Genomic DNA, 47,542 nt, shown 5'->3' with positions numbered 1-47,542 from the left:
AGGGCTGGTTTTTCATCAAAAGCTTTCGGGAGCTTGGCGGCCGCCGGGGGGGCGGTGCACTGGGCGATAATTCGGCCGTTTATTGACGAATTATCCCCGAATTATCCGTTAGCTCAAACTTTTGACTGATACCCGTCCGTACTGCCTTTGCGCGCTGCCTGGCGGCTCAGCGCCCCTGATAGCGCGCTGCCCTCTTTTCCAGGAACGCCTGCATGCCCTCCTTCTGGTCCTGCGTGTCGAACAGCATCTGGAAGGCGCGCCGTTCCAGCGCCAGCGCACTGTCCAGCGCCATATCCTGACCCTGCTGCATGACCTCCCGGATCGCCCGCACCGCCAGCGGCGGCATGGCCGCAATGGTGCTTGCCAGCTCACGCGAGCGCGCCAGCGCCTGGCCGTCTTGGCAGACTTCCGAGACCATGCCCATGGCCAGGGCATCGCGTGCGCTGACCGCTTCGCCGGTCAATACCAGCTTCATGGCCTGGTACTTGCCGATGGTGCGCACCAGCCGTTGCGTGCCGCCGGCACCTGGCATGATGCCCACGCGGATTTCCGGCTGGCCCAGCCTGGCAGTCTCACCGGCGACGATGAGGTCGCAGCACAGCGCCAGCTCACAGCCGCCGCCCAGGGCATAGCCTTCCACTGCCGCAATCAGCACCTTGTCCACACGGCGCAGCACATTGAAGACGCGGTCGGTGGCTTGCAGGGTATGCGAGGTCGGCGTCATCGTCGCCATCTCGCCGATATCGGTCCCGGCGACGAAATAGCGGTCCGAGCCGGTGAGGATGATCACGCGTACCGCCGGGTCCGCCGCCGCTGCGTCGATCAGCTCGGCCAGGACCTGCTTGACCTCCAGATTGAGGGCATTGCGGCGTTCCGGCCGGTCGATGGTGATGACGGCCACCGCGTCGGAGATTTCGCAGCGGACGGGCGCCGTCCTGTCGGCAGCCTGGCTCATGCGCTGGCCCTCTCGGAAAAGAAGGCGCGATTCGTCAATGCCATGCGCGCCAGCAGCGGCGAGAGACGGTAGCGGTCCTCGCCATAGCTCAGCGACAGATGGCGGATCACGCGCGCCACATGGGCAATGCCGATGCGGTCGGCCCAGGCCAGCGGCCCACGCGGATAGTTCACGCCGTTGAGCATCGCCAGATCCACATCGGCGGCCGTGGCAATCGCCTGCTGCACGGCGTCGGCACCTTCGTTGGCCAGCATCGCCACGGTGCGCATGACCACCAGCCCCGGGCAGTCGTCCAGCACGACGACCGACTTGCCGATACCGGCGAAGAAGGCCTGGGCGACCGTGAGTGCATGGCGATCCGTCTGGTCGGCCGGCGCCAGCGCAATGCTGCGCGCCTGACGATAGTCCAGGGCCAGGTCGAAGACCACCTGCACGCCGTCCCGGGCAAAGCGCTCGCTGGCACTGCGGCCGTCGCTCAGGGCCAGGGTCACGCCATCGATGTGCAGCACACCCGCGCCGTCGGTCACGCGCACTGGCAGGCCGTGTTCGTGCGCCAGGTCGATGAGTGCGGCGGCGGGGCCCAGTTCGCCTTCGGCGATGACACTGCCTATGGTGTAGCCGGCAGGGGTGTCGGCGGCGGGCCTGACCGCGTCGCCTGTCTGCGCCTCCACGTCATAACGGTAGAAGCCGCGCCCGCTCTTGCGCCCCAGCCAGCCGGCGTCGACCAGCTCCTTCTGCAGCAACGAGGGTTTGTAGCGTGGGTCCTGGTAGAGCGCGTCGTAGACCGATTGGGTGACGGCGTAATTGACGTCGTGGCCGATCATGTCCATCAGTTCGAAGGCGCCCATGCGGAAGCCGCCCGTCTCGCGCAGCACGCGGTCCAGGGTGGCGGCATCGGCAGCACCCTCGGCCAGCAGGCGCAGTGCCTCGCCATAGTAGGGGCGGGCGATGCGATTGACGATGAATCCCGGCGTGGAGCGGCAATGCACCGGGACTTTTTTCCAGGCCAGGGCGGTCTCGAAGATGGTCTGCACCACTGCCTCGGCACTGGCCTTGCCGCTGACCACCTCGACCAGCGGCAGCAGCGGTGCCGGGTTGAAGAAGTGCATGCCCACCACCTGCTGTGGCCGCGCCAGTCCGGCGGCGATGGCGGTGATCGACAGGGAGGACGTATTGCTGGCGATGATGGCGTCCGGGCGCAGCAGTTGCTCCAGTTGCGACAGCACGGCGATCTTCACGTCCAGTCGTTCGACGATGGCCTCGATCACCAGTGCGGCGCCGGCCAGCTCCTGCAGGCTGCCGCCGCGCAGGCGGGCCAGGCAGGCATCGTGATGGGCCTGGTCTATCTTGCCCTTGGCCAGTAGCCGGGCATAGCGGCTGCGGATGCCATCGAGGCCACGTTCCAGTGCGCCCGCTGCGGCATCGTGCAAGACCACCGGATGACCGGCGTCGAGAGCCACCTGGGCGATGCCGCTGCCCATGGCGCCGGCGCCGATGATGCCGATGAGGGTGTCTGGTTTCAAGGCGTTCATGTGGGTATGCAAAGAGGTCATGGCGTGGTCAGGCTGCGGCGGTGCGGGGCTTGGGCTTGACGCCCAGCAGAAGGGTGAACGCACCCACCAGCATCCATGCGCCGAAGTAGTACTGGCCGGTGGCGAGGCTGCCGGTGGTGCTGGAGAGCCAGCCCACCAGCATCGGGCTGAACACGCTGCCGATACCGGCCAGGGTGCTGAGCAGGGCGATGCCGGCCGCCAGTGCGGTGCCGGAAAGGAATTGCGCCGGCAGGATCCAGAACGGTCCGGTCAGGCTGAAGGTGCCCGCGGTCACCAGGGTCAGCATCGCCAGCGACATGGGAATGCTGTTCTGCACCGAAGGCAGAGCGATCCAGCCGATGCCGGCGACGATGGCCGGGATGGCGACGTGCCAGCGGCGCTCGCCGGTGCGGTCGGAGTGACGGGCATTGAGATACTGGATGACGATGGCCGCAGCAAAGGGAATGGCCGAGAGCAGGCCCACCGTGGCGATGTCATGCACGCCCGCCTTGCGGATGATGGTGGGCAGCCAGAAGAACACGCCACCGGTGCCGACCAGCACGGCCACGCCCATGCCGGCCAGCCAGTACAGCTGAGGATTACGCAGCGCGTCGCCGAAGGAATGCCCGCCGCCCTTGGGCTTGGCGGCCTGGTCGGCCTGCATGTCGGCCGTCACCAGGGCGCGTTCTTCGGGAGTGAGCCAGCGGCAATGATCCGGCTTGTCATTCAGGTAGAAATAGGCCACCACGCCCAGCACGCAGGCTGGCAGGCCCTCGATGATGAACAGCCATTGCCAGCCGCGCATGCCCGCCACGCCCTCGAAGGCGTGCATCAGCCAGCCCGAGAGCGGGCCGCCGATCAGTCCGGCCAGCGGGATGGAGGCGGTGAACAGGGCCGTGAAGCGTGCACGGCGCGACAGCGGAACCCAATAGGTGAGATAGAGCAGCATGCCCGGAAACAGTCCTGCCTCGGCCGCGCCCAGCAGCAGGCGCATCAGGTAGAAATGCGTGGCGGTCTGCATGAACGCCAGGGCGGCACAGAACAGGCCCCACAGCACCATGATGCGCAGCAGGGTCTTGCGCGCGCCGATCTTTTGCAGCCACAGGTTGCTGGGGACTTCGAAGAGGATGTAGCCCACATAGAAGATGCCGGCGCCGATGCCATAGATGGCATCGGTGAAATTGAGATCGGCCAGGAAGTGCAGCTTGGCAAAGCCGACGTTGGAGCGGTCGATGAAGGAGACCACGTACACCAGCATCAGGAAGGGCATGATGCGCCACAGGATCTTGCGGTAGGTGGCATCGGCCAGCGTGGCGCGGTCCGGCGCCATGGACTGGTGGCCGGCCTGCCCCAGGGATGGGGAATCAGCGTTGCTCATCGGGTCTCCTCGTTCATTGTTCTTTATCGATGCTGTTGGATGCGCCGGCCTCCTGCCTCGTGTCTCATGTAAGGGGAGGGGAAGGGGGAACGGATCATTAAAATCATTAGGTCATACTTATGACCTTTGGCGAGAATACCGTGCCGATGCCTTGCTGTCAAATCCGGGATGGGGAGGTGGTCCGGTGCGGCGGCCTTGCATGCCCGGACCGCGATGCGCTCGGTCGCGCAGCTTATTCCAGCCCCAGCTTCTCCCAGCGGTAGGAAAACTGTCGTGGTGTGAGGCCCAGTAGTTGCGCGGCGCGCGACTTGTTGCCGGCGCTTTGCGTCAGCGCCGCCGTCAGTTGCGCTGCGGAGTGTGAGGCCACTGGGGCATACGGCCTGACCGCAACAGCAGTCGATGCCACGTCCTGGCCCCAGGAGGCACTGTCCATCGGCCGCATCGCCGTCTCCTGATGCTGTGGCGGCAATGGCTGCGCCATGCCAGAGCTTTTGCGCTTGTCCGGCAGGAAGCGCGCAATGTCGCGGGCATCGAGGATAGGGCGCTCAGCCAGCAGGATCGCGCGCTCGATGAGATTGGAGAGCTCGCGGATATTGCCAGGCCACTCCTGCTGCTGGAGCAGGTCCAGCGCATCCTGGGAGAGATTGACATTGCGCTGGTGCGCCTGGTTGATGTGATTGAGGAAATGCAGGACCAGCGCTGGAATATCCTCGCGCCGTTCGGCCAGCGAGGGAAGATGGATGGGGATCACATTAAGCCGGTAGTACAGATCCTGCCGGAATGCGCCGACCTCGACCTCATGCGCCAGGTCCCTGTTGGTGGCGGCGACCAGCCGCACATCGATGGCAATTTCCTTTTTGCCCCCCAGGCGCGTAATGGTGCCTTCCTGCAAGGTACGCAGCAGCTTGGTTTGCATTGCCAGCGGCATCTCACCGATCTCATCGAGAAAGATGCTGCCTGCATTGGCCTGCTCGAACCATCCAGCACGTGCAGTAGCTGCGCCGGTAAAGGCGCCGCGCTCATGCCCGAACAGTTCCGATTCGAACAGCGTGTCGGGGATGGCAGCGCAATTGATCTTGATGAAGGGCTTGTCGCGCCGCGGGCTGGCCAGGTGCAGTGCGCGTGCGAAGAGTTCCTTGCCGGTCCCGGATTCGCCCATCAGCAGGACACTGGCTGTAGCGTCGGAAACCCGCTCAAGCTCAGAAATTGCCTTCAGCAGCGAAGGGGCGGTACCGACGATCCCATAGCGGGTGGCCTCGGCTTGCAACGCCTTGGTCAGGATTTCATTGCGTTGTTCCAGCACCTTGGTCTTGGCCAGAAGACTCTGTTGCAGTTGCAGCAACTGGCCCGCCAGCGTACTGAGGATGCGCAGCACCGTGAGGTCGTCACTGAGCGTGCGCATCCGGCTGCGGATGCGGTGACAGGCCATCACGCCCACGGTCTGGCGGTCGATCTTGATCGGCATGGCGATGAAGGAAACCGGGCCGGAGGGAAGGTCCTCCCGCCGCACCGTACGCAGCAGGAAGCGCGGTTCCTGGTCAATATCCTGGACGATGGTCAACTGCCCGGTCGCCAGCACGCGCCCGGTCACGCCATCGCCAGGCTGGTACACCCCGCGTGCCATCTCCTGGCGCGTCATGCCATATGCGTAATGGATGCGCGCCGTCTCGCTACCCTCATCGCGCAGGACCACGCGGCCCCGGTTCAATCCCAGTAGTTCGGAGAGCAGATGCAGCATCTCGCGCAGGACCACTTCGGGAGAAAGGCTCTTGCCGACCAGGGACATTACCTGTTCAAACAACAGCATTTCCTGTTGGCGCCAAAACGACGGCGAGCTATCGGAATCGATGTCGATTTCGGGGTCAGGGGTCATGGAGCCGGTGGTGGTGAGCAAAAGAATGGACCGGTCAATTATCGCCATGAAGATTAACAATGTCTACAAATTGTAAACATTGTCGGACATTTGGTGGGTGGATAAAATTGTCACTGAAAATAGTTTTTATGATTTAAATCAATGACTTACAGTGATAAATCGTCTTGGCACAGCTTTTGCCATTAGGGAAGGGCCGGAGAAAGATCTTCTGGCTGGCACGGCGCCAAAAGCCGTTATTTCCCAAGGAGCGTTCCGTGACTACCGCCACCCCCCAGACCGTCCAGACCTATCTGCGTCCGATTGATCGCGACGGACTGATGAAATTCGCCGAACAGGGCCGTGACAACCCCGCGCGTCGCGGCACGAACAAGGTCCATACCGTTGTCGAGGGTCAGTACCGCACTCTCAGCTATGTCGGTGACCACGCCGCCGTGGTGGTGGATGAGCCGCTACATCTGTTCGGAGAAGACACCGCGCCAGCCCCGGGCGAGATCGTGCTGTCTGCGCTGGGCGGCTGCCTGGCGGTGGGCATCACCGCCGTGGCGACCTGGAAGCAGGTCAAGCTGTCGCGTCTGGAATTGTTCGTGGAGGGCGATATCGGCAACCCCGCTGCCTGGGGTGCCGGTGGCGCGCAGATGCAGCCTTCCGAGATGGGCTTCCAGGCAATCCGCGTCAAGGTGCTGGTGGAAGGCGATGCCAGCCGCGAAGAACTTGACGAGATCGTCAAACAGGCCAACTTCTACTCGCCAGTGGCCAACACCATGCGTAACCCCATCCCCTTCAGCATCGGCCTGGCCGACTGATTTCGTCGCGCCAGTCCCGCCATCAGCTTGTTGAGGAGAACGTCATGACCACCATAGATATCCGTAGTGCACAACTCGATCCGGCCCTTGGCGATGCCGCCGTGGTGGCCGCCGTGGCCGGTGTTGCGGTCGACCAGTTGGCGCCGTTGGCGACCAGGATCGACCATGAGGGCCACTATCCGCTGGAGGTCATGGCGTCGCTGGCGCGCGCGGGGGCCTTTGCCGGCCATTTGCGGCGCAACGGCGGGCGTTATGGGCTGGCGCTGGGCGCCATGCATGAAATCAGCAGGCAGTGTGGCTCGACCGGTTTCCTGACCTGGGCGCATGACGTCTGCGCGCTGTACCTTGAACAATCCGGCAACCCCGCCCTCGACGGCCAGTTGCTGGACGACCATGTGGCAGGGCGCAGCTTCGGAGGCACCGGCCTGTCCAATCCCATGAAGGCCTTCGCCGGGATCGAACGAATGTTGCTGCGCGCGCGCCGGGTAGCGGGCGGTTACCGGGTCAGCGGTGCCTTGCCCTGGGTCAGCCATATCGGGCCGGGTCAGTACTTCGGCGCGATTGCCTCGGTCTATCGCGATGACCAGTCGCATTCGCATGACATCATCTTTCTGGTTCGCTGTGACCAACAGGTGGTGCTGCGTCAATGTCCGGAGTTTTCCGGGATGGAAGGCACCAGTACCTGGGGTGTGCGTCTGGAGGATTACTTCGTCGGCGAAGACAATATGATCGCCGATCCGGCCCGGCCTTTTATCGAAAAGATCCGCGCTGCCTTCATCCTGCTGCAGATAGGAATGGCCACCGGGCTGATCCAGGGAGCGCTCGATTCCATGCGCGACGTGGAACCGCTGCTGGGGCATGTCAACCAGTTCCTGGACGACCGCCCGGATGAACTGGAAGCCGAATATCTCGAACTGGCTGGCCGCGTCGCCAGGCTTGTCGGCTCGCCCTTCGACGGCAGCAAGGATTATATGCTGGACGTGCTCGACGCCCGCGCCCAGGGGGCCGAGCTGGCGCTGCGAGCGACCCAGTCGGCATTGTTGCATCAGGGCGCGCGCGGCTACCTGATCAACTCGGCCCCGCAACGGCGCGTACGCGAGGCGCATTTTGCAGCCATCGTCACACCCGCCATCAAGCATCTGCGCTCGGAAATGGCGCGCCTGTCCCGCGAAGAGGTGCCGGCATGAGCCTCGCTGTCGTGAAGTGGCGCCAATACCTGTGCCGCGCCTGCGGCCTGATCTACGACGAACAGGAAGGCGATCCCGATAGCGGCCTGCCGCCGGGAACACGCTTTGAAGACATACCCGACGATTGGGTTTGCCCCCTGTGCGGTGTGGTCAAGGCGGACTTCGAGCCCTATGCACCGCAGTCGGAGGCGACGCCGCCGCCGTCGGGCGCAACGATGCAGGCTTCGACGCACCGCCGCGGTGTCGTCGTCGTCGGTGCCGGCATCGCTGGCTGGTCGGTGGTCGAGGCGCTTCGCAAGCTGGATGCCGATGTTCCCATCACCCTGGTGACTGCCTGCGCCGGGGACCGGTATCACAAACCGGAGTTGTCGATCGCGCTCAGCCGCAAGCTCGACCCCGCTGCCCTGGTACGCGAATCGGCAGCCGAATCGTCCCGACGTCTTCGGGTGCGTCTACTCAGCGGGACCTATGCCATCGGCATTGCTCCTGGCCTGCGACAACTGCGTACCACGCGCGGCACCCTGCGTTATAGCGACCTCGTGCTGGCTCAGGGAGCCAAGCCCTACCTGCCGGCCGAGGTGCCGCCTGCGTTGTGCTGGCGCGTCAACGATCTGGCAGGTTGGAGTGGCCTGCAAGCAGGTCTTGCAGGGGCTGCAAGGCGCGTGGCCATCATCGGCGCCGGCATGGTGGGGTGCGAGCTGGCCGAGGATTTTGCGCGCGCAGGGCATCAGGTCAGCTTGCTTGACGTAGCAGCGCTGCCACTGGCGCAACTGCTGCCGCCGCAAGCCGCTGAGCGCATGCGTGCCAGTTTCCAGTCCCAGGGCATTGCCTTCTACGGGCAGACCCGGATCAGCCACATCGCTGGCAGCGCGCTAGGCATCAAGGAAATCCGCGGTGCCGACGGCCTTAGCCTCAGTTGCGACCAGATCGTGGTCGCCACCGGCCTGCATACCGAGAGCCGCCTGGCCCGCGGTGCGGGGCTGGCGTTCGAGCGAGGTATTACGGTCGATGCGGCTACCTTGCGCACCAGCGCCGAGCACATCTATGCGCTGGGCGATTGCATCAGCATCGCCGGCACACCCTGTCGCTTCATCGAACCATTGGCGCGTCAGGCAGCCGTGATCGCTGCCCAGTTGCTCGGCCTGGCCGGGCCGCAATACGAGCACCGGCCGCCGGTCGTCCGCCTCAAGACCAAATCGCTTTCGGTGGTACTGCATGGTCAGCCCTGCGCCAATGGCCAATGGCTGGTTCTGGAGGACAGCCCGGAGGTCCTCCGAATGCATCAGCTCTACCAGGACAAGATCGTTGCCGCGCTGGACATGAGTGTCCCGCGACAACGCCTGGCCGCCTGATATCGCCGTTTCTCTGCTGATATTTCACCCATCCACTCCCAACCAGGGGCCTTGCATGACCGATAAAAATCTCTATCGTCCGTATTCCCTCGACACCTCGTTGGCGGCCTGTTCATGCGGCCAGCATGCCTCCGAGGAGGAGCATGCGAACCAGGCCGCAGCGGCCAGCGCGACCCGGTTGGCCCGCGCTGGAGACGTCGAGGCGCTGTCATGTGACTTCGTCGAAGCGGCCGCCGTGCGTGCGCTGTTTCCTCACGATGCCACGCGCCGCAACCTGATCAAGGCGATCGGTTCCCATGCACTGATGGCTGCAGTGGCGTCAGTGCTGCCGTTGGGCAGCCTGCAGGCGCAAGCGCTGGAAAAACAGGGCAGTCTGGAAAAGAAGAGCCTCAGGATCGGCTTCATTCCCATCAATTGCGCGACGCCACTGATCATGGCCGACCCGATGGGCATGTACCGGGAGCAGGGCCTGGATGTGACCCTCAGCAAGACCGCAGGCTGGGCGCTGGTACGCGACCAGATGATCAATGGCGAACTGGATGCCTCGCATTTCCTGGCGCCCATGCCGCTGGCAATCTCCGCCGGCCTTGGCGCGGCCGCGCAACCGATGCGGGTAGCCATGATCCAGAACATCAATGGTCAGGCCATCACGCTGGCACTGCGGCACAAGGACAACCGTGATCCGCGTCGTTGGAAGGGATTCAAGTTCGCCATTCCCTTCGAGTATTCGATGCACAACTTCCTGTTGCGCTATTACCTTGCCGAGCATGGCATCGATCCCGACCGCGATGTGCAACTGCGGGTGACGCCACCGGCGGAAATGATCGCCAACTTGCGCGCCGGCAATATCGACGGCTTTCTCGGTCCCGATCCCTTCAACCAGCGTGCGGTATACGACCAGATCGGTTTCATCCATCTGCTGACCAAGGATATCTGGAACGGCCATCCCTGCTGTGCCTTTGGCACCACGCAGGCCTTCATCGACCGCAACCCCAATACCTTCGCGGCGCTCTACCGGGCCATTCTCAACGCCAGCGCCATGGCGCACAAGGCCGAGAACCGGGCGGCCATCGCGCGGGCCATTTGCACCCCGGGCTATCTGAATCAGCCCGAGACAGTGGTACTGCAAGCCCTCAGCGGTCGTTATGCCGATGGTCTGGGTAATGTGCGCAACGAACCGGATCGCGCGGATTTCGACGCCATGCCCTGGTACTCGATGGCGACCTGGATGCTGACCCAGATGAAACGCTGGGGCTACATCAAGGGAGATATGAACTACCAGGCGCTGGCGGAAAAGGTGTTCCTGCTCACTGACGCGCGTCGCCAGATGACAGCGCTGGGCATGCAGGTGCCGGCGGCAGCCAGCAATGGCTACCGTTCGTTCAGCATCATGGGCAAGACCTTTGATCCGACCAATCCGCAGGGCTACCTGAACAGCTTCGCCATCAAGCGAACCTGACCGCAGCGAGGAAAGAACATGAACCATCAACTCAAACTGCGTGCAGCCTTGTTGTCGGTGTTGCTGCTGTTGCTTCTGCTGGGTATCTGGCAACTGGCAACGATGCCGCGTGCCTCGGCCCCCACCGCTGTCAGCGCCAAGGATGCCGAATACGCAGCCCTCATGGGGCAGGCCCCGTCTGCCGCCGGAGAGACGCCGGCGAAGGTCGACGGCTTTCCTACGCCCGGGCAGTTCCTGCATATCGCGGCACGGCACCTGAGCGATCCTTTCTACGATCATGGCCCCAACGACAAGGGCATCGGCATCCAGTTGGCGCATTCCCTGCTGCGCGTGGCACTCGGGTATCTGCTGGCCATGGTGGTCGCCATTCCGCTGGGCTTTGCTATCGGCATGTCCCCACTTCTATATCGAGCCATCGACCCTTTCATCCAGGTGCTAAAGCCCATCTCTCCGCTGGCCTGGATGCCCATTGCGCTCTACACCATCAAGGATTCTTCGGTCTCGGGCATCTTCGTCATCTTCATCTGCTCGGTATGGCCGATGCTCATCAATACCGCCTTCGGCGTAGCCGGTGTACGCCGTGACTGGCTCAACGTGGCACGTACCCTGGAAGTCTCACCGCTACGCAAGGCCTTTTTGGTGATCCTGCCGGCTGCCGCTCCCACCATCATCACCGGCATGCGCATCTCCATGGGGATCGCCTGGCTGGTCATCGTTGCCGCCGAGATGCTCATCGGCGGCAACGGGGTCGGCTATTTCCTGTGGAACGAATGGAACAACCTCTCGCTGTCGAACGTGATCTTTGCCGTCCTCGTCATTGGCGTCGTCGGCATGCTGCTCGACATCCTCTTCGCCGCCCTGCAAAAGAAGGTGACCTATGCTGAATGATCGCACCCGGGATACTTCCCGGTCCCCCGCCGGCCGACCCTTCGTCCAGGTCGACGGCCTTTCCAAGCAGTACCGGCCCGACCTGCCGCCGGTATTCAATCAGGTACAGTTCGGCATCGAGCGTGGCGAGTTCATCTGCATCATCGGCCACTCCGGATGCGGCAAGAGCACCATCCTGAATGTGTTGGCCGGGCTGGAGGCGGCCACCACCGGCACCGTCATCATGGACAACCGCGAGGTGGCCGGACCTGGCCTGGATAGGGGCGTCGTGTTCCAGAGCCACGCCCTGTTGCCCTGGCTGAGCGTGGAAGAGAACATCGCCTTCGCAGTGCGTTCGCGCTACGCCGACTGGAGCCGCGACAAGGTGGCGGCCCACGCTGCGCGTTTCATCGAGATGGTCGGCCTGTCGGCCGCAGCCAAAAAGAAGCCTGCCGAGCTTTCCGGCGGCATGAAGCAGCGCGTCGGCATCGCCCGTGCCTTCGCCATCGAGCCCAAGATGCTGCTCATGGATGAGCCCTTTGGCGCGCTTGACGCCCTCACGCGCGGCGTCATCCAGGACGAGTTGCTCAACATCTGCGAGGCGACGCAACAGACCGTCTTCATGATCACCCACGACGTGGACGAAGCCATCCTGCTGGCCGATCGCATCTTCCTGATGAGTAACGGCCCCAGGGCGCGCATCGCCGAGATCGTGATCAACACACTCTCGCCGCAGCGCACCCGGGCCACCATTCATCGTGATCCCCAGTTCTACCGGATACGCAACCACCTCGTCGATTTCCTGGTGCACCGATCCAGGACATTCCAGATGTCGGGCGAGGTGGCCGAGCTGGCCGTCACGCGCATCGTACGGCCCGGCCTGGAGTCCGACGCCGTGCCTGACATCTCCTCTGTGCTGGATATACGCGCTTCGGCGTGAGTCCGCGCACCGCTTTTTTTCAACCCGTCAATTCGGAGCTATCAAATGATTTCCAGTCGTGAAGAAGTAACCAAGATGATCCTTTCTGCCAAGGTAATGAAGGGCATCAAGTGGAGTCAGGTCACCGCGGCTACCGGCCTTTCCAAGGAATGGAGCACGGCGGCCTGCCTGGGCCAGATGACCCTCGACAAGAGCCAGGCGGAAGCCGTCGGCCGGCTCTTCGACCTGAGTGACGAAGCCGTCGCGTGGTTGCAGATCGTTCCGTACAAGGGCTCCCTGCCTACGGCCGTGCCGACCGATCCGCTCATCTATCGCTGGTACGAGATGGTCAATGTCTATGGCACCACCATCAAGGAGCTGATCCACGAGGAGTTTGGCGACGGCATCATGAGTGCCATCGATTTCAAGATGGATATCCAGCGCCAGGCCGATCCGAATGGCGATCGCGTCAATGTACTGCTTTCCGGGAAGTACTTGCCGTACAAGACCTATTGAAATTGAAGGGCCGGGGCCGGTAAAGGACATGACCGCGCTGACGACGCGGCGTGTATTTGCTTGAGGACCTGGCGTTCAGGGCCAATGAGATGACACCACGGATAGAACCTTTCTTCGATGCCACCACCGGGACCTTCAGCTATGTCGTCCACGAAGAGGGTGGCGTAGCATGCGCCATCATCGATTCAGTGCTCGGCTACGATCAACGCTCCGGCCGCACCTCTGCTGCCGGCGCCGATCAGATCGCCGACTACGTCAGGCAAGGCGGCTTGCAGGTGCAATGGCATCTGGAGACCCATGTGCATGCTGATCACATCTCTGCTGCCGCCTACCTGCGGCAGTCCCTGGGCGGGAAGATTGCCATGAGTGCTCGCATCGCCGATGTCAGGCAGACGTTTTCGCACGCCTTCGATCTGGCGCCGGCATCCTTGCAGGCGACGGACTTCGATCACCTCTTCGAGGATGGGGAGCGGTTTCTGATCGGACGGCTGAACGCCGAGGTCATATCGGTGCCCGGCCATACGTCAGCCGACCTGGCCTACCGCATTGGCGAGCAGGCCGTTTTCGTGGGCGATACGCTGTTCATGCCCGACATCGGTTCGGCGCGGTGTGATTTCCCTGGAGGAGACGCGCAGCTACTGTATCGCTCGGTGCGCAAGCTGCTGGCACTGCCACCGCAGACTGTGCTTTATATGTGCCATGACTATCCGCCTGATGGGCGTGCGCCGGTCTGGCATACCACCGTGCAGGAGCAGCGCGAACGCAATATTCACCTGCGTGATGGTGTCGAACTGGCCGACTTTGTGCGCATGCGAACCCGGCGCGATGCCACGTTGTCCCTCCCGCAACTGATCATCCCCGCGCTGCAGGTCAATATGCATGCCGGCGAGCTACCGGCTGCAGGCGACAACGGCATCCGTTACCTGAAGATTCCGCTTAACACTTTCTGAACTGCTACTTATGAATGCCCGATTCGAGGGGGTGTGCTACGCCCCGGCCAACGTATTGTCGATCCGCAGCCGGCTGGATTTCAAGAAAACCCATGGCCTGCTGATCTCATTGCTGCGTGATCGCGGCCTCACGCTCTTTGCTGATATCGACCAGCAAGCCGCTGCTGCGCACAAGGGCCTGTCCTTGCGTCCCACCCGCGTACTGTTGTTCGGCAATCCAGCGCTGGGAACACCCATCATGCTCAGTAACCCGCGTGCTGCATTGGAATTGCCATTGAAAGTGGTGATCTGGGAAACCGCCGATGGTCGCACCTACCTTGATTATGCCGATCCCAGTGAGGCATTGCGAGCCGACTACGAAATCGGCGATGCCCTGCTGGCGCCTCTGATGGCGGTGCGCAAGTTGCTGTGCGCATTTTCCGATATTCAGTAAGTGGTAACCGGGGCGATCACACAGACCGGGCGGCTGGCCGATCGATGACCACATGCGACGGTCCCGCCCTTTCACGCAAAGGTAGAGATGAGATTAAGATTCCAGACCCAATTGATGCTGGTGGTGCTTTCGGTGGCGCTGGCCTCCACCCTTGTAATCGGAGCGGTTGCAGCTTTCCAGGTCGACTCGGCCGAGAGTGGCAAGGCATTGCAAGGGGCGGGCCAGCAACAGGAAATGCTGGTGGAAGCGGCGCGCAGCGCGATGGCGCAGATTGCCTCTGATGCCCGCTTTGTGGTGATGACCCCGCCTTTCCAGGGCGCACTCAGGGCATTGGCCAACGAGGGCATCGATCCCGCCGATCAGAGCACCCAGGCCCAGTGGGCGGCGCGCGGTGAGACCAATCTGCGTGGGTTGATGCGGGTGCGCCCGGCTTACGACAGCGCCATCTTCATGGCTTCCGACGGACGCGTGCTTTTCGCCGCCGCCCGTGATGCCGGGACCAAGGTGGCTGCTCCCTCGACACCGGCGATACGACAACAGTTCCTCAGTGCCGATGACGTGCGCTTCTATGGTCGACTACAAGATGGACAGGTCGATGCGGCAGTACCGGTCATCAGAGACGGCAAGCATCTGGGTACGTTGGTGCTGAGTATGAAGTCGTCGGTGATCCTGCGCCCCACCACGGATGTGAGCGCAGCGCTCTATGATGGCGCAGGTGCCGCAGTGGCCCGCATGGGCGCCACTACCGCAAACGTGCAGCATCCTGCCGGTGGTGCTGCTTCCTATCTGCATGTGGGCGCCGATCTGGGGCGCTTCCAGGCCGCCAGCCGTTTTGATCACACAGGACCCGCCGGCAAGGGATGGTGGCTGGTGTCGGATCTGCCGCATCCGCCTCCTTCGCAGGCCTTGAACGAGTTGCTGCTATGGCTGATCTGCAGCACCGTGGTCATCGTCGTACTGGCATTTGCCGTCACCCGTATCGTCATGGGGCGGTTGGTGCAACGCTTCCTGGGGGCCGAACCCGAAGCCTTGGCGGCAATCGCAGAAGCCGTCGCCAATGGTGACCTGAGCCAGGCAGGGCAGGTCGGGAAGATTACCAGCGGAAGCGTTCTGTTCTCGCTGTTTGCCATGCGGGGCCAACTGGCGACCATCGTGCAGCGGTTGCGTGGCATGGCCAACGACATTGACCATGTTTCGCAAGAGATTGCCAATGGCAATGACGAACTGTCGCGTCGTACTGAGCTCACCGCCGAGCGGCTGCAACAGACTGCCGCAGCCATGGAGCAGGTGACCGTCGCAGTGAGTCAAAGTACCCAGGCTGCATCGCGGGCGCACTCGCTGGTGTCCGCTGCCAGTGGCGTGGCGCAGCAAGGCGGTACCGTGGTGGGGGAAGTGGTTCATACCATGGACGCCATCAATCAGAGTTCCAAGCAGATCGCAGAGATCATTGGACTCATTGACGGTATTGCTTTCCAGACCAATATCCTCGCACTCAACGCCGCAGTGGAGGCAGCGCGGGCCGGTGAGCAGGGGCGCGGGTTTGCAGTGGTGGCGTCCGAAGTGCGTTCGCTGGCACGTCGTTCCGCCGATGCTGCCAAGGAGATCAAGGTACTCATCGTCAATTCGGTCGACATGATCGAAAACGGAGCCCGGCTGGCGCAGAACGCCGGATCGACCATGACCGAGATCGTGGCCGAGGTACGGCGCGTGAGCGAGATCACCGAAGAAATCCTGCGTTCCTCGCGCGAGCAGGACATGGCCATTGCCGATATCAGCCAGGCGGTCCAGGAGATCGACCACTCGACCCAGCAGAACGTGGCCCTGGTGGAAGAGTCCTCAGCCACATCCATCTCCCTCAAGCAACAGTCGCAGCAGCTGGCCGGCGCGGTGGCGGGTTTCGTGCTGGAGGCCAACGCCGAGCTGCGGAGTTTGCCATTGATCGGATAGACAGGTCAGGGGACGTGGGTAGTCCCTTTCAGGAAGGTAGATTGCCATCGTGGCAATCTACTTTCCTCTTTTTCATCTGTATCGGCCCTTAGTGCCATCACTGCGTAGGAGTCATTCCATGAGCGCCAGGCATACGACGGTAGAACACTTCGAGCGGGATGTACTGCATAGCGGCAGACCGGTCCTGGTCGGCTTCTGGGCGCCGTGGTGTGCGCCATGTCGCAGCATTGCGCCGAATCTGGACGCCATTGCGGGGGAGCATCAGGGAAAACTGGTGGTCTACAAGGTCAACGTCGATCAATGCCCTGCTCTCGCACAACGTTATGGCGTCACGGCGATTCCTGAGTTGAAGGTGTTCGTCGAAGGCAACGTGGTCAAGTCCTTCGGCGGCGCCATGTCAAAACGCTCGCTGGAGGTACAACTGGCGTCCTGGCTCTGGTAGGACGCTGCGCCCAGGTTGACGCTGCCACTTCAGGCGGGCATCCATTACCTGAAAATACCTGTCTTGCCAAACTGGAAATTAAACCATTTCTTGCGCCCAGCTTCCAAGTTGTATGACTTCCGGGAGCGGCTATAGTCGATCCCGACGATAGACCATCGGCCGGCAGTGGCCGGAGGGGCCGGAGTGTCCGGCCCCGGAACCGACATACGACAACGACAGCGCAAGATGAAAAACAACGCGATGGATTACCTGCCGCGCATGGTGATCTTTTCCCGGGTAGTGGAGCTGGGCGCCTTTTCCAAGGCGGCCCGGGAGTTGGGGCTGACCTCGTCTTCGGTGAGCCAGCACATCAGTGCGCTGGAAGCCATCCTCGGTACCACCCTGCTGCATCGGACCACCCGCAAGCTCAGCCTGACCGAGGCGGGGCAAGCCTTCTACGCCAATTGCGCGCGCATCGTGGCCCTGGCGGACGAGGCCAGGCTCAATACCGAGAGCCTGCACAATGAACTGGTCGGGGAGTTGCGTATCGCTGCTTCCAGCTTCATGGCTTCCGAGTACCTGGTGCCGGCCCTGGAGAATTTCATCCACGAGCATCCCCGGCTGCGCATCCACATCGACGTCAATGACCATAACGTCGATCTCATGGACAAGAGCGTGGATCTGGCGTTGCGCGTAGGCAAGGCGCCCGGCGCCGAGGATGTCTACCTCACGCAGCTGGAGGCGGTCCTGTGCGCCGCACCTTCCTATCTCCAGGCGCGCGCACCGATCAGGACGCCCGAAGACCTGATGCACCAGCAATTCCTCTTCTTCACGCCGCATGGCACCAGCGTGGAAGTCGCCCTGCGCGATCGCGGTGGGCAGTGCATGCAGATGCGCCTGACACCGCACATTACGGCCAATCATGCGCGCTCGCTGCGACGTCTGGCCTTGCAAGGCCATGGCGTGGCGCGCCTGCTGCGCAGCAAGGTGCAGGAGGATCTGGATGCCGGGCGGCTGGTGGTGGTGCTGCCGGATTGGTCACTGGAAAGTTACAGTGCCTTCCTCACCACCAAGCACCGGGCGCCTGTCCCGCAGAAGATCCTCGCCTGCATCGAGCAGATCCGCGCCTATTTCAGGCGGCGCCATCCGGTCGATGCCGGCAAGTCCCGCCCTGGCTGACCTGCCGCCGCGTCATTGGTCGCCTGTGTGGACGCTGCGGCGTCCGATACCGCCAGCATGGCCTGGAGTGAACCGATGGCCAGGCCGTGGCTCCTGAGCCAGTCCTGGCCGCTGCGTTCGACGATGGTATCGGTCTGGCCAGCGGCAGACAGATCGATGATCTCGTGTTCCAGCACTTCCATCGTGCTGGTGGTGCTGAAGGCCTTGACCACCGGGCGTGTCAGGTCTCGGCGATTCTGGCGGATCACCAGCCCCGTGCGCCCCGATTGCAGGGTGACGATGGAGCCCAGCGGGTAGATGCCCAGCGTCTTGACGAAGGCCAGGAAGATGGTGCGGTCGAAATGTCCCTGCCACGAGGCCATGCGCGAGAGCGATTCGGCCGGGTCCCAGGCGCTCTTGTAGGGACGATGCGAGGTGACCGCATCATACACATCGCAGACCGCGGCCATACGTGCATACAGGCTGATCTGCGGGCCCTGACGACGATCAGGATAGCCGGAGCCATCGATCTTCTCGTGGTGATGCAGGCAGACATCGAGCACGTCATCCGGTATGCCCACCAGACCGCTCAGGTAGGCGTGGCCCAGCGCCGGGTGACGCTGGATGGTCTTGTATTCCTGGTCGTTCAGGCGATCGGGTTTGTTGAGCAGTTCGAGCGGAATGAAGGCCTTGCCGATGTCGTGCAGGTAGCCCGCCAGGCCGGCCTGGCGGCAGGCCGTGTCGTCCAGGCCCAGCGTGCGTGCCAGGGCCACCATCATGGTGCAGACCGCGATCGAGTGCAGGTAGGTGTACTCGTCAGCGCGTTTCAGACGGATGATGCCCAGCAGGGCATCGCCGTGGTGGGCCACCGAGACGGCGATCTGTTCCACCAGTTCCTTGCATTTCTGCACGTCGAGTGACTTGCCCAGGCGCGCCTGGTTGAAGACCTCCTGCGTGATCTGCCTTGCCTTTTCGTAGAGCTGCAGGGCATCGGCCAGGTCCGGATCGACACTGACTTCCTCGGGCGGGGCTGCGCTGGGGGGTGTCTGCGCGCAAGGCTCCTGCGGGGTGGGTTCGGGCGGCGGCTGGCAGCCTTTCTCGGTGTCGATCCAGCAATACTCCTGCCCGGTCTGCTGCGCCAGATGCACTTCGCCAGCAGTGCGGATCAGGAAACTGGCGCGCCAGAAGGGGGAGGTGATCCATGCACCGTCAAAACCTGAGAAATACATTCCGGGGCTGAGCTGCTTGACATGGATTTTCTTCAGGTGGGTCATCGATTGGCTGCGGGTGATGAAAAGCGGTGGGGCGGTAAGGGGCCGGAAGGCCGGGTAAGCCGGGCAAGCCGGGCTGCCGGAACCTCTGCAGGCGGCGACCGGACGATTGCTTGCGGGTCGGCAAGTGAGCCGTGCGAGGCGCCAATGTATTACATCCCGGGAAAATTGATTAGAGGTCCATGACTAAACAGTGTGCTCACTGATTTGGCCCAATCCCTGCAGACTCCTGCCAGAGCCGCACTGCGCCGCAATTGTTAAGCTGTGTTAATGAGTTCCTTCGCAAAACGACGGCTAATCAAATTGCGCCGCTTGTAATACATTAGGCCTGCCGTTCCCGTCGGTGCCGTGTCGGGGGGCACGGCGGGCGCAAGCCCGCGCCGGCGCCGTGCAGTCATGGAGGGGGTTTCCGGCTGCATGCAGAGCAGGTCAAAGGAAAGGAACGATGCCGACAATCGCAGGATGCACCGTGACTTTGACTTGCGGGACGGTCGTCAATGGACAGGTCAGGCATCTGCTCGGCATCGTGATCGACATTGGCATGTTTTTTCCATCACTGCCCGGCTGCAATAAGCCGTTTGCATGAGAAAAAAGCGGGCATACCTCAGAAATTATCGTTTTATTCCTCCCCTGCGCTGCCGTTACCATGAGGCTATCTCATTGTCCCATGGTCAAAGGCAAGCAAATGACGACTTCCGCGCAAGACAGCAACCTCTACCAACTCCTGCTTTCCCATTACGGCGACCAAGCCATTGTCGAGCGCCAGTTCGTGCGGCTGGAGGTCCCGGTATCCACCCTCAAGCCAGCCGGGCAGGAGGTGTCGCGCCTGGAGCTGGCGCAGGCGCTGAACATGCTGCTCTTCGAACAACTGCTGCAGCAGGTCGCCAGCGGCCGCGACTATGTGGACGACGCCGAGCGCGACGGTGTGAAGATCTGTTTCGACCACGGTGCCGTGCGTACCGTACGGCGTGGTCGCGACAGCGGCTTCCCCGATGGCGAGACCCTGTTCACCAAGGTCTTGCTGCCGCTGGGATACCAGCAGAGCGGTACCTATCCGCTGGCCCGCATCAAGATGACCGGCCGTGTCTATACCCACGCCGATGACGCCGAGAACATCGCCCAGTTCTTTGTCAGCGAACTGCATCCCGAGCAGTTCTCGCCGCAGTTCCAGCAGACCGTAGAGGCAGTGCTGGCCAGCTCGCGCAACCCGCTCTCCGATGAGGTACTGGCGCTGCTGGCGCAGCTGGAAGCGCAGGGCAAGCTGGCCCTGGACCAGGCCAAGCGCCTGCTTCCCGCCATGCTGGCCTGCTTCGCCCGTCACCATGACCTGCCCACCGTGGCGCAATACGAGACCCTCAAGGCCGAGTCCGCCGAGATGGCCTGGATCTCCACCGAAGGCAATGCCTTCAACCACGCCACCGACCGCGTGGGCGACGTGGTCGCCACGGCCGAGCGCCAGCGCCAGCTGGGACGGCCGATCAAGGATCAGGTCGAGGTCTCGCGCAATGGCCGCGTGCGCCAGACCGCCTTCCGCGCCGTCAAGGTCGATTACCAGATGCAAGGCGACGATGGCCAGCCGGTTGCCATGACGGTGCCCGGTTCCTTCTACGAATTCATCTCGCGCGATCACTACCTGGACGAGGCCGGCCAGCGCAAGCTGGACCTGAGCTTCGACAGCGGCAATGCGCAGGGCATCTTCAAGATGACCGCAGCGGTACCGGCCGGCGACGAGGCAGGCAGTGTCTGCTGAACGGGCGTTGCAGCAGCTGCAGTCGCTGCTGGGCAGCAGCGGCCTGATCACTGCCGCCGCCGAGCGTACGCCCTATGAACATGGCCCGCGCTATGGGGCCGGCCAGGCGCTGTGCGTGGCGCGTCCCGCCGATGTGGCCCAGGCCGCCGAACTGATGCGCCTGTGTGCCGCCGAGGGTGTGCGGTTGATACCGCAGGGTGCCAATACCGGGCTGGTCGGCGCGGCTTCCCCGGATGATTCCGGCCTGCAGGTGATCCTCAGCATGGAACGCATCCGCGGCGTGATCGATATCGATCCCGTCGATGGCGTGATCCAGGCCTGGGCCGGTACCCGGCTGTCGGACCTGAACCAGGCGCTGGCGCCGCATGGGCTGTGCTTTCCCATCGATCTCGGCGCGGACCCGTCGGTGGGCGGCATGCTGGCTGCCAATACCGGTGGCGCGCGTCTGATCCGCTACGGCGATGTGCGCCACAACACGCTGGGCCTGCAGGCCCTGCTGATGCAGCCGCCCGGCGAACTGCTGGAAATGGGCAATCGCCTGCACAAGAACAATACCGGGCCCGACTGGAAGCAACTCTTCATCGGTACCGCCGGCAGCTACGGCATCGTCACCCAGGCGGTGTTGCGCGCCCATCCGCTGCCGCGCCAGCGTGCCACGGCACTGGTGGTGCCTGCGTCGCTGGAGGCCGGTCTGCGGCTGCTGCAGGACGCCCAGGCGCAGTTCGCCGATTTCCTGACTGCCTTCGAAGGCATCTCGCGCAATGCGCTGGCCTCGGTGTTGCGCCATCTGCCGCAGGTTGCCGCACCTTTCGATCCCTTGCCGGACTACGCCCTGCTGGTGGAGGTCAGTTCCTCGGCTGAAGCAGGCGAGCACTTCGATCTGGACAAGCTCTTCATGGCCTGGCTGGAGCGCCATTTCGACGACGCCATCGTCGATGCCGTGGTGGACAAGCCCGACACCCTCTGGCGCCTGCGCCACGCCATCAGTGACAGCGTCAAGCAGGAGGGCAAGATCGTGGCCTTCGATATCTCGGTCTCGCGCTCGCGCCTGCCGGCCTTCCGTGCCGAGGCGCTGGCGCTGGTGGAGCGGGATTTCGCGGGCGCCGACGTGTATGACTTCGGTCACTGGGGTGACGGTGGCGTGCACTTCAACCTGGCCATCGCGCCCGCCGCACAGCCGCAATTCCCGGCCGAGCGCATCGAGGCCCTGCGCACCGCCCTGTATGACCTGGTGGTGCAGCGCTATCAGGGCAGCTTCAGTGCGGAGCATGGCATCGGGCCATTCAACCAGCACTACTACCAGCGCTACACCCAGCCCGCGCAACGCGCGCTGGCGGCGCGGGTACAGCCGGTGTTCGATCCGCACTGCCTGCTGGGCAATACGCGCTTTGCATGAGTCCGTCCCGCCCGGCGGCACTGCAGCCAGCGCTGCCACCACCGGCATGAGCGGGGCCGGTCACGCTGGAGGGGAGGGGGCGGCTTTTGCTATAGTGCGGGGTCATTTACCCAGCGGAACCCGTCCCATGCGCCGTTTCATCCCGTCAACGTCATGCCTGATCGCCTTTGATACCTCGGCGCGGCACATGTCGTTTACCAAGGCGGCCAACGAGTTGCACATGACGCAGGGGGCCGTGAGCCGGCAGGTGGCGATCCTGGAGGACTACCTCAACGTCAAGCTCTTCGAGCGCATCAACCGCCGACTCATCCTCACCGAGGCCGGGCGCGACTACGCGGCCCAGGTCTCCACCATCCTCAAGCAGATCGAGATGGCGACCTTCCAGGTGATGACCTACAACAGCCTGGCCAGCGTGCTGAACCTGGCCATCCTGCCGACCTTCGGCGTGAAGTGGCTGATCCCGCGCCTGGCCAAGTTTTCCGCCGCCCATCCGGATGTGCTGCTCAACCTCAGTACCGAGGTCTTGCCCTTCGATTTCAGTACCCGCCAGGTGGATGCCGCCATCCACTTCGGCGAACCCGACTGGCCCGATACGGTGATGGTGCGGCTGATGGGCGAAGAGGTGGTGCCGGTGTGCAGCAAGGCCTTGAGCGAGCGCATCCACGCGGTCGAAGACCTGGCCAACGTCACCCTGCTGCAGCACACGACTCGCCCGCAGGCCTGGCAGGACTGGTTCCGCCATGTCGGCGTGGACTGCCCCAATGCCTTGTCGGGGCCGCGCTTCGAGCAGCTGGCGATGGTCATCCAGGCGGCGGTCGCCGGTATGGGCGTGGCCTTGATGCCCAAGTTCATGGTCGAGACCGAGATCAGCCTGGGCCAGTTGCATGTGCCTTTCCCCTTCGCGGTCAAGAGTCCGCAATCCTATTACCTCGTCTATCCCGAGAAGAACGCCGGCAAGGCCGCCATCCTGAAATTCCGCGAATGGCTGCTGGGCGAAGCCCAGGGCGGTTGAGCCCCGGCGTCGGCGCCGGCCCTGCATTGCTTCGGTGCGCATGGCTGCTGGCCATTTGATTTCCAGGCTGACTAAAACTCATGGCCGACGGTCGCCAGGCCTGGGCCGGGAGAGAGGACGCCCAGGTCGCACAGGGCGCCCGGGCAGGGCCGGCCGGGTTCTGGCCGGCAGGGCGCTATCCCACTATCAGAAAGGCTCTCGGCGTAAATGCCCGTGATGCGCCGCACCATCCTCGCGCATCCTCGTGGATTCTCGTGCGCCACGACGGTGCATTCCAAAAACTCATGATGTCGTGAAATTTTTTGGTTTTAAGAATTGTCCTGGCTGTCCTTATACTCCACCGTTCCAGACCCATCCCACTCCACTTTTCAAGGGAATTCCATGTCTTCTCCACGCATCTTCTCCACTCTGGGTGCTGACCTCGCGGCCTATGCCGGCAACGATCTGGTGATCCGTTCGCCGCGTGATGGCGAGGTCATCGCGCAACTCAAGGCGCAGACGCCGGCCGACGCCGAGGCCGCTATCGCCGGCGCGCACAAGGCCTTCCTGGCCTGGCGCGAAGTACCGGCCCCGGTGCGTGGTGAACTGGTGCGCGTACTGGGTGAAGTGCTGCGCGAGCACCGCGAGGAACTGGGCGCACTGGTGACCCAGGAGGCGGGCAAGATCCTCTCCGAAGGACTGGGCGAGGTGCAGGAAATGATCGATATCTGCGACTTCGCCGTGGGCCTGTCGCGCCAGCTGCATGGCCTGACCATCGCCTCCGAGCGTCCCGGTCACCGCATGATGGAAACCTGGCATCCGCTAGGCGTGGTGGGCGTGATCACCGCCTTCAACTTCCCGGTCGCGGTGTGGGCCTGGAATGCCGCGCTGGCGCTGGTCGCCGGCAATGCCGTGGTGTGGAAGCCGTCGGAAAAGACGCCCGTCACCGCGCTGGCGGTGCAGGCCATCTTCGAGAAGGCGGTCGCGCGCTTTTCGGCGCAGCGCCCCAACCTGGTTCCGGCCGGCCTGTGCCCCCTGCTGATCGGCGGCGCCGATCTGGGCGAGAGCCTGTCGCGTTCGGCGCTGGTGCCGCTGGTGAGCGCCACCGGCAGCGTGCGCATGGGCCGCAAGGTCGCCACCGTGGTGGCCGAGCGCCTGGGCCGCAGCCTGCTGGAACTGGGCGGCAACAATGCCATGGTCGTCGCGCCTTCGGCCGACCTCAACCTGGCGCTGCGCGCCATCACTTTCTCCGCCGTGGGCACGGCCGGACAGCGTTGCACCAGCCTGCGCCGCCTGTTTGTCCACAGCAGCATCCATGACCAGGTGGTGGCGCAGATCAAGCGCATCTATGCCAGCGTCAAGGTCGGCGACCCGCTGCAGGGTGACACCCTGGTCGGCCCGCTGATCGACAAGGGCGCCTTCGATGCCATGCAGGCTGCGCTGCAGCAGGCGCGCGCCCAGGGTGGCGAAGTCACCGGCGGCGAACGCGTGACGGTGATGGGCGAGCAATCCTGGTACGTGCGTCCGGCCGTGGTGGCCATGCCCGGCCAGACCGCCATCATGCATCACGAGACCTTCGCGCCCATCCTCTACATCGTCAAGTACGAAGAGCTGGCCGACGCCATCGCGCTCAACAACGCCGTGCCGCAGGGCCTGTCCTCGGCCATCTTCACCAACGACATGCGCGAGGCCGAACTGTTCGTCTCCGCAGTCGGTAGCGACTGCGGCCTGGCCAACGTCAACATCGGCACCAGCGGTGCCGAGATCGGTGGCGCCTTCGGTGGCGAGAAGGAAACCGGCGGCGGCCGCGAATCGGGCTCGGACGCCTGGAAGAACTACATGCGTCGTGCCACCAATACCATCAACTACAGCAAGACCCTGCCGCTGGCGCAGGGCGTGAAGTTCGATATCGACTGAGTCACCGGCGGCCGCCCTCCACGGCGGCCCGCGCAGGGCCTGAAGCGACAACAGCAATAACAGCAACAGCGTCAACAGCAGCAATAGCGACAGCAGCGACAGCAACGACAGCAGCAACCACGCCGGCCTGGCAAGGGACCGGCGCGGCATCCCACGTACCCACACCCGCGCAAGCGGGACCCACATCGGCAAACCGGCAAGGAGTGCAGTAATGAAGATGAAGACCCTGGCAGTGACCTGTGCAATCGGCGCGACCCTGATGGCCGCCTCCGGCGCGCAGGCGCAGAGCAAGACCATTTACGTCGGCATGAACGGCGGCACGATGGAAAAGAACTACACCGCCTCGATCTTCCCGGACTTCGAGAAGGCCAACAACGTCAAGGTGGTGGTGGTGCCCGGCACATCCTCGGACATCATCGCCAAGATGCAGGCACAGCGCGACAAGCCGCAGATGCACGTGGCCTTCCTGGACGACGGCATCATGTACCGTGCCATCAACATGAGCCTGTGCGAAAAGGTCAAGGACGCCGCCGTGCTCAAGGATGTCTACCCCTTCGCGCGCCTGGCCAATGACCAGGCCGTGGCCATCGAGATGGGCGTGCTGGGCATCGGTTACAACAAGAAGCTGTTCGCCGAAAAGGGCTGGCCGGCGCCGACCTCGTGGATGGACTTCGCCGATCCCAAGTACAAGCAGAAGGTGGTGTTCCAGTCCATCTCCGCCAGTACCTTCGGCCTGTATGGCTTCATGATGTTCAACCGTCTGGTGGGCGGCACCGACAAGAACGTCGACCCCGGCTTCAAGAAGTGGGGCAGCACGGTCGGCCCCAACGTGGTCGAATACCTGTCCAGCTCGGCCAAGATTTCCGAGATGGTGCAGACCAACGAAGCGGCGATCTTCCCGCTGACCGTGACCGGCATTGCCAACCTGAAGGACAAGGGCATCCCCGCCGAATTCGCCACACCCAAGGAAGGTGGCGTGCTGCTGATGACCGGCGCCTGCCCCATCAAGGGCAACAGCGAGCCGGAACTGGCGCAGAAGCTGCTGGAATACCTGCTGACCCCGGCCGTGCAGGCCAAGAGCATGGCACTGGCCAATTCCATCCCGGTCAACCGCAACGTGCCGCTGTCGGAAGCCGCACAGGCCAAGCTGGGCAAGAGCGAGGTGCTGACCAAGAACCTCAATACCGTGGACTGGGATGTGGTCAACGAAAAGCGTTCCGAATGGAACACCCGCTGGAACCGCATGATCGAGCAATAAGCCCTGATCGATCATGACCGCTGCCTATCGTTTCAATCCGGCCTTCCAGTCGCCCCAGGGCTCGCCCATCCGGGAGCTCTTCAAGTACACGCAGCAACCCGGCATGATCTCCTTTGCCGGCGGCTATCCGGCGCCTGCGCTGTTCGATACGCAAGGGCTGGCAAAGAGCGCCGCCACCCTGCTCGACAGCGCAGCGGCGGCCTGCCTGCAATACGGCGCCACCGAAGGGGCGGCGCAACTGGCGCAAGTGCTCAGGCAGGTCACGCGTACGCGCATCGGCGGTGCCGATCCGGGCGAACTGATTGTCACCACCGGTTCACAGCAGGGCTTCGAACTGCTGTTGCGCATCCTGCTGGAACCGGGTGATGGCGTGGTCATCGAGCGGCCCTGCTATCCGGCGGCAATCCAGGCCCTGCGCCTGGCGCATGCCGAACTGCTGGAAATTCCCGGTGACGCCCAGGGCATGGATACCGATGCCCTGGAAGCCCTGCTGCTAGCGGGTGCCCGGCCCAAGCTGCTGTACCTGGTGCCGAGCTTCGCCAATCCGACCGGCGCCACCTTGCCGCTGGCGCGACGCCGTCATTTGCTCACGCTGGCGGTACGTTACCAGTTCATCGTGATCGAGGATGATCCCTACGGCCAGCTGCGTTTTTCCGGGCAGGCCGAGCCGCCGCTGCTGCAGGTGGCGCAGGAGATCGAGGGTGCACGCGACTGGCTGGTGTACCTGTCGAGTCTGTCCAAGATCGTGGCACCGGGTTTGCGTATCGGCTGGATGTGCGGCCCGTCGGAAATCCTGCGCCGTGCCGTCATCGCCAAACAGACCGGCGACCTGTGCACCGCGCCCTGGATGCAGATGGTGGCGGCGCAGTATCTGCAGGCCGGGCATCTGGAGGCCCATCTGCCGCACATCATCGCTACCTATCGCGAACGTTGCGCGATCATGCTGTCTTCTCTGCGTGAGGCCTTCGGCGATCGTCTCTCGCTGATCGCGCCGGAAGGCGGCATGTTCATCTGGGCCAGCTGGAAGGATGGCACCGATGCCACGGCGCTGTTGCAGAGCGCAGTGCGCCACAACGTGATGTACGTACCGGGCAGCGCCTTCTATGCCACGCAATCCGATCCGGGCCATTGGCGACTGTCTTTCGCCAATGCCCAGCCGGAGGAGATCATTGAAGGTGTGGCTCGCCTGAAGCAGGCACACGAGCAATGGATGCAGGTGCAAGTATGACTTTTATTCATGCATGAAAAACGCCCTGTTGCGCTGGTTGTGCAACGGGGCGTTGTCTTTTCTGTCGGCGCTGCCTCCGGACAAGATTTCGCCCCGTCCCTGCCCGATGCGACAGGGCGATTTCAACGCTCAGAGCGCAGGCATTGGCAAATTTGACGCCTTGCGCTTCCTGAATTTGTCCGCCAAAAAATCGATGAATGCTCTGGCACGTGCACTCTGGTTCTTCTTGTTCAAGTAGTAGACGTAGAGGTCGGCCGAGGGCGGATTGAAGGCAGGCAGCACGACTTGCAGACGGCCGCTCTCAAGGTACTTGGCAAGATCCCATTCCGAGCGGATGAGGATGCCATGACCATCCAATGCCCATCCGAGGACGATATCGCCATCGTTGCTTGCCATGGCCCCCTTCACCTTCATCACTTCATTATGCTGGTCGTGCATGAACCGCCAGATACCGTATGCATCGTCATTTTGTTTGTGGATGATGCATCGGTGGTACATCAGATCGGCGAGCGTCCTCGGTTCGCCATGGCGTTCCAGGTAAAGCGGAGAGGCGCATAGAAAGCGACGATTGCTCATCAGCCTGCGGGCATTGAGGCGCTTGTCCGGCAATTCCCCGAACCGGATCGCCATGTCGATTCGGCCTTCAATCAAGTCCACAGGCCGGTCAGTGAGTTCGATGTCGACTTCTACGTGGGGATGAAGTCGCGCGAATTCAGAGGCCAACGGCGCGATGGTGGTCCGGCCAAATCCCAGAGTGGCGTTGATGACCAGCTGGCCCCGCAACTCGCTGCTGCTGCGCGTGACCGCTTCCTTCATCTCGTTCAATTGCTCCAGAATCCGCGTGGCGTGCGCCAGATAGGTCTCGCCCTCCTGGGTCAGGCTGGCGCTGCGTGTGGTTCTGTTCAAGAGCCGTACGCCCAGGCGTTCTTCGATCAGCGTCAGCCGCTTGGTAGCGGCCGGGGGCGTGATGTCGAGCGCCCTGGCGGCCGCGGACAGGCTTCCATGACGGGCCACAAGGACAATGAACTCCAGATCGGATGAGAAGTCGTTTTTCACCGTAAGTTAATAATCAACTCATTTGCGGTGAAGTATAGGCCAGCATTCTGGCAATAATCTAGGGGCTCCCAAGAAAAGACCATGTCGCCAATTCGGGCGATGTTGAGGAGAGCCCCATGAAAATCGTCGAAATCCGTGAAGTAACCAAACCTATCAGTTCCCCCATCCGCAACGCCTACATTGACTTCAGCAAGATGACCTTGAGCCTGGTGGCTGTCATCACTGACGTCATCCGTGACGGCAAGCCGGTCATCGGCTACGGCTTCAACTCCAATGGCCGCTATGGCCAGGGCAAGCTGATGCGCGAACGCTTCATCCCCCGCATCATGGAAGCGGACCCGGCCACGCTGCTCAACGACAAGGGGGACAACCTGGATCCGCACAAGATCTGGGCGACCATGTTCACCAATGAAAAGCCCGGTGGTCACGGCGAGCGTTCGGTCGCCATCGGTACCATCGACATGGCGGTGTGGGACGCTGTCGCAAAGATCGAAGGCAAGCCACTGTTCCAGTTGCTGGCTGACCGCTACGGTGATGGCAAACCGGACCGCAAGATCTTCGTCTACGCTGCCGGTGGCTACTATTATCCGAATCAGAACCACGACAAGCTCAAGGACGAGATGCGCAGCTACATCGACCGTGGCTACACGGTGGTCAAGAAGAAGATTGGCGGAGCTTCGCTGGACGAAGACCTGCGTCGTATCGATTCCATCCTGAGCGTTCTGCAAGATGGTCAGAAGCTCGCTGTCGATGCCAACGGCCGCTTCGATCTGGATACCGCCGTGCAGTATGCCAAGGCCTTGTCCCAGTATGACCTGTTCTGGTACGAAGAGCCGGGTGACCCGCTGGACTTCGAGCTGCAAGCGACTCTGCGCAACTACTACAAGAATCCGATGGCCACCGGCGAAGACCTGTTCTCGATGCAGGATGCGCGCAACCTGATTCGCTACGGCGGCATGCGCCCCGACCGCGACTATCTGCAATTCGACTGCGCACTGAGCTATGGCCTGGTCGAATACCTGCGCACGCTGGACATGCTCAAGGAGCACGGCTGGTCGGCCAAGCGCTGCATCCCGCACGGCGGCCATCAGATGTCCCTGAACATCGCAGCCGGCCTGGGCCTTGGCGGCAACGAGTCGTATCCTGACCTGTTCCAGCCGTATGGCGGTTTCCCCGACGGCGTGAAGGTCGACAACGGCTACATCACCATGCCAGACCTGCCTGGTATCGGCTTCGAGGGTAAAGCCGACCTCATCGTGGAAATGCAAAAGCTGTCCGCGTAATCGTGCGCGAAGCTGCCATGCTGCCCGAGGGTGGCATGGCGTCTACACGTCCAGACAAGAAAAATGAAGTGGGCAGCTCAATGCGTCGTCACGGCAAACGGGCGAGGCAATTCACGTCCCGGTATTGAGTCTGCCGCAATGAAGGAGACAATCATGGCAATCCCCAGAATTCGCGGTCTGTTGTCGAAGCTCTATGTGCAGGTGCTCATCGGTATCGTCGCCGGCGTCCTGCTTGGCCACTATGCGCCGGACATCGGCCAGCAGATGAAGCCGCTCGGCGATATCTTCATCAAACTCATCAAGATGCTGCTGGCACCGATCATCTTTGCATCGGTGGTCGTGGGCATCGCCCGCATGAACAATGTGCAGCAAGCCGGCCGTGTCGGTGCGAAGGCCTTCATTTACTTTGAAATCGCCTCCACCCTGGCGCTCGGCATCGGCATGCTGGTCGTCAATGTATTCCAGCCTGGCGTCGGAATGAATATCGACCCGGCGAAGCTCGATGCATCGGCCATCACGTCATACACGCAGAAGGCGCAGCAGCATGGCGTGCTCGACTTCATCATGGGGATAGTCCCCAATAGTGTAGTCGGTGCATTTGCCAACGGCGACATGTTGCCGATCATCTTCTTCTCCATTCTTCTTGCGGTGGCGCTGGCAAAGATCGGCCCTCGCACTGCGCCGTTCGTGGATATGCTGGACATGTTCCTTCAGGGCATGTTCGGGGTCGTCCGGCTGGTCATGTATGTCGCGCCCATCGGTGCCTTTGGTGGCATGGCGTTCACCATCGCGAAGTACGGTATTGGCACCCTGAGCTCGCTTGGCATGCTCATCCTGTGCCTGTACCTGACCTCGGGCGTGTTCATCGTGGTGGTGCTAGGTAGCGTCATGAGGCTCTGTGGCCTGTCCTTGTGGCAGTTCTGCCGGTACATCAAGGATGAAATCCTCATTACCCTGGGGACCGCTTCCACCGAGGCCGTGTTGCCGCAGATGCTGGTCAAGCTGGAACGCATGGGCTGTGCCAAGCCGGTCGTCGGCATGGTGCTGCCCACTGGCTATACCTTCAATGCCGACGGTACCGCCATCTATCTCACCATGGCCGCCTTGTTCATCGCGCAGGCCATGAACATTCACCTCACCTTCTGGGACCAGGCGCTCATCCTGGGCGTGCTGCTCCTGACCTCCAAAGGATCCGCGGGTGTGGCAGGAGCAGGTTTCGTTGCATTGGCGGCGACGCTGGCCTCGATGCACAAGATTCCGGTTGCAGGCTTGGTGTTGTTGTTGGGCGTTGACCGATTCCTGACCGAAGTCCGTGCATTGACCAACCTGATCGGCAACGGCGTGGCCACGATCGCGGTCGCCAAGTGGGAAGGCGCCCTGGACATGGATCGTGCCCGTGCCGTGTTGAGTGGCGAGCTCGCCGCCGTCCAGCACGAAGTGGCCGTTGAGGATGGCCAACATCCTGCTGCGGCAAGAGACACGGCCCTCGGACAGTTGTCGCATTGAACGGAGACGGCTGCGGCACGGGAGTGTCGCAGCTCTGTTGATATAAAGCAGTCGAAATGGAGTATCTATGAAATTGCTCAGCTTCCATGTGAAGGGCGGCGCGATTGGCAGCTATGGAATCGCGACAGATCAAGGTATCGTCGACATCGGCGCTCGCTTGCGGGATCGCTATCCTGACCTGAAGGCGCTGTTGGCCGGCAACGCCATTGATGCGGCACGCGCGCTTTGTGCCGAGCACGCCGACTATTCATTCGATGACGTCGTTTATCTGCCCGTTATCGAGCATCCGGGAAAAATCTTCGGTGTAGGGATGAACTACCAGGACAAGCGTGCCGAATTCGCCGAGAGCAATCCTGCACCCACGCTTTTTGTCCGGTTTGCCGACTCCCAGACCGGACATTTGGCCGACGTCATCAAACCGGCAGAGTCGCAGGAATTGGACTACGAGGGCGAGTTGGCCATGGTCATCGGGCGGGGCGGCAAGCGAATTCGGCGCGAGGATGCCTATTCACATATCGCTGGCTACAGCTGCTACATGGACGGCAGCGTTCGCGATTGGCAGCACGCATGGTTCACCGCCGGCAAGAACTGGCCGCAGACTGGCGCTTTCGGTCCATGGCTGGTGACACCCGATGAGCTGCCGGACCCTCACAAGCTGGTGATCGAAACTTTCCTCAACGGCCAACGCGTGCAAAACGATAATACGGGCAGCATGATTCGGCATATCCCGGAGCTGGTCGAATACATCAGCACGTTCAGCGAACTGGCGCCAGGTGACGTGATTCTTACTGGTTCCCCTGGGGGCGTTGGAAAGAAACGTGTTCCCCAGCTGTTTTTGCAACACGGGGACGTCATCGAGGTACGCATAGAGAAGATTGGTACGCTAAAGAATAGGGTTGTCGCAGCTGAGCCGAACTGTGACACGAGGAAGGCCGCCTGATGGACCACCAGCCACGCTATCCTGCGTGATTGCGGATCGGGGCGTTGTCAGTGGAGCCGCCGTGCCGGGAAGATTTGCAAATCGATCTTCCTGTGCACTCATCGCCAATGACATCATCGGCATGACGTCGTCATTGCGCATTCCAGGGACAATTAAGTCGGGCCAATGCTGGCCCAGATCAAAACATCGGCAATGAGCGCGCCAGCACGTTGATCTGGCTGACTATACTGGGCGCAAGATGGCCGCACGGCAACAGGCTGTGCGGCCATCTTGCTTTTACAAGTCTGCCAGGATGATGCGATGTTCAATCAACTCAAAGCCACCTTCAAGTATTTCAATGATGCCGTACCGTTCAAGCTGGGTCCGGCCCTGATCGCCACGGCGGTCCTGATCCTGCTGCTGCTCACGCCCTGTCCGGCCGGGCTGGAGCCCAAGGCCTGGGCGCTGGTGGCGATCTTCCTCACCACCATCGTGGCCATCATCCTCAAGGTCATGCCCATCGGCGTGATGGCGATGATGGCCATCGTCATCGTCTCGCTGTCGCAGGTCACCTCGACCTCATCCAAGGGCGCGATTGCCGATGCGCTGGCCAGTTTTTCCAATCCGCTGATCTGGCTCATCGTGGTAGCGATCCTGATCTCGCGCGGCCTGAAGAAGACCGGGCTGGGACGGCGCGTGGGCCTGATGTTCATCGCCCTGCTGGGCCGGCGCACGATTGGCATCGGCTACGGGCTGGCCATCTGCGAACTGGTGCTGGCACCCTTCACGCCCAGCAATACGGCGCGTGGCGGCGGCATCGTTCACCCCATCATGAAGTCGATCGCCAATGCCTTTGACTCCGACCCGGCCAAGGGCACGCAGAACAAGGTCGGCAGCTACCTGGCCCTGGTCAACTATCACGCCAATCCGATCACGTCGGCCATGTTCCTCACCGCCACCGCGCCCAATCCGCTGGTGGTCAACTACGTCGCCAAGGCGACCGGACAGGCGCTGCAACTGTCCTGGACCACCTGGGCGCTGTGCATGCTGCTGCCCGGTCTGGTGTGCCTGCTGATCATGCCCATGGTGATCTACCTGGTCTCGCCGCCGGAACTGAAGTCCACACCCAATGCGGTGAACTACGCCCGCGGCGAACTGGACAAGATGGGCCGTCTGGGCGCCAGTGAAAAGGTCATGCTGGGGACCTTTGCGCTGTTGCTGCTGCTGTGGGCCAATGTGCCGGCCATGCTGCTGGGTGCGGCCTTCACGCTCGACCCGACGGTGGTGGCCTTTGTCGGCCTGTTCGTGCTGATCATCACCGGCACCATCGACTGGGATGATGTGCTTTCCGAAAAGAGCGCCTGGGACACCCTGGTCTGGTTCGGTGCGCTGGTGATGCTGGCCGAGCAATTGAACAAGACCGGCGTGGTGGCCTGGTTCTCGGAGGGCATGAAAGCGGCCATCGTCGCCAGCGGCATGGGCTGGTTCGCGGTCGCGGCGGTGCTGCTGCTGGTGTTCGTGCTGTCGCACTATTTCTTTGCCAGCACCACCGCCCACATCAGCGCCATGCTGCTGGCCTTCCTGATGGTGGGAGCGCAACTGCTGCCGCAGCAGTACGTGCTGCCCTTCATGCTGATGATGACCGCCGGCTCGGCCATCATGATGACGCTGACCCACTACGCCACCGGCACCTCGCCCATCATCTTCGGCAGTGGCTACGTTTCCATGGGCAAGTGGTGGGGCGTGGGGCTGGTGATGGCGGTGGTGGAACTACTGGTGTTCGCGACCGTCGGGACGGCGTGGTGGAAGGTGTTGGGGTATTGGTAGGATAGCGGCAAGGCGGTTCCGTTTTTGGAGACCGACATCGTGGATTACCAACATAAGGAGATCAATATGGCTCGCCGCCTTGCTCCCGTGACACCGGGAAAGTTGCTCAACGAAGAGTTCCTCAAACCGATGGGCATCACCCGGTATCGCCTGGCCAAGGAGATCGGGGTTTCCCAATTTCGCATCAGCGAAATCGTCAATGGCAAGCGTTCGATCACAGCCGATACCGACCTCCGGCTGGCGCGCTTCTTCGGTCTGTCCGACGGATATTGGCTGCGCGCACAGGTCGCGCATGACACCGAGATTGCACGAGAAAAGATGCGGGACGTACTGGCCGGCATCCGGCAGTGGCAGCCCAGGGAAGAACCCTCCGCCTGAATCTGGAGGTCGCCCATGAAAATGGCGACGCACTGATGTGCGTCGCCATTTTCTTGTCTGCCAGATATGTGGCTACTTCAGGTCGAGCACGATGCGCCCATCGATCTTGCCTTCTTCCATGCGGGCGAAGATGGCATTGATGTTATCCAGCTTGTCCCAGGTGAAGTGCGCCGCGACCTTGCCTTCGGCGGCGAAGACCAGTGACTCTTCCAGATCCTGGCGGGTGCCGACGATGGAGCCGCGCACGGTGATGCGCTTCAGGACCGTGTTGAACACCGGCAGGCTGATGTCGCCCGGTGGCAGGCCGACCAGGGCCATGGTGCCGCGTGCGCGCAGGAAGCCGAAGGCCTGTTCCATCGCCTTGGGCGAGACCGCGGTCACCAGGGCGCCATGGGCGCCGCCGATGATGCGCTGGACGTCGGCCACGGCATTGATGTCGCGCCCATCGACGGTGAGGTCCGCGCCCAGCTTCTTGGCCAGCGCCAGCTTGTCTTCGTGGATATCGGCGGCGACCACGTGCATACCCATGGCCTTGGCGTATTGCACCGCCATGTGGCCCAGGCCGCCGATGCCGGAGATCACCACCCATTCACCGGGGCGCACCTCGGTTTCCTTCAAGCCCTTGTAGACGGTCACGCCCGCGCACAGCACCGGAGCGGCCGGGCCGAACTCCAGGCCGGCCGGCAGATGGCCGACGAAGTTGGGATCGGCCAGGCCATATTGCGCGAAGCTGCCATTGACGGAGTAGCCGGTGTTCTGCTGTTCGGCGCACAGGGTTTCCCAGCCGGTGCGGCAGGGTGAGCAGCAGCCGCAGGCCGTGTGCAGCCAGGGCACGCCGACACGGTCGCCTTCCTTGACGCGCTTGACGCCAGCGCCCAGCGCGGCGACATAGCCGGTACCTTCGTGGCCGGGGATGAAGGGTGGGGTGGGCTTGACGGGCCAGTCGCCATGGGCGGCGTGCAGGTCGGTGTGGCAGACGCCGCTGGCTTCGAACTTGACCAGGATCTGACCTGGGCCGGGTGTGGGAACGGGGACTTCCTCGATGGACAGGGGCTTGCCGAATTCGCGGACGACGGCCGCTTTCATCATTTGCGTCATATGCACTCCTCGGGGGGATCAACGGGATGCGAGGGCAGGGTGATGACCGTTTTGCTGCGTTGGCCAACTGTTGTGCCTGCCTGCATGGCCCACTATCCTCCGGGCGCACAGGGACGACAATCAATGATTGGACATGGGTTGATCCATGTCGCTCATCGTTGAAAAACTTGGACGTTCATTCAAGAAATACGCAGGACGGGCGGTGCGCAGGCCCTGCTCCCATGACCCTCCCCAGGGCAGGGTGTTTTCTATTTCGCGATCACCACTTCGACATCGGTCTCGGCCAGCAGCTTGGCCAGTTCCGGCGGTGGAGGGGCATCGGTGAAGAGCACATCGATCTGCGACAGGTGCGCCATCTTCACCAGCGCCTGCCGGCCGAATTTGCTGGCGTCGGCCACCAGCCAGACCTGGCGTGACTGTTCGATGATGGTCTGGGCCACCTTGACCTCGCGGGCGTCGAAGTCGCGCAGCACGCCGTCCATCTCGATACTGGAAATGCCGATGATGCCGATGTCCACCTTGAACTGGCGGATGAAATCGATGGTCGCCTCGCCGACGATGCCACGGTCACGGGCGCGCACCACGCCGCCGGCGATGATCACTTCCAGTTCGGGATTGCTGGCCAGTGAATTGGCCACGTTCAGGTTGTTGGTCACCACATGCAGGTTCCGGTGCTGCTGCAAGGCGCGCGCAACCTCTTCCGTGGTGGTACCCAGGTTGAGGATCAGGGAACAGCCGTCCGGCACGCGGGCGGCCACGGTACGACCGATGCGGCGCTTGGCTTCGGCATGCAGGACCTGGCGCTCCGGATAGGCGATGTTCTCGGTCGAGGACAACAGGCCGACGCCGCCGTGGTAGCGCGCCAGCAGGCTGGCGTCGACCATCGCCTTGACGTCGCGTCGCACGGTCTGGGTGGTCACGCCCAGTTGTTGGGCCAACTCTTCGACCGAGATCGTGCCGTGCTTGCGCACGCATTCCAGCAGCGTCTGTTGCCTGGGATTGAGCATGGTGTGCTTGAAAAAGGATGAACGGTTGCGATCAGAGATGAACATTAAAAAACATAAACGAACTTAAAACAACAAATAATTGTTGATTTACGTTCGGGATGTCGCTTATCTTACTGGGCATTGCCAACTCGCGGGAAATGGGTGAGTTGGGTGCAGCGAACGAAGCGAAAAGCGAACAAGCGGAAAGTGGAGAACAGGCCGATGGCGCTCGAATACGATCTCTTGGTGGTAGGCGGTGGCATCAACGGTGCAGGCATTGCACGTGATGCGGCCGGCCGCGGGCTGCGGGTGCTGCTGTGCGAACAGCATGACCTGGCCCAGCACACCTCTTCGGCCAGCACCAAGCTCATCCATGGCGGCCTGCGTTATCTCGAATACTACGAATTCAAGCTGGTGCGCAAGGCGCTCCAGGAGCGCGAAGTGCTGCTGCGCTCGGCGCCGCACATCATCTGGCCCCTGCGTTTCGTCATGCCGCACGATGCCAACCAGCGCCCGGCCTGGATGATCCGCGCCGGCCTGTTCATGTATGACTACCTGGCCAAGCGCGAGATATTGCCAGCCTCCGAAGGCGCCAACCTGACCCGTCACGTCGCCGGCCAACCCCTGAAGGGCGACTATCGTCGTGGCTTCGTCTATTCCGATGGCTGGGTCGACGATGCGCGCCTGGTGGTCCTGAATGCGATGGACGCGCAGGAGCGCGGCGCCCGTATCCTCACCCGTACCAAGTGCATCAGCGCCCGCCGCGAGGGCGATGCCTGGCATGCGGTGCTGGAACATCAGCATGCCAATGGCGTGCAGCAGGAAGAAGTACGCGCTCGCGCCATCGTCAACGCCGCCGGCCCCTGGGCCGCGCGCTTCGCCCAGGCGGTGCCGCAGGCCCGGACCGGGCGCAGCCTGCGCCTGATCAAGGGCAGCCACATCGTGGTCAAGCGCCTGTTCGACCATCCCTACGCCTACATCTTCCAGAACCCCGACAAGCGCATCATCTTCGCCATTCCCTACCAGGAAGAATTCACCCTCATCGGTACCACCGACCTTGAATACCACGGCGATGCCGGCAAGGTCGAGATCGATGCCGAGGAGATCGATTACCTGTGCGAGATGGCCAACCGCTACTTCAAGCGCCAGATCGGCCGCGAAGACGTGGTCTGGACCTATTCCGGCGTGCGTCCGCTGTTGGACGACAGTGCCGAGAATGCCTCGGCCATCACCCGCGACTACCTGCTCGAATGCGACGACGCCGGTGCGCCCATGTTGAATGTCTGGGGCGGCAAGATCACCACCTATCGCAAGCTGGCCGAAGAGGCGCTGGCCATGCTGGCGCCGCATCTGGGTGCCTCCACCCAGCCGTGGACGGCCGCGGCGCCCCTGCCCGGCGGCGACCTGGAACAGCCCGGCAAGACCGTGGCGCGCTACGACTTCGACGCCTTCCTGCGCCAGTTCCAGGCACGTCATCCCTGGCTGCCGGCCGCGCTTGCGCATCGCTATGCGCGCAGCTATGGTTCGCGCGTGACCCAGATCATCGGTCAGGCCGACAGCCTGGCCGCGCTGGGCGAGGAGCTGACCCCGGGCCTGTATGAAGCCGAGGCGCGTTACCTGGTACAACACGAATGGGCAAGCGGCGCCGACGATATCCTCTGGCGCCGCAGCAAGCTGGGCCTGCATTGCGGGCCCCAGCACAGAGGACGGCTGGAGGCGTGGTTGGCGAGTCTGCCCGATCACGCCGCCAGCTGATCCCAGGTCGACGCCCACCATCAATCAAAAAAATGCAGTGAGGAGACAGCGTGACCCTGGAACTGAAACAAGTGGCCAAGACGGTCGGTGCCGAAACGCACCTCTACCCGCTTGACCTGAATCTCGCCAAAGGCGGCATCAACGTCCTGCTAGGCCCGACCCAGGCCGGCAAGACCTCGCTGATGCGCATCATCGCCGGGCTCGACAAGCCCACCGCCGGCCGGGTGCGGGTCGATGGCCAGGATGTCACTGGCGTGGGGGTGCGCGAGCGCAACCTGGCGATGGTCTACCAGCAATTCATCAACTATCCCGGCCTGACGGTGTTCGAGAACATCGCAGCGCCCTTGCGCCTGCAAAAGCAGGGCGAGCAGGAAGTCACCCGGCGCGTCAACGAGATCGCCGACAAGCTGCACATCGCCCACCTGCTGCAACGCCTGCCGGGCGAACTCTCCGGCGGCCAGCAGCAGCGCACTGCGCTGGCGCGCGCGCTGATCAAGCGTGCCCCGCTGGTGCTGCTGGACGAGCCGCTGGTGAACCTGGACTACAAGCTGCGCGAGGAATTGCGCAGCGAACTGATTTCGCTCTTCGCCACCGGCGACACCACCGTGGTCTATGCCACCACCGAGCCGCAGGAAGCCCTGCTGCTGGGCGGCCATACCGCGGTGATGCACGAAGGCCGGCTGCTGCAGTTCGCACCGACCCTGGAACTGTTCAATTCGCCGGCCTCCACCCAGGTGGCGGCGATCTTCAACGATCCGCCGATGAACCTGCTGGATGCCACGGCCGTGTCCTCGGCCAATGGCGTGGCCGCCGTCCGCATGAATGATGGCAGCGTGCTGGAGATTGCCGGCCGCGCGCTGACACTGGCCGAAGGCCAGCGCTGCAAGCTGGGTATCCGCTGCAACGACGTACGCCTGCAAGCGCTGGACGCACCGGGCGTGAGCCTGGGATGCAGCGTGGCCCTGGCCGAGCTGTCCGGCTCCGAGACCTATCTGCACCTGCGCCATGGCGAGGTACCGCTGGTGGCGCAGCTATCGGGCGTGCATGAAGTGGCCATCGGCAGCACGGTGCAGGTCAGCATCGCCGCCGCCAAGGCTTTCCTGTTCGACACAGAGGGTCGCCTGTTGAGCGCCCCGTTGGAGACGCACTGACATGGCCCGCATCGAATTCAAGAACCTGGGCCATGCCTATAGCGGCAATCCGGCCAGCCTCAAGGACTACGCCCTGCAACCGATGAACATGGTGTGGGAAGACGGTGGTGCCTATGCCTTGCTGGGCCCCTCCGGCTGCGGCAAGTCCACGCTGTTGAACATCATCTCGGGGCTGTTGCAGCCCTCCGAAGGACAGGTGCTGTTCGACGGTGTCGACATGACCCGCATGGCGACCCGCGATCGCAACATCGCCCAGGTGTTCCAGTTCCCGGTGCTCTACGACACCATGAGCGTGTTTGATAACCTGGCCTTCCCGCTGCGCAACCGCAAGATGCCCGAGCGCGAAGTGCAGGCGCGTGTGCGCGAGATCGCCGAGATGCTCGACCTCACCCGCGACCTCAAGCAGCGCGCTGCCGGCCTGTCGGCCGATGCCAAGCAAAAGATTTCGCTGGGGCGCGGCCTGGTGCGCAAGGACGTGGCCGCCATCCTGTTCGACGAACCGCTGACGGTGATCGACCCCCACATGAAGTGGGAACTGCGCCAGAAACTGAAGGAAATCCACCACCAGCTGAAGCTGACCCTCATCTACGTGACGCACGATCAGGTCGAGGCATTGACCTTCGCCGACGAAGTGGTGGTCATGACCGAGGGCAAGGTGGTGCAGCAGGGCAAGCCCGAGGCGCTGTTCCTGCGGCCGGACCACACCTTCGTGGGCTACTTCATCGGCAGCCCCGGCATGAACTTCTGCCCGCTCAGCATCGAAGGCGATGCCGTGCTGCTGGGCCGGCAGCAAGTGCAGGTGGACACGGCGCAGTTGCAGGCGTTGAAGAACAGCAGTGGCGAGCTCAAACTGGGCATCCGCCCCGAATTCGTCGAACTGGCAACCCCCGGCACGGCCGGCGCCATCAGCGCCGAGGTCACCCAGGTCCAGCATCTGGGGACCAGCCAGCTGGTGACGGCGCAGTTCGAGGGCATGAGCGTGAAGGCGCGCGTGGCGCCGGAGATGAAGATCGCCACCGGGCCGCAATGGCTGCGACTGGCCAAGCCCGAGACGATCTACTTCAGCAACGACCAGAGAATAGGACGCTAAGCCCATGAACAAGCCCTATAACAACAAGGCCTGGTTCTTCATCCTCCCGGTCTTCCTGACGGTGGCCTTCTCGGCCATCATCCCGCTGATGACGGTGGTCAACTACTCGGTGCAGGACATCATCAGCCCCGAGCAGAAGGTCTTCGTCGGCCTGGAATGGTTCAAGGATGTCATGCGCGACAGCGAGCTGCATGCGGCCCTGCTGCGCCAGCTGATCTTTTCCTTCTGCGTGCTGCTGGTGCAGATCCCGCTGGGCATCGGCCTGGCGCTGGCCATGCCGCACAAGGGCTGGAAATCCTCGGCCACGCTGGTGATCCTGGCCATGCCGCTGCTCATCCCATGGAACGTGGTCGGTACCATCTGGCAGATCTTCGGCCGCGCCGACATCGGCCTGGGTGGCTACGTGCTCAATCTGCTGGGCATCGGCTACAACTACGCCTCCAATCCGCTGGATGCCTGGCTGACCGTGCTGGTGATGGACGTCTGGCACTGGACGCCGCTGGTGGCGCTGCTGGCCTTCGCCGGTCTGCGCTCGATCCCGGATGCCTACTACCAGGCTGCGCAGATCGATGGCGCCAGCCGCTGGGCAGTGTTCCGTTTCATCCAGCTGCCCAAGATGCGTGGCGTGCTGGTGATTGCGGTGCTGCTGCGTTTCATGGACAGCTTCATGATCTACACCGAGCCCTTCGTGCTCACCGGTGGTGGCCCCGGCAATTCCACCACCTTCCTGAGCCAGTACCTCACGCAGAAAGCCGTAGGCCAGTTCGACCTCGGTCCGGCCGCCGCCTTCTCGCTGATCTACTTCCTCATCATCCTGCTGTTGTCCTTCGTGCTCTACAACTGGATGCAGAGCGCCGGCAACAACGCCAATGCTTCGGGTGGCCAACATGAATAAAATCCAGGGAAAAAACCAGGACAAGACCCTCACCCGCGTGCTGGTGATGCTGCTCTACATCGCTTTCACGCTGGTCCCGCTGTACTGGCTGCTGAACACGTCGTTGAAGACCAACGAGGAAACCCTGTCGGTGTTCACCCTCTGGCCCAACGCGCCCACGCTGGACAACTACAAGGTGATCTTCACCGATCCTTCGTGGTATTCGGGTTACATCAACTCCATCATCTACGTGGCCATGAACACGGTCATGTCGCTGCTGGTGGCCTTGCCGGCGGCCTATGCCTTCTCGCGCTATCGCTTCCTGGGCGACAAGCACATGTTCTTCTGGCTGCTGACCAACCGCATGACGCCGCCGGCGGTGTTCCTGCTGCCGTTCTTCCAGCTGTATTCCACCATCGGCCTGTCCGACACCCACATCGCGGTGGCGCTGGCGCACATGCTCTTCAACGTGCCGCTGGCGGTGTGGATCCTGGAGGGCTTCATGTCGGGCGTGCCGCGCGAGATCGACGAGACCGCCTATATCGACGGCTTCTCCTTCCCGCGCTTCTTCCTGCGTATCTTCCTGCCGCTGATCAAGTCCGGCGTGGGCGTGACGGCCTTCTTCTGCTTCATGTTCAGCTGGGTGGAGCTGCTGCTGGCGCGCACCCTGACCTCGGTCAACGCCAAGCCGATCAGCGCCATCATGACCCGCACCGCCTCGGCGGCGGGCATGGACTGGGGCATCCTGGCCGCGGCCGGCGTGTTGACGATTGTTCCTGGTGCCCTGGTGATCTGGTTCGTGCGCAACCATATCGCCAAGGGCTTCGCAATGGGGAGAGTGTGATCATGGCAAATGCATTTTCGTGGATGTCGTGGACGCCACCGGTGGCGATCTTCTTCGCCTGCGTGGCGCTGATGCTGGTGGGCATGACGGTGTGGGAAGTGCGTTCTCCCACCATCGAGCGCAAGGGCTTCCTGCCCATGCGCACCACCCGCGGCGATCGCCTCTTCATCGGACTGCTGGCAGCGGCCTATATCAACCTGGCCTGGGTCGGATTGACCGACCTGGACCAGTGGTACGCGGCGGTGTTGGGTCTGCTCGCCCTCGTGCTGATCATGCGCAAGGGCTGATCGGAGCTGATGACTCCCGTTCGTCCTGAGTAGCGGTGCAGCCGCGTATCGAAGGTTCGCATGAGGCTGAGCGTCTTCGATACGGCCCTGGCGGGCCTACTCAGTCCGAACGGTGCGTGGTGAGCTGGACATCGATTTTTTATAGCAGCAGGCGACAGATCTGTAGTGCCAATCAGAACGGACGTCCGGGGATACTCCTTCCCTACCCGGCACGCCAATTCAGGGGAAGGTGACGAGGAGACATGATGCAGAACATGCGGAAAATCAAATTAACCGTGCTGGTGGCTGCCATGGCGATGGCCGGTGTCGCCGGCAATGCCTGGGCCGATATCAAGGCGGCCGAGAAGTGGGTGGATTCGGAATTCCAGCCCAGCACGCTGTCGCGCCAGCAGCAGGTCAGCGAGATGCAATGGTTCATCGACGCTGCCGCCAAGCTCAAGTCCAAGGGCGTCAAGGAAATCCACGTGGTCTCCGAGACCCTGGATACCCACGCCTATGAATCCAAGACCTTGGCCAAGGCCTTCGAGGAAATCACCGGCATCAAGGTCATCCACGACGTGATCCAGGAAGGCGACGTGGTCGAGAAGATGCAGACTTCGCTGCAATCCGGCAAGTCCATCTACGACGGCTGGGTCAATGACTCGGACCTGATCGGTACCCACTACCGCAACGGCCAGACCGTGGTGCTGACCGACTACATGGCCGGCCCCGGCAAGGAATACACCAACCCCGGCCTGGACCTGAAGGATTTCATCGGCACCAGCTTCACCACCGCGCCCGACGGCAAGCTCTACCAGCTGCCCGACCAGCAGTTCGCCAACCTGTACTGGTTCCGTGCCGACTGGTTCGCGCGCAAGGACCTGCAGGACAAGTTCAAGGCCAAGTACGGCTATGAACTGGGTGTGCCGCAGAACTGGTCGGCCTATGAAGACATCGCGGCCTTCTTCACCAACGACGTGAAGGAACTCGATGGCAAGAAAATCTACGGTCACATGGATTACGGCAAGAAGGACCCCTCGCTGGGCTGGCGCTTCACCGATGCCTGGCTGTCGATGGCTGGCGCCGCCGACAAGGGCTTGCCCAACGGCTTGCCGGTCGATGAGTGGGGCATCCGCGTGGCCGACGACAAGTGCACCCCGGTGGGCGCATCGGTGGCACGCGGCGGCGCGACCAACTCGCCGGCAGCGGTCTATGCCCTGACCAAGTACCTGGACTGGATGAAGAAGTATGCTCCGCCCGAGGCGCTGGGCATGACCTTCTCCGAAGCCGGCCCGGTGCCGGCGCAGGGTCACATCGCGCAGCAGATCTTCTGGTACAGCGCCTTCACCGCCAGCATGACCAAGCAGGGCCTGCCGGTGGTCAACACCGATGGCTCGCCCAAGTGGCGCATGGCCCCCGGCCCGCACGGCCCGTACTGGAAGGATGGCATGCAGAACGGGTACCAGGACGTAGGCTCATGGACCTTCCTCAAGAGCACGCCGCCGGACCAGATGGCTGCGGCCTGGCTGTATGCGCAGTTCACCACGGCCAAGACCGTCTCGCTGAAGAAGTCCATCGTCGGCGTGACCTTCATCCGTGACTCCGACATCCGCTCCGACTACTTCACCAAGAATGCGGCCAAGTATGGCGGCCTGATCGAGTTCTATCGCAGCCCGGCACGGGTGGCGTGGACTCCGACCGGTACCAACGTGCCTGACTATCCGAAGATGGCGCAGATCTGGTGGAAGAACATCTCCTCGGCCATCTCCGGCGAGAAGACCCCGCAAGGTGCGATGGACAACCTGGCCGACGAGATGGACGGTATCATGGCCCGCCTGCAGCGCGCCGGCATGAAGCAGTGCGCGCCCAAGCTGAACCCGAAGAAGGACCCGGCCTCCTGGCTGTCCGACAAGGGGGCGCCGTGGGCCAAGCTGGCCAACGAAAAGCCCAAGGGCGAGACCATCCCCTACGACAAGCTGCTGCAGGCCTGGAAGGATGGTCGCGTACGCTGATGCAGTCTGATCGTGCAATCTGATCCGCATCACGCGTAGGATGACGCCATCCCGGCTTGTGTCGGGATGGCGTCTTCGTGTTTCTGGTGTGCCGGTTTCGCAGCCGGACTGATTCAGTTTTTCCGCTTTCCAGGCTTCATTTTCAACCCGCCGTTTTCAGTACGTCAGCAAGGAACCAGCATGGCCTATCTGCTCGCCCTCGACCAGGGAACCTCCAGCTCGCGCAGCATCATCTTCGACCAGAGCGGGGCCATCGTGGCCACCGCCCAGCAGGAGTTCCCGCAGATCTTCCCCCAGCCGGGCTGGGTCGAACACGACCCCATGGACCTGTGGCAAAGCCAGTTGCAGACCGCGCAGAAGGTGTTGGCGCAAAGTGGCATCCAGGCCAGTGAACTGACCGCGCTGGGCATCACCAACCAGCGCGAGACCACCGTGGTCTGGGAGCGCGCCACCGGCAAGCCGGTCTACAACGCCGTGGTGTGGCAGGACCGACGCGCCGAGGTGGTGTGCGCGGCGCTGCGCGAACGCGGCCTGGGCGAGGCCATCCAGAAGAAGACCGGGCTGGTGCTCGACCCCTATTTCTCCGGCACCAAGTTGCGCTGGATCCTCGATAACGTGGCCGGCCTGCGCGAGCGTGCCGAGCGCGGCGAACTGCTGTTCGGCACGGTCGACTCCTGGCTGGTGTGGAACCTCACTGGCGGCCGTCTGCATGTGAGCGATGTTTCCAATGCCTCGCGCACCATGCTATGGAATATCCACACCGGTGCCTGGGACGAGGAACTGCTGCAGTGGTTGGGCATCCCGGCATCGATGCTGCCGCAGGTGCATGCCTCGGCCCATGTCTATGGCGAGATCGATGCGCAGCACCTGGGCGCGCCGGTGAAGATAGGCGGCATCGCCGGCGACCAGCAGTCGGCCCTGTTCGGCCAGGCCTGCGTGCGTCCCGGCATGGCCAAGAATACCTATGGCACCGGTTGCTTCATGCTGCTGCATACCGGCGACCAGTGCGCCACCTCGCACAACGGCCTGATCAGCACCGCCGCCTGCCAGGTCGACGAACGCAAGCAATATGCGCTGGAAGGCAGCGTCTTCATCGGAGGCGCAGTAGTGCAATGGCTGCGTGATGGCTTGAAAGCCATCAAGACCTCTACCGACGTCGAAGGCCTGGCCTGCACGGTAGAGGATTCGGGCGGGGTGGTGTTCGTGCCGTCCTTCACCGGCCTGGGCGCGCCCTACTGGAACCCGTCGGCCAAGGGCGCCATCGTGGGCCTGAGCCGGGGCAGTACGGTGGCGCACATCGCCCGCGCGGCGCTGGAATCGATCGCCTTCCAGAGCACGGCCCTGCTCAATGCCATGGTGCGGGACGCGGTCTCGCCCATCACCGAATTGCGGGTCGATGGCGGGGCGGCGGCCAACAACCTGCTGCTGCAGTTCCAGGCCGACCTGCTGGGCATTCCCGTGATCCGTCCGCAGGTCACCGAGACCACCGCACTGGGCGCGGCCTACCTGGCCGGCGTGGCCACGGGGGTCTATCGGGATCTGACGGAATTGTCCGCGCAGTGGCGCATGGAGCGCACCTTCGAGCCGCGCTTCACGCGTGAGCAGGCGCAGGAACGAATCCACGCCTGGGAAGCGGCGATCCGCCAGGTCAGCGCGGTCTGACCGGTAGGCAGGCGGTGGGTGGCGCAATGTTTCAACTGAAATCCAGCCCGCACCGCCTGACATCGGATTGACACGGCGCGACCGCATGATGTTCTCAAGCCCGCAGCAATCAGGCGGCGGGCCTTTCAAGGAGAACGATCATGGAAAGCTTCCTGCTGGATTGCATGCAACTCGCCACGGGTTTCTTCGACGCCGCTTCCACCTTCGTGATGGCCTGCGACATCGGTGTGCCCGATGCCTCCCACGAGGCCCATGGCCGCCACTTCATGACGGCGCTGGGCATGGCCTGAGCGGATCGGGACAGGCTTAGCCCGGTGTGCCGGTGCTGAGCAATTGCATGGAATCCAGATGGCTCAGGCGCGCCCATTCCTCGCCGCCGCGGGCGACGATGGTATCGGCTTCGGGCGTGGCCATCAGGTCGAGGATTTCGGTATCGCTCATTTCCATGCTGTCGTTGTAGCGGAACACCTTCAATACCGGACGCGTCAGGTCCTGGGCGTTCTGCCGGATCACGAAGCCGGAGCGGCCCGATTCCAGCTTGACGATGGAACCCACCGGGTAGATGCCCAGGGTCTTGACGAAGGCCAGGAACATGGCGCGGTCGAAGTGGCCGCTCCAGGTGGCCATGGTGGAGATGGCTTCGGCCGGGTCCCAGGCGCGCTTGTAGGGGCGGTCCGAGGTGAGGGCGTCGTAGACGTCGCAGATCGCCGCCATGCGCGAATACAGGCTGATGGAACCGCTGCGCAGGGCTTCCGGGTAACCGTTGCCGTCCATCTTTTCGTGGTGATGCAGGCAGACGTCACGCGCGTAGTCGGGAACGTTGGGGTCCTGGCTCAGGTATTTGTAGCCCAGTTCGGGATGCTTCTTGATCTGGGTGAATTCTTCGTCGGTGAGCTTGCCGGGCTTGTTGAGCAGTTCATGCGGGATGAAGGCCTTGCCCACGTCATGCAGGAAGCCACCCAGCCCCGCTTCGCGACAGGCTGCCTCGTCCAGGCCCAGGGTGCGACCCAGCGCCACCATCAGGGCGCACACCGCCACCGAGTGCAGGTAGGTATATTCATCGGCCAGCTTCAGGCGCAAGACGCTGAGCATGCCGCTGGGGCTCTTGACCACCGAACTGGCGATTTCTTCCACCACCGAGACGCAACGCTCCATGTCCAGCACCTTGCCCATGCGGGCTTCGCTGAACATGGCCTTGGTGGCCTTCTTGGCCGTCTCGCGCAGGGCCATGGCATCCATCAGCGTGGTGTCGATGGCCGGGACCGGGGCTGGTT

The 47,542-nt window shown here is 62.8% G+C and carries 42 protein-coding genes; 33 read left to right on the top strand and 9 right to left on the bottom strand.

From position 1 onward, the window contains the following. Positions 1 to 166: 166 nt before the first annotated feature. The 4 genes from HBH1_RS22880 to HBH1_RS22865 form a co-directional block, all read right to left on the bottom strand. Positions 167 to 955, bottom strand: coding sequence for an enoyl-CoA hydratase-related protein (locus HBH1_RS22880; RefSeq protein ID WP_102664511.1), 789 nt, complete (start codon positions 953 to 955; stop codon positions 167 to 169). After that, positions 952 to 2,487: a 3-hydroxyacyl-CoA dehydrogenase gene (locus HBH1_RS22875; protein WP_102664510.1), complete on the bottom strand. Its 1,536-nt coding sequence runs from the start codon at positions 2,485 to 2,487 to the stop codon at positions 952 to 954. Before HBH1_RS22875 ends, HBH1_RS22880 begins: the two co-directional genes overlap by 4 nt. Positions 2,488 to 2,515: 28 nt before the next feature. Then, positions 2,516 to 3,865: an MFS transporter gene (locus tag HBH1_RS22870; protein ID WP_102664509.1), complete on the bottom strand. Its 1,350-nt coding sequence runs from the start codon at positions 3,863 to 3,865 to the stop codon at positions 2,516 to 2,518. A gap of 232 nt (positions 3,866 to 4,097) precedes the next feature. Next, positions 4,098 to 5,672 (bottom strand): sigma 54-interacting transcriptional regulator, encoded by a 1,575-nt coding sequence (locus HBH1_RS22865; protein WP_233207685.1) that lies wholly within the window; start codon positions 5,670 to 5,672, stop codon positions 4,098 to 4,100. A 383-nt stretch (positions 5,673 to 6,055) separates the two neighbouring features. On the opposite strand from HBH1_RS22865, the gene HBH1_RS22860 reads away from it, so the two are divergent. The 12 genes from HBH1_RS22860 (at position 6,056) to HBH1_RS22805 (ending at position 17,771) form a co-directional block, all read left to right on the top strand. Then, positions 6,056 to 6,541 carry an OsmC family protein gene (locus HBH1_RS22860; RefSeq protein WP_077237461.1) on the top strand — a complete coding sequence of 162 codons (486 nt, stop codon included), beginning with the start codon at positions 6,056 to 6,058 and terminating at the stop codon, positions 6,539 to 6,541. Positions 6,542 to 6,585: 44 nt separating this feature from the next. Then, entirely contained in the window at positions 6,586 to 7,728 is a 1,143-nt protein-coding gene (locus HBH1_RS22855; protein ID WP_102664508.1) for an acyl-CoA dehydrogenase family protein, read from the top strand. Next, entirely contained in the window at positions 7,725 to 9,080 is a 1,356-nt protein-coding gene (locus tag HBH1_RS22850) for an FAD-dependent oxidoreductase (RefSeq protein ID WP_102664507.1), read from the top strand. Before HBH1_RS22855 ends, HBH1_RS22850 begins: the two co-directional genes overlap by 4 nt. A 55-nt stretch (positions 9,081 to 9,135) precedes the next feature. After that, a complete protein-coding gene (locus HBH1_RS22845; protein WP_077237319.1) occupies positions 9,136 to 10,539 on the top strand; it encodes a CmpA/NrtA family ABC transporter substrate-binding protein in 1,404 nt (467 codons plus the stop codon). A gap of 18 nt (positions 10,540 to 10,557) precedes the next feature. After that, complete coding sequence (gene ntrB, locus HBH1_RS22840; RefSeq protein WP_102664506.1) at positions 10,558 to 11,427, top strand: nitrate ABC transporter permease; 870 nt, start codon at positions 10,558 to 10,560, stop codon at positions 11,425 to 11,427. Then, the gene (locus HBH1_RS22835) at positions 11,417 to 12,346 is read left to right on the top strand and encodes an ABC transporter ATP-binding protein (RefSeq protein WP_102664505.1); all 930 of its coding nucleotides are present in this window, start codon (positions 11,417 to 11,419) and stop codon (positions 12,344 to 12,346) included. The genes ntrB and HBH1_RS22835 overlap by 11 nt, the downstream gene beginning before the upstream one ends. 45 nt (positions 12,347 to 12,391) lie before the next feature. Beyond that, a complete protein-coding gene (cynS, locus tag HBH1_RS22830) occupies positions 12,392 to 12,841 on the top strand; it encodes a cyanase (protein ID WP_006464967.1) in 450 nt (149 codons plus the stop codon). Positions 12,842 to 12,930: 89 nt separating this feature from the next. Then, positions 12,931 to 13,791, top strand: a complete 861-nt coding sequence (locus HBH1_RS22825) for an MBL fold metallo-hydrolase (RefSeq protein ID WP_102664513.1) — start codon at positions 12,931 to 12,933, stop codon at positions 13,789 to 13,791. A 10-nt stretch (positions 13,792 to 13,801) separates the two neighbouring features. Beyond that, on the top strand, positions 13,802 to 14,224 hold the full coding sequence (locus HBH1_RS22820; protein ID WP_102664504.1) for a DUF302 domain-containing protein: 423 nt from the start codon (positions 13,802 to 13,804) through the stop codon (positions 14,222 to 14,224). 87 nt (positions 14,225 to 14,311) lie between these two features. Then, positions 14,312 to 16,171 carry a methyl-accepting chemotaxis protein gene (locus HBH1_RS22815; RefSeq protein ID WP_102664503.1) on the top strand — a complete coding sequence of 620 codons (1,860 nt, stop codon included), beginning with the start codon at positions 14,312 to 14,314 and terminating at the stop codon, positions 16,169 to 16,171. Positions 16,172 to 16,289: 118 nt separating this feature from the next. Further along, positions 16,290 to 16,613 carry a thioredoxin family protein gene (locus HBH1_RS22810; protein WP_102664502.1) on the top strand — a complete coding sequence of 108 codons (324 nt, stop codon included), beginning with the start codon at positions 16,290 to 16,292 and terminating at the stop codon, positions 16,611 to 16,613. Positions 16,614 to 16,838: 225 nt separating this feature from the next. Further along, complete coding sequence (locus HBH1_RS22805) at positions 16,839 to 17,771, top strand: LysR family transcriptional regulator (RefSeq protein WP_199181642.1); 933 nt, start codon at positions 16,839 to 16,841, stop codon at positions 17,769 to 17,771. Here HBH1_RS22805 and HBH1_RS22800 read toward each other — a convergent pair. Continuing rightward, the gene (locus HBH1_RS22800; protein ID WP_102664500.1) at positions 17,720 to 19,024 is read right to left on the bottom strand and encodes an HD-GYP domain-containing protein; all 1,305 of its coding nucleotides are present in this window, start codon (positions 19,022 to 19,024) and stop codon (positions 17,720 to 17,722) included. The two genes, HBH1_RS22805 and HBH1_RS22800, sit on opposite strands and share 52 nt — an antisense overlap. A gap of 442 nt (positions 19,025 to 19,466) precedes the next feature. Here HBH1_RS22800 and HBH1_RS25165 point away from each other — a divergent pair, with 442 nt between their 5' ends. The 7 genes from HBH1_RS25165 (at position 19,467) to HBH1_RS22770 (ending at position 27,561) form a co-directional block, all read left to right on the top strand. After that, entirely contained in the window at positions 19,467 to 19,607 is a 141-nt protein-coding gene (locus HBH1_RS25165) for a hypothetical protein (RefSeq protein ID WP_158243321.1), read from the top strand. A 99-nt stretch (positions 19,608 to 19,706) separates the two neighbouring features. Beyond that, a complete protein-coding gene (locus tag HBH1_RS22795; RefSeq protein WP_166758368.1) occupies positions 19,707 to 20,771 on the top strand; it encodes a DUF1338 domain-containing protein in 1,065 nt (354 codons plus the stop codon). Beyond that, on the top strand, positions 20,761 to 22,167 hold the full coding sequence (locus tag HBH1_RS22790; RefSeq protein ID WP_102664498.1) for an FAD-binding oxidoreductase: 1,407 nt from the start codon (positions 20,761 to 20,763) through the stop codon (positions 22,165 to 22,167). The genes HBH1_RS22795 and HBH1_RS22790 overlap by 11 nt, the downstream gene beginning before the upstream one ends. Before the next feature lie 127 nt (positions 22,168 to 22,294). Beyond that, positions 22,295 to 23,179 (top strand): transcriptional regulator GcvA, encoded by an 885-nt coding sequence (gene gcvA / locus HBH1_RS22785; RefSeq protein WP_039876716.1) that lies wholly within the window; start codon positions 22,295 to 22,297, stop codon positions 23,177 to 23,179. A 381-nt stretch (positions 23,180 to 23,560) separates the two neighbouring features. Then, a complete protein-coding gene (locus HBH1_RS22780) occupies positions 23,561 to 25,075 on the top strand; it encodes an L-piperidine-6-carboxylate dehydrogenase (protein WP_102664497.1) in 1,515 nt (504 codons plus the stop codon). A 217-nt stretch (positions 25,076 to 25,292) separates the two neighbouring features. Next, entirely contained in the window at positions 25,293 to 26,333 is a 1,041-nt protein-coding gene (locus HBH1_RS22775) for an ABC transporter substrate-binding protein (protein ID WP_369878645.1), read from the top strand. A gap of 13 nt (positions 26,334 to 26,346) precedes the next feature. Continuing rightward, positions 26,347 to 27,561 (top strand): aminotransferase-like domain-containing protein, encoded by a 1,215-nt coding sequence (locus HBH1_RS22770; RefSeq protein ID WP_102664495.1) that lies wholly within the window; start codon positions 26,347 to 26,349, stop codon positions 27,559 to 27,561. A gap of 129 nt (positions 27,562 to 27,690) precedes the next feature. On the opposite strand, the gene HBH1_RS22765 is transcribed toward HBH1_RS22770, so the two are convergent. Further along, entirely contained in the window at positions 27,691 to 28,617 is a 927-nt protein-coding gene (locus tag HBH1_RS22765) for a LysR family transcriptional regulator (protein ID WP_102664494.1), read from the bottom strand. Positions 28,618 to 28,733: 116 nt separating this feature from the next. On the opposite strand from HBH1_RS22765, the gene HBH1_RS22760 reads away from it, so the two are divergent. The 5 genes from HBH1_RS22760 (at position 28,734) to HBH1_RS22740 (ending at position 34,530) form a co-directional block, all read left to right on the top strand. Beyond that, on the top strand, positions 28,734 to 29,900 hold the full coding sequence (locus HBH1_RS22760) for a mandelate racemase/muconate lactonizing enzyme family protein (RefSeq protein WP_102664493.1): 1,167 nt from the start codon (positions 28,734 to 28,736) through the stop codon (positions 29,898 to 29,900). Positions 29,901 to 30,053: 153 nt separating this feature from the next. After that, positions 30,054 to 31,406, top strand: coding sequence for a dicarboxylate/amino acid:cation symporter (locus tag HBH1_RS22755; protein ID WP_102664492.1), 1,353 nt, complete (start codon positions 30,054 to 30,056; stop codon positions 31,404 to 31,406). A gap of 67 nt (positions 31,407 to 31,473) precedes the next feature. Further along, positions 31,474 to 32,346 carry a fumarylacetoacetate hydrolase family protein gene (locus tag HBH1_RS22750; RefSeq protein WP_102664491.1) on the top strand — a complete coding sequence of 291 codons (873 nt, stop codon included), beginning with the start codon at positions 31,474 to 31,476 and terminating at the stop codon, positions 32,344 to 32,346. A 300-nt stretch (positions 32,347 to 32,646) separates the two neighbouring features. Continuing rightward, complete coding sequence (locus HBH1_RS22745) at positions 32,647 to 34,152, top strand: DASS family sodium-coupled anion symporter (RefSeq protein ID WP_102664490.1); 1,506 nt, start codon at positions 32,647 to 32,649, stop codon at positions 34,150 to 34,152. 66 nt (positions 34,153 to 34,218) lie between these two features. After that, on the top strand, positions 34,219 to 34,530 hold the full coding sequence (locus HBH1_RS22740; protein WP_102664512.1) for a HigA family addiction module antitoxin: 312 nt from the start codon (positions 34,219 to 34,221) through the stop codon (positions 34,528 to 34,530). A 72-nt stretch (positions 34,531 to 34,602) separates the two neighbouring features. On the opposite strand, the gene adhP is transcribed toward HBH1_RS22740, so the two are convergent. Together adhP and HBH1_RS22730 are read right to left on the bottom strand one after the other, a co-directional pair. Continuing rightward, positions 34,603 to 35,628: an alcohol dehydrogenase AdhP gene (gene adhP, locus HBH1_RS22735; protein WP_006464951.1), complete on the bottom strand. Its 1,026-nt coding sequence runs from the start codon at positions 35,626 to 35,628 to the stop codon at positions 34,603 to 34,605. A gap of 248 nt (positions 35,629 to 35,876) precedes the next feature. After that, positions 35,877 to 36,635 carry a DeoR/GlpR family DNA-binding transcription regulator gene (locus tag HBH1_RS22730; protein WP_006464950.1) on the bottom strand — a complete coding sequence of 253 codons (759 nt, stop codon included), beginning with the start codon at positions 36,633 to 36,635 and terminating at the stop codon, positions 35,877 to 35,879. A 201-nt stretch (positions 36,636 to 36,836) separates the two neighbouring features. On the opposite strand from HBH1_RS22730, the gene glpD reads away from it, so the two are divergent. The 9 genes from glpD to HBH1_RS25160 all read left to right on the top strand — a co-directional run bounded on the left by glpD (position 36,837) and on the right by HBH1_RS25160 (position 46,558). Continuing rightward, positions 36,837 to 38,369 (top strand): glycerol-3-phosphate dehydrogenase, encoded by a 1,533-nt coding sequence (glpD, locus tag HBH1_RS22725; protein WP_102664489.1) that lies wholly within the window; start codon positions 36,837 to 36,839, stop codon positions 38,367 to 38,369. Between the two features lie 50 nt (positions 38,370 to 38,419). Further along, positions 38,420 to 39,520, top strand: coding sequence for an ABC transporter ATP-binding protein (locus HBH1_RS22720; RefSeq protein WP_102664488.1), 1,101 nt, complete (start codon positions 38,420 to 38,422; stop codon positions 39,518 to 39,520). A gap of 1 nt (position 39,521) precedes the next feature. After that, entirely contained in the window at positions 39,522 to 40,610 is a 1,089-nt protein-coding gene (locus HBH1_RS22715; protein ID WP_102664487.1) for an ABC transporter ATP-binding protein, read from the top strand. A 4-nt stretch (positions 40,611 to 40,614) separates the two neighbouring features. Beyond that, positions 40,615 to 41,505: a carbohydrate ABC transporter permease gene (locus HBH1_RS22710; protein ID WP_006464946.1), complete on the top strand. Its 891-nt coding sequence runs from the start codon at positions 40,615 to 40,617 to the stop codon at positions 41,503 to 41,505. 46 nt (positions 41,506 to 41,551) lie between these two features. Next, positions 41,552 to 42,328, top strand: coding sequence for a carbohydrate ABC transporter permease (locus HBH1_RS22705; RefSeq protein ID WP_369878643.1), 777 nt, complete (start codon positions 41,552 to 41,554; stop codon positions 42,326 to 42,328). Between the two features lie 2 nt (positions 42,329 to 42,330). Beyond that, a complete protein-coding gene (locus tag HBH1_RS22700) occupies positions 42,331 to 42,615 on the top strand; it encodes a DUF2160 domain-containing protein (RefSeq protein ID WP_039876711.1) in 285 nt (94 codons plus the stop codon). 242 nt (positions 42,616 to 42,857) lie between these two features. Then, a complete protein-coding gene (locus HBH1_RS22695) occupies positions 42,858 to 44,606 on the top strand; it encodes an ABC transporter substrate-binding protein (protein WP_102664485.1) in 1,749 nt (582 codons plus the stop codon). 180 nt (positions 44,607 to 44,786) lie between these two features. Further along, a complete protein-coding gene (glpK, locus tag HBH1_RS22690; RefSeq protein ID WP_102664484.1) occupies positions 44,787 to 46,268 on the top strand; it encodes a glycerol kinase GlpK in 1,482 nt (493 codons plus the stop codon). A 140-nt stretch (positions 46,269 to 46,408) separates the two neighbouring features. Then, the gene (locus HBH1_RS25160) at positions 46,409 to 46,558 is read left to right on the top strand and encodes a hypothetical protein (protein WP_158243320.1); all 150 of its coding nucleotides are present in this window, start codon (positions 46,409 to 46,411) and stop codon (positions 46,556 to 46,558) included. Between the two features lie 16 nt (positions 46,559 to 46,574). Here the strand turns inward: HBH1_RS25160 and HBH1_RS22685 are convergent. Beyond that, on the bottom strand, positions 46,575 to 47,542 hold a 968-nt coding region (locus HBH1_RS22685; protein WP_102664483.1), incomplete at its 5' end, for an HD-GYP domain-containing protein.

Origin of the sequence: Herbaspirillum sp. BH-1 (assembly GCF_002870055.1) — a bacterium.
GTDB lineage: Bacteria > Pseudomonadota > Gammaproteobacteria > Burkholderiales > Burkholderiaceae_D > Herbaspirillum > Herbaspirillum frisingense.
Note: the sequence above shows the minus strand (reverse complement) of the source record. Positions and strands in the feature narration are given on the sequence as shown.

Bases quoted from the DNA above. Each gene is read 5' to 3' on its own strand.
- HBH1_RS22810 (WP_102664502.1), top strand. From the start codon at position 16,290: ATGAGCGCCAGGCATACGACGGTAGAACACTTCGAGCGGGATGTACTG.
- HBH1_RS22865 (WP_233207685.1), bottom strand. From the start codon at position 5,672: ATGCTGTTGTTTGAACAGGTAATGTCCCTGGTCGGCAAGAGCCTTTCT.
- HBH1_RS22875 (WP_102664510.1), bottom strand. From the start codon at position 2,487: ATGAACGCCTTGAAACCAGACACCCTCATCGGCATCATCGGCGCCGGC.
- HBH1_RS22700 (WP_039876711.1), top strand. From the start codon at position 42,331: ATGGCAAATGCATTTTCGTGGATGTCGTGGACGCCACCGGTGGCGATC.
- HBH1_RS22855 (WP_102664508.1), top strand. From the start codon at position 6,586: ATGACCACCATAGATATCCGTAGTGCACAACTCGATCCGGCCCTTGGC.
- HBH1_RS22750 (WP_102664491.1), top strand. From the start codon at position 31,474: ATGAAATTGCTCAGCTTCCATGTGAAGGGCGGCGCGATTGGCAGCTAT.
- HBH1_RS22715 (WP_102664487.1), top strand. From the start codon at position 39,522: ATGGCCCGCATCGAATTCAAGAACCTGGGCCATGCCTATAGCGGCAAT.
- HBH1_RS22870 (WP_102664509.1), bottom strand. From the start codon at position 3,865: ATGAGCAACGCTGATTCCCCATCCCTGGGGCAGGCCGGCCACCAGTCC.
- HBH1_RS22820 (WP_102664504.1), top strand. From the start codon at position 13,802: ATGAATGCCCGATTCGAGGGGGTGTGCTACGCCCCGGCCAACGTATTG.
- HBH1_RS22800 (WP_102664500.1), bottom strand. From the start codon at position 19,024: ATGACCCACCTGAAGAAAATCCATGTCAAGCAGCTCAGCCCCGGAATG.
- HBH1_RS22705 (WP_369878643.1), top strand. From the start codon at position 41,552: ATGCTGCTCTACATCGCTTTCACGCTGGTCCCGCTGTACTGGCTGCTG.
- adhP (WP_006464951.1), bottom strand. From the start codon at position 35,628: ATGACGCAAATGATGAAAGCGGCCGTCGTCCGCGAATTCGGCAAGCCC.
- HBH1_RS22730 (WP_006464950.1), bottom strand. From the start codon at position 36,635: ATGCTCAATCCCAGGCAACAGACGCTGCTGGAATGCGTGCGCAAGCAC.
- HBH1_RS25160 (WP_158243320.1), top strand. From the start codon at position 46,409: ATGGAAAGCTTCCTGCTGGATTGCATGCAACTCGCCACGGGTTTCTTC.
- HBH1_RS22805 (WP_199181642.1), top strand. From the start codon at position 16,839: ATGAAAAACAACGCGATGGATTACCTGCCGCGCATGGTGATCTTTTCC.
- glpD (WP_102664489.1), top strand. From the start codon at position 36,837: ATGGCGCTCGAATACGATCTCTTGGTGGTAGGCGGTGGCATCAACGGT.
- HBH1_RS22695 (WP_102664485.1), top strand. From the start codon at position 42,858: ATGATGCAGAACATGCGGAAAATCAAATTAACCGTGCTGGTGGCTGCC.
- ntrB (WP_102664506.1), top strand. From the start codon at position 10,558: ATGAACCATCAACTCAAACTGCGTGCAGCCTTGTTGTCGGTGTTGCTG.
- HBH1_RS22740 (WP_102664512.1), top strand. From the start codon at position 34,219: ATGGCTCGCCGCCTTGCTCCCGTGACACCGGGAAAGTTGCTCAACGAA.
- HBH1_RS22835 (WP_102664505.1), top strand. From the start codon at position 11,417: ATGCTGAATGATCGCACCCGGGATACTTCCCGGTCCCCCGCCGGCCGA.
- HBH1_RS22845 (WP_077237319.1), top strand. From the start codon at position 9,136: ATGACCGATAAAAATCTCTATCGTCCGTATTCCCTCGACACCTCGTTG.
- HBH1_RS22825 (WP_102664513.1), top strand. From the start codon at position 12,931: ATGACACCACGGATAGAACCTTTCTTCGATGCCACCACCGGGACCTTC.
- HBH1_RS22850 (WP_102664507.1), top strand. From the start codon at position 7,725: ATGAGCCTCGCTGTCGTGAAGTGGCGCCAATACCTGTGCCGCGCCTGC.
- cynS (WP_006464967.1), top strand. From the start codon at position 12,392: ATGATTTCCAGTCGTGAAGAAGTAACCAAGATGATCCTTTCTGCCAAG.
- HBH1_RS22760 (WP_102664493.1), top strand. From the start codon at position 28,734: ATGAAAATCGTCGAAATCCGTGAAGTAACCAAACCTATCAGTTCCCCC.
- HBH1_RS22755 (WP_102664492.1), top strand. From the start codon at position 30,054: ATGGCAATCCCCAGAATTCGCGGTCTGTTGTCGAAGCTCTATGTGCAG.
- HBH1_RS25165 (WP_158243321.1), top strand. From the start codon at position 19,467: ATGCCGACAATCGCAGGATGCACCGTGACTTTGACTTGCGGGACGGTC.
- HBH1_RS22780 (WP_102664497.1), top strand. From the start codon at position 23,561: ATGTCTTCTCCACGCATCTTCTCCACTCTGGGTGCTGACCTCGCGGCC.
- glpK (WP_102664484.1), top strand. From the start codon at position 44,787: ATGGCCTATCTGCTCGCCCTCGACCAGGGAACCTCCAGCTCGCGCAGC.
- HBH1_RS22860 (WP_077237461.1), top strand. From the start codon at position 6,056: ATGAAATTCGCCGAACAGGGCCGTGACAACCCCGCGCGTCGCGGCACG.
- HBH1_RS22815 (WP_102664503.1), top strand. From the start codon at position 14,312: ATGAGATTAAGATTCCAGACCCAATTGATGCTGGTGGTGCTTTCGGTG.
- HBH1_RS22880 (WP_102664511.1), bottom strand. From the start codon at position 955: ATGAGCCAGGCTGCCGACAGGACGGCGCCCGTCCGCTGCGAAATCTCC.
- HBH1_RS22710 (WP_006464946.1), top strand. From the start codon at position 40,615: ATGAACAAGCCCTATAACAACAAGGCCTGGTTCTTCATCCTCCCGGTC.
- HBH1_RS22775 (WP_369878645.1), top strand. From the start codon at position 25,293: ATGAAGACCCTGGCAGTGACCTGTGCAATCGGCGCGACCCTGATGGCC.
- HBH1_RS22795 (WP_166758368.1), top strand. From the start codon at position 19,707: ATGACGACTTCCGCGCAAGACAGCAACCTCTACCAACTCCTGCTTTCC.
- HBH1_RS22745 (WP_102664490.1), top strand. From the start codon at position 32,647: ATGTTCAATCAACTCAAAGCCACCTTCAAGTATTTCAATGATGCCGTA.
- gcvA (WP_039876716.1), top strand. From the start codon at position 22,295: ATGCGCCGTTTCATCCCGTCAACGTCATGCCTGATCGCCTTTGATACC.
- HBH1_RS22770 (WP_102664495.1), top strand. From the start codon at position 26,347: ATGACCGCTGCCTATCGTTTCAATCCGGCCTTCCAGTCGCCCCAGGGC.